The sequence below is a fragment of the Phytohabitans houttuyneae genome (assembly GCF_011764425.1).
Classification (GTDB): domain Bacteria; phylum Actinomycetota; class Actinomycetes; order Mycobacteriales; family Micromonosporaceae; genus Phytohabitans; species Phytohabitans houttuyneae.
This window is the reverse complement of the sequence record NZ_BLPF01000002.1, coordinates 402,455-460,125: the sequence shown is the minus strand read 5'-3', so window position 1 is coordinate 460,125 and position 57,671 is coordinate 402,455. Positions and strand designations below refer to the sequence as shown.

Annotated in this window: 46 protein-coding genes and 2 pseudogenes (2 of these 48 running past the window's edge); 21 read left to right on the top strand and 27 right to left on the bottom strand. The window is 72.3% G+C overall.

Features of this window, described 5'->3' with window-relative positions; genetic code table 11:
• The 5 genes and pseudogenes from Phou_RS25595 to Phou_RS25575 form a co-directional block, all read left to right on the top strand.
• Window positions 1–280, top strand: partial view of an alpha/beta hydrolase gene (locus tag Phou_RS25595; protein WP_173059844.1) — the final stretch only. It extends 1,937 nt beyond the left edge of the window; the window shows 280 of its 2,217 coding nt (coding positions 1,938–2,217); its start codon lies beyond the left edge, outside the window; it ends in the stop codon at window positions 278–280.
• A gap of 55 nt (window positions 281–335) precedes the next feature.
• Window positions 336–1,685, top strand: a complete 1,350-nt coding sequence (locus Phou_RS25590; protein WP_173059842.1) for an ABC transporter substrate-binding protein — start codon at window positions 336–338, stop codon at window positions 1,683–1,685.
• 76 nt (window positions 1,686–1,761) lie between these two features.
• Window positions 1,762–2,601, top strand: a pseudogene (locus tag Phou_RS55045) (carbohydrate ABC transporter permease); the annotation flags it as partial.
• A 100-nt stretch (window positions 2,602–2,701) separates the two neighbouring features.
• On the top strand, window positions 2,702–3,586 hold the full coding sequence (locus tag Phou_RS25580; protein ID WP_173059839.1) for a carbohydrate ABC transporter permease: 885 nt from the start codon (window positions 2,702–2,704) through the stop codon (window positions 3,584–3,586).
• Between the two features lie 347 nt (window positions 3,587–3,933).
• Window positions 3,934–7,200 (top strand): S8 family peptidase, encoded by a 3,267-nt coding sequence (locus Phou_RS25575; RefSeq protein WP_173059836.1) that lies wholly within the window; start codon window positions 3,934–3,936, stop codon window positions 7,198–7,200.
• Here the strand turns inward: Phou_RS25575 and Phou_RS25570 are convergent.
• Window positions 7,193–9,472, bottom strand: a complete 2,280-nt coding sequence (locus Phou_RS25570; protein ID WP_173059832.1) for a tetratricopeptide repeat protein — start codon at window positions 9,470–9,472, stop codon at window positions 7,193–7,195. The genes Phou_RS25575 and Phou_RS25570 overlap by 8 nt on opposite strands.
• A gap of 138 nt (window positions 9,473–9,610) precedes the next feature.
• On the opposite strand from Phou_RS25570, the gene Phou_RS25565 reads away from it, so the two are divergent.
• A complete protein-coding gene (locus Phou_RS25565; protein WP_173059829.1) occupies window positions 9,611–10,963 on the top strand; it encodes a condensation domain-containing protein in 1,353 nt (450 codons plus the stop codon).
• Here Phou_RS25565 and Phou_RS25560 read toward each other — a convergent pair.
• A complete protein-coding gene (locus Phou_RS25560; RefSeq protein ID WP_371872230.1) occupies window positions 10,952–13,624 on the bottom strand; it encodes a ricin-type beta-trefoil lectin domain protein in 2,673 nt (890 codons plus the stop codon). The two genes, Phou_RS25565 and Phou_RS25560, sit on opposite strands and share 12 nt — an antisense overlap.
• Window positions 13,625–13,941: 317 nt before the next feature.
• On the opposite strand from Phou_RS25560, the gene Phou_RS25555 reads away from it, so the two are divergent.
• Genes Phou_RS25555 through Phou_RS25540 form a run of 4 tightly spaced genes read left to right on the top strand, consistent with a single transcriptional unit; the run spans window position 13,942 to window position 17,557 of the window.
• Entirely contained in the window at window positions 13,942–14,880 is a 939-nt protein-coding gene (locus Phou_RS25555; protein WP_173059826.1) for an ATP-binding cassette domain-containing protein, read from the top strand.
• Window positions 14,877–15,668 carry an ABC-2 transporter permease gene (locus Phou_RS25550; RefSeq protein WP_173059823.1) on the top strand — a complete coding sequence of 264 codons (792 nt, stop codon included), beginning with the start codon at window positions 14,877–14,879 and terminating at the stop codon, window positions 15,666–15,668. The genes Phou_RS25555 and Phou_RS25550 overlap by 4 nt, the downstream gene beginning before the upstream one ends.
• 15 nt (window positions 15,669–15,683) lie before the next feature.
• Window positions 15,684–16,892 carry a sensor histidine kinase gene (locus Phou_RS25545; RefSeq protein WP_173059820.1) on the top strand — a complete coding sequence of 403 codons (1,209 nt, stop codon included), beginning with the start codon at window positions 15,684–15,686 and terminating at the stop codon, window positions 16,890–16,892.
• Complete coding sequence (locus tag Phou_RS25540; protein WP_173059817.1) at window positions 16,889–17,557, top strand: response regulator; 669 nt, start codon at window positions 16,889–16,891, stop codon at window positions 17,555–17,557. Before Phou_RS25545 ends, Phou_RS25540 begins: the two co-directional genes overlap by 4 nt.
• A gap of 76 nt (window positions 17,558–17,633) precedes the next feature.
• Here Phou_RS25540 and Phou_RS25535 read toward each other — a convergent pair whose 3' ends face one another.
• From Phou_RS25535 to Phou_RS25505, 7 genes are all read right to left on the bottom strand, one after another.
• Window positions 17,634–17,999, bottom strand: a complete 366-nt coding sequence (locus Phou_RS25535; RefSeq protein WP_173059814.1) for a GntR family transcriptional regulator — start codon at window positions 17,997–17,999, stop codon at window positions 17,634–17,636.
• A gap of 370 nt (window positions 18,000–18,369) precedes the next feature.
• Complete coding sequence (locus tag Phou_RS25530) at window positions 18,370–20,013, bottom strand: DUF6541 family protein (RefSeq protein WP_173059811.1); 1,644 nt, start codon at window positions 20,011–20,013, stop codon at window positions 18,370–18,372.
• A 12-nt stretch (window positions 20,014–20,025) separates the two neighbouring features.
• Window positions 20,026–20,733, bottom strand: a complete 708-nt coding sequence (locus Phou_RS25525) for a glycosyltransferase family 2 protein (protein ID WP_173059808.1) — start codon at window positions 20,731–20,733, stop codon at window positions 20,026–20,028.
• 95 nt (window positions 20,734–20,828) lie between these two features.
• A complete protein-coding gene (locus Phou_RS25520) occupies window positions 20,829–21,671 on the bottom strand; it encodes a hypothetical protein (protein ID WP_173059805.1) in 843 nt (280 codons plus the stop codon).
• 28 nt (window positions 21,672–21,699) lie between these two features.
• Complete coding sequence (locus tag Phou_RS25515; protein WP_173059802.1) at window positions 21,700–21,858, bottom strand: fascin domain-containing protein; 159 nt, start codon at window positions 21,856–21,858, stop codon at window positions 21,700–21,702.
• Window positions 21,859–21,959: 101 nt separating this feature from the next.
• Window positions 21,960–23,195, bottom strand: a complete 1,236-nt coding sequence (locus Phou_RS25510; RefSeq protein WP_173059799.1) for a lipoprotein — start codon at window positions 23,193–23,195, stop codon at window positions 21,960–21,962.
• A 35-nt stretch (window positions 23,196–23,230) separates the two neighbouring features.
• Window positions 23,231–23,863 (bottom strand): maleylpyruvate isomerase family mycothiol-dependent enzyme, encoded by a 633-nt coding sequence (locus Phou_RS25505; RefSeq protein ID WP_173059796.1) that lies wholly within the window; start codon window positions 23,861–23,863, stop codon window positions 23,231–23,233.
• 54 nt (window positions 23,864–23,917) lie between these two features.
• Between Phou_RS25505 and Phou_RS25500 the strand changes: the two genes are divergently transcribed.
• Window positions 23,918–24,889, top strand: a complete 972-nt coding sequence (locus Phou_RS25500; protein ID WP_173059794.1) for an RNA polymerase subunit sigma-70 — start codon at window positions 23,918–23,920, stop codon at window positions 24,887–24,889.
• Between the two features lie 12 nt (window positions 24,890–24,901).
• On the opposite strand, the gene Phou_RS25495 is transcribed toward Phou_RS25500, so the two are convergent.
• The 4 genes from Phou_RS25495 to Phou_RS25480 are packed head-to-tail and all read right to left on the bottom strand — an operon-like array spanning window position 24,902 to window position 30,720.
• Complete coding sequence (locus Phou_RS25495; protein WP_173059791.1) at window positions 24,902–26,965, bottom strand: transglutaminase TgpA family protein; 2,064 nt, start codon at window positions 26,963–26,965, stop codon at window positions 24,902–24,904.
• Window positions 26,962–28,116, bottom strand: coding sequence for a DUF58 domain-containing protein (locus tag Phou_RS25490; RefSeq protein WP_218579196.1), 1,155 nt, complete (start codon window positions 28,114–28,116; stop codon window positions 26,962–26,964). The genes Phou_RS25495 and Phou_RS25490 overlap by 4 nt, the downstream gene beginning before the upstream one ends.
• The gene (locus Phou_RS25485) at window positions 28,113–29,114 is read right to left on the bottom strand and encodes an AAA family ATPase (RefSeq protein ID WP_173059788.1); all 1,002 of its coding nucleotides are present in this window, start codon (window positions 29,112–29,114) and stop codon (window positions 28,113–28,115) included. The genes Phou_RS25490 and Phou_RS25485 overlap by 4 nt, the downstream gene beginning before the upstream one ends.
• A gap of 13 nt (window positions 29,115–29,127) precedes the next feature.
• Window positions 29,128–30,720: a serine/threonine-protein kinase gene (locus tag Phou_RS25480; RefSeq protein WP_173059785.1), complete on the bottom strand. Its 1,593-nt coding sequence runs from the start codon at window positions 30,718–30,720 to the stop codon at window positions 29,128–29,130.
• Window positions 30,721–31,022: 302 nt separating this feature from the next.
• Between Phou_RS25480 and Phou_RS25475 the strand changes: the two genes are divergently transcribed.
• Window positions 31,023–31,292 carry a hypothetical protein gene (locus tag Phou_RS25475; protein ID WP_173059782.1) on the top strand — a complete coding sequence of 90 codons (270 nt, stop codon included), beginning with the start codon at window positions 31,023–31,025 and terminating at the stop codon, window positions 31,290–31,292.
• A gap of 114 nt (window positions 31,293–31,406) precedes the next feature.
• Here Phou_RS25475 and Phou_RS25470 read toward each other — a convergent pair whose 3' ends face one another.
• Entirely contained in the window at window positions 31,407–32,078 is a 672-nt protein-coding gene (locus Phou_RS25470) for a hypothetical protein (RefSeq protein WP_173059778.1), read from the bottom strand.
• A gap of 103 nt (window positions 32,079–32,181) precedes the next feature.
• Here Phou_RS25470 and Phou_RS25465 point away from each other — a divergent pair, with 103 nt between their 5' ends.
• Window positions 32,182–32,715, top strand: coding sequence for a hypothetical protein (locus Phou_RS25465; RefSeq protein ID WP_173059775.1), 534 nt, complete (start codon window positions 32,182–32,184; stop codon window positions 32,713–32,715).
• Entirely contained in the window at window positions 32,688–34,742 is a 2,055-nt protein-coding gene (locus Phou_RS25460) for a PASTA domain-containing protein (protein WP_173059772.1), read from the top strand. The genes Phou_RS25465 and Phou_RS25460 overlap by 28 nt, the downstream gene beginning before the upstream one ends.
• Before the next feature lie 385 nt (window positions 34,743–35,127).
• Here the strand turns inward: Phou_RS25460 and Phou_RS25455 are convergent, their stop codons facing one another.
• The 6 genes from Phou_RS25455 to Phou_RS25430 are packed head-to-tail and all read right to left on the bottom strand — an operon-like array spanning window position 35,128 to window position 39,467.
• The gene (locus Phou_RS25455) at window positions 35,128–35,844 is read right to left on the bottom strand and encodes a hypothetical protein (protein ID WP_173059769.1); all 717 of its coding nucleotides are present in this window, start codon (window positions 35,842–35,844) and stop codon (window positions 35,128–35,130) included.
• Window positions 35,841–36,797 carry a hypothetical protein gene (locus Phou_RS25450; RefSeq protein WP_173059766.1) on the bottom strand — a complete coding sequence of 319 codons (957 nt, stop codon included), beginning with the start codon at window positions 36,795–36,797 and terminating at the stop codon, window positions 35,841–35,843. Before Phou_RS25450 ends, Phou_RS25455 begins: the two co-directional genes overlap by 4 nt.
• Window positions 36,794–37,108 (bottom strand): hypothetical protein, encoded by a 315-nt coding sequence (locus tag Phou_RS25445; RefSeq protein ID WP_173059763.1) that lies wholly within the window; start codon window positions 37,106–37,108, stop codon window positions 36,794–36,796. Before Phou_RS25445 ends, Phou_RS25450 begins: the two co-directional genes overlap by 4 nt.
• Window positions 37,109–37,110: 2 nt before the next feature.
• On the bottom strand, window positions 37,111–38,337 hold the full coding sequence (locus tag Phou_RS25440; protein ID WP_173059760.1) for a transglycosylase family protein: 1,227 nt from the start codon (window positions 38,335–38,337) through the stop codon (window positions 37,111–37,113).
• Entirely contained in the window at window positions 38,324–39,160 is an 837-nt protein-coding gene (locus tag Phou_RS25435) for a hypothetical protein (protein WP_173059757.1), read from the bottom strand. The genes Phou_RS25440 and Phou_RS25435 overlap by 14 nt, the downstream gene beginning before the upstream one ends.
• 1 nt (window position 39,161) lies before the next feature.
• Window positions 39,162–39,467, bottom strand: coding sequence for a WXG100 family type VII secretion target (locus tag Phou_RS25430; RefSeq protein ID WP_173059754.1), 306 nt, complete (start codon window positions 39,465–39,467; stop codon window positions 39,162–39,164).
• 111 nt (window positions 39,468–39,578) lie between these two features.
• Between Phou_RS25430 and Phou_RS25425 the strand changes: the two genes are divergently transcribed.
• The 3 genes from Phou_RS25425 (at window position 39,579) to Phou_RS25415 (ending at window position 44,259) form a co-directional block, all read left to right on the top strand.
• Window positions 39,579–39,929: a WXG100 family type VII secretion target gene (locus Phou_RS25425; RefSeq protein WP_173059751.1), complete on the top strand. Its 351-nt coding sequence runs from the start codon at window positions 39,579–39,581 to the stop codon at window positions 39,927–39,929.
• A gap of 404 nt (window positions 39,930–40,333) precedes the next feature.
• Window positions 40,334–44,002, top strand: a complete 3,669-nt coding sequence (locus Phou_RS25420) for an FtsK/SpoIIIE domain-containing protein (RefSeq protein ID WP_173059748.1) — start codon at window positions 40,334–40,336, stop codon at window positions 44,000–44,002.
• Window positions 43,933–44,259 (top strand): hypothetical protein, encoded by a 327-nt coding sequence (locus Phou_RS25415; protein ID WP_173059745.1) that lies wholly within the window; start codon window positions 43,933–43,935, stop codon window positions 44,257–44,259. Before Phou_RS25420 ends, Phou_RS25415 begins: the two co-directional genes overlap by 70 nt.
• A gap of 132 nt (window positions 44,260–44,391) precedes the next feature.
• Here the strand turns inward: Phou_RS25415 and Phou_RS54535 are convergent, their stop codons facing one another.
• From Phou_RS54535 to Phou_RS25395, 5 genes and pseudogenes are all read right to left on the bottom strand, one after another.
• Window positions 44,392–46,437: an AMP-binding protein gene (locus Phou_RS54535; RefSeq protein ID WP_173059742.1), complete on the bottom strand. Its 2,046-nt coding sequence runs from the start codon at window positions 46,435–46,437 to the stop codon at window positions 44,392–44,394.
• Window positions 46,438–46,586: 149 nt separating this feature from the next.
• Window positions 46,587–46,805: pseudogene (locus Phou_RS54530) on the bottom strand (AMP-binding protein); the annotation flags it as partial.
• Window positions 46,802–48,232: a condensation domain-containing protein gene (locus tag Phou_RS25405; RefSeq protein WP_173059739.1), complete on the bottom strand. Its 1,431-nt coding sequence runs from the start codon at window positions 48,230–48,232 to the stop codon at window positions 46,802–46,804. The pseudogene Phou_RS54530 and the gene Phou_RS25405, both read right to left, overlap by 4 nt.
• A gap of 14 nt (window positions 48,233–48,246) precedes the next feature.
• On the bottom strand, window positions 48,247–49,587 hold the full coding sequence (locus Phou_RS25400; RefSeq protein WP_173059736.1) for an MFS transporter: 1,341 nt from the start codon (window positions 49,585–49,587) through the stop codon (window positions 48,247–48,249).
• Window positions 49,588–49,631: 44 nt separating this feature from the next.
• Entirely contained in the window at window positions 49,632–50,843 is a 1,212-nt protein-coding gene (locus tag Phou_RS25395) for a cytochrome P450 (protein WP_173059733.1), read from the bottom strand.
• Window positions 50,844–51,023: 180 nt separating this feature from the next.
• On the opposite strand from Phou_RS25395, the gene Phou_RS25390 reads away from it, so the two are divergent.
• Entirely contained in the window at window positions 51,024–52,133 is a 1,110-nt protein-coding gene (locus tag Phou_RS25390; RefSeq protein ID WP_173059730.1) for a winged helix DNA-binding domain-containing protein, read from the top strand.
• Window positions 52,134–52,269: 136 nt separating this feature from the next.
• Window positions 52,270–53,232 (top strand): ParB N-terminal domain-containing protein, encoded by a 963-nt coding sequence (locus Phou_RS25385; protein ID WP_173059727.1) that lies wholly within the window; start codon window positions 52,270–52,272, stop codon window positions 53,230–53,232.
• A 54-nt stretch (window positions 53,233–53,286) separates the two neighbouring features.
• Here Phou_RS25385 and purF read toward each other — a convergent pair whose 3' ends face one another.
• On the bottom strand, window positions 53,287–54,624 hold the full coding sequence (purF, locus tag Phou_RS25380; protein ID WP_173059724.1) for an amidophosphoribosyltransferase: 1,338 nt from the start codon (window positions 54,622–54,624) through the stop codon (window positions 53,287–53,289).
• Between the two features lie 111 nt (window positions 54,625–54,735).
• On the opposite strand from purF, the gene Phou_RS25375 reads away from it, so the two are divergent.
• Entirely contained in the window at window positions 54,736–55,488 is a 753-nt protein-coding gene (locus Phou_RS25375; RefSeq protein ID WP_173059721.1) for a HalD/BesD family halogenase, read from the top strand.
• Here Phou_RS25375 and Phou_RS25370 read toward each other — a convergent pair.
• The gene (locus Phou_RS25370) at window positions 55,477–57,309 is read right to left on the bottom strand and encodes a non-ribosomal peptide synthetase (RefSeq protein ID WP_173059718.1); all 1,833 of its coding nucleotides are present in this window, start codon (window positions 57,307–57,309) and stop codon (window positions 55,477–55,479) included. The genes Phou_RS25375 and Phou_RS25370 overlap by 12 nt on opposite strands.
• A gap of 71 nt (window positions 57,310–57,380) precedes the next feature.
• On the opposite strand from Phou_RS25370, the gene Phou_RS25365 reads away from it, so the two are divergent.
• On the top strand, window positions 57,381–57,671 hold the 5' portion of the coding sequence (locus Phou_RS25365; protein ID WP_173059715.1) for a hypothetical protein. 198 nt of this gene lie beyond the right edge of the window; only the first 291 of its 489 coding nucleotides appear in the window; it begins with the start codon at window positions 57,381–57,383; the stop codon falls past the right edge of the window.

Sequence of the window (57,671 nt, the reverse complement as noted above, 5' to 3'; positions counted from 1 at the left end):
GGGTCAGTTCGCCTACATCGGCACCTTCTCCGCCGGCTTCGGCGGCGCCTCGGGAGTCGACGTGGCGGCGGTCAACGAAGGCACCGAGCTGTTGCGTGTGTACACCGGGGACGTGACGGACTTCGTCTACCCCGCGGTCCTCGCCACGTTGGCGACCTTCGACGCCCTCGGTATCGAGTACGAGTTCGCCGGGGTCACCACGGGCCCGCACGGCTGGGACGTGTGGCAGAAGAATCTCATCGACTTCGCGCCCCGTCTGTTCAAACACGACCAGAGGTAGCAAGGAAAGGCGACGCTCGAACCACGCGCCGCCGGTGCGAAAGGAAATTTCGCCGATGAACAGCAAACCACTGCGTGCCGCGGTCTCCGCGCTGGCTCTTTCCTCCGCGCTCGTCGCGTGTTCCTCCGGCGGGGACGACGGTGGCGGCGCCAACGCCAGCAACTGCACGAATGCCATTCCCAAGAAGGACCTGCCGGTCGTGACGATGTGGGCCTGGTACCCGAACATGGACCGGGTCATCGACAACTTCAACCAGCAGAACAACGAGGTGCAGGTCTGCTGGACGAACGTGGGCCAGGGCGGCGACGCGTACGACAAGTTCCAGACCGCGATCTCGGCCGGGACCGGTGCGCCCGACGTCGTCATGATCGAGATGGACCGGATCCCGACCTTCCAGATCCAGGACGCGCTCGTGGACATCAGCGACTTCGGCTATGCCGACGTCAAAGACGACTTCGGGCCGGGCCCCTGGAAGGACGTCTCCGTGGGCAACGCGGTCTACGGCGTGCCGATCGACGGCGGCCCGCTGGCGCTGATCTACCGGAAGGACGTATTCGCCAAGTACGGCGTCACACCGCCGCGGACGTGGGACGAGTACGAGCAGGCGGCACAGAAGGTTAAGGACGCGGGCGGCCCGCTCTTCGGCGACCTGGGCGCCAACGTGCCGGCGCTCATGATGGCCCTTCAGATCCAGAAGGGCGCGACGCCGTACACCTACGATCCCGCCCAGCCGCAGACGATCGGCGTCAAGCTGAACGACCAAGCCTCCAAGGACGTCCTCGACTACTGGGGGCGGCTGGTGAAGAAGGGCCTGATCGGGACGCAGGACCAGTTCACACCGGAGTACATCTCGGGTGTCATCAACGGCAACTACGCGACGTACGTCTCGGCGGCGTGGGCGCCCGGCTACCTCACCGGCGCGGGCGTCGGCCAGGGCCAGGACACCGGCAAGTTCGCCGTCGCGCCGCTGCCGCAGTGGGATGCCGCCAACCCGGTCCAGGTGAACTGGGGCGGATCGGCCTTCTCGGTGACCCGCCAGTCGAAGAAGCCCGAACTGGCGGCCAAGGCGGCGTACGGCGTCTACGCCGACGAGAAGTCGCTGACCGACGGCTGGACGAACCAGATCATCTTCCCGCTGAACGAGAAGGCGCTCAAGGACCCGAAGTTCATCGACCTGAAGGTGGCTTTCTTCAACGGCCAGCAGGCCAACAAGGAGGTGTACGTCCCCGCCGCGAACGCCTACAAGGGGGTCACCTACAGCCCGTTCGGCCAGTACTACTTCGACGCCATGACCAAACAGCTGGGCGAGCTCATCAAGGGTTCCGTCACCGGCTCGCAAGCCGCTGACCGGGTCCAGGAGGACGTGACGAAGTACGCCAAGGAACAGGGGTTCACGGTCCAGTGACAACAGCGGTGGGCCAACCCACGACGGGCCGGCCCACCGCTCCCGCGTTGGCATTCACCACTCCCCCGGAGCTCAGATGACCATCTCGATCTCGAAGGATCAAAGGCGCGTCCGAGACAAGACCCGACAGATCCGCGGCAAGGTACCCCTGCGGGAGCACGTGGCCGGCTGGCTCTTCGTCGGGCCGTTCGGCATCGTGTTCGTGGCACTGCTCATCGCGCCCCTCGGGTACGCGCTGTACCTCAGCCTGTTTCAGAAAAAGCTCATCGGCGGCACGAGCTTCGTCTTCCTGGACAACTACGCCAAGGCGTTCACCGACCCGAGCTTCCTCGAGGGATCGTGGTTCGTCATCCGCTTCTCCCTCGTCGCCATCCCGGTCCAGATTCTCGTCGCGCTCGCGATGGCGCTCATCCTCGACGCCGTCACGTCGGCGTTCGCCCGCTTCTCGCGGCTCATGATCTTCCTGCCCTACGCGATTCCCACGATCATCGGCGCGGTCATGTGGGGATTCCTGTACAGCAAGAACTTCGGGCCGCTCACCGACATCTTCGGGCTGTTCGGCGCCAGCGCGCCCGACTTCCTGAGTAGCCACCTGATCTTCTACGGCCTGCTGAACATCGTCACGTGGCAATGGGCCGGCTACTACATGATCATCCTGTACGCGGCACTGCAGGGCATCGATCCCACCCTGTACGAGGCCGCGCGCATCGACGGCGCAAGCGGATGGCAGGTCACGCTGCGGATCAAGGTCCCGCTGATCGCGCCGGCGCTGATCCTGATCCTTGTCTTCGCGCTGATCGGCACCCTGCAGTTCTTCAACGAGCCGCAGATCCTGCGCTACCTGGCCGCGGGGACGATCGGACCGGACTTCACCCCGAACATGTACGCGTACCAGCAGGCGTTCGCGCTCGCGAACTTCAACTACGGGTCGACGATCTCGTTCGCGCTCGGCGGGGTGGTCTTCATCTGCGTGTACGTCTTCATGTTCCTGACCCGCAAGAGGGGAGCTTCCTGTCATGACCGCCCCCGCTGGCAGCACCGCACGCAACCGCGCCCCGCGGCGGCACCTGCCCCTGCAGATCCTCCTCGGCTTCCTGCTCGTCTACTTCGTGATGCCGTTCTGGTGGGTCGTGGTCAACAGCTCGAAAGACGCTCCCGGGCTCTTCGGCGGTGGCAACACACTCTGGTTCTCCGGCGAGATCGACTACATCGGAAACCTGAGGGAGCTGTTCACCTACAACGGAGGGATCTACACCCGGTGGATCCTGAACTCCACGTTGTACGCCGTCGCCGGCGGCGTCGGTGCCACCGTCCTCGCCGTGATGGCCGGTTACGGGTTCGCCAAGTTCCGGTTCGGCGGCAGGCGGTTCAGCTTCGCCGTCATGCTGGGCGCGGTGATGGTCCCGGCGACCGCCCTGGTGATCCCCACGTTCATCATGTTTTCGAAGCTCGGCCTGACGAACACGATCTGGGCGGTGATACTCCCGTCACTGCTCAACCCGTTCGGCGTCTACCTGATCCACGTGTACGCGCGCGACGCCGTGCCCACCGAGCTGCTGGACGCGGCCCGGGTCGACGGCGCGGGCGAAGCGCGCACGTTCCTGCGGATCGCCCTTCCGCTGATGCGACCCGCGATCGTCACGGTGCTGCTGCTGTCCGTCGTGGCGTCCTGGAACAACTACTTCCTTCCGCTCGCGATGCTGTCGGACAACCGCCTGTTTCCGGTGACGGTGGGACTGGGCATGTGGCAGGGCATCGCCTCGGCGAACAACGCCGGCAGTACCTCGCTGTGGAGCCTCATCATCCTGGGCGCGCTCGTATCGGTGATCCCGCTCATCGTCGCCTTCTTCACCCTGCAACGCCACTGGCGCGGTGGGCTGTCCGTCGGCGGGTTGAGGTAGGAGGGCGAGAACAGGTTGGAATTCCGGGCCACCAGATACGGCAGCGGCACGACGCCGATGTGCGCGCCGTGGTGGCCCGGCCGGGCCGGCGTGGGGCCTAGCCAGCTCCACGCCGGCCCACACCCGGCCCACCGGCAGAACCACAGGCAGAAATGCCGGCGGGAAACTGCCCACCGCGGGGCGACGAATCTCACACGGCATGCCGCGGTCTCGGCTCTGACCTGCGCTTACTCCCGCTGCTCGGTCGACCGCCGGGGAGGCCGAAACGGTGCCGCTATCGCTGTGAAAACAGCGGATGCGCACACTCAGGGCACCAAATCTTTGATCACACGCCGAGTTGGAGAGCCATGTTGCGACACCGCCGTCTTCTGGCGTTCGGCACGCTCGGCGCCGTGCTGGCGACGCAGCTCATCGCCGGTGAGCCCGCTGGCGCCCGACCCACCGCACCGGTCAGCACCGCCGCGGCCCCAGCCGCGACGCCGGTCTCCACCGAACCGGGGCAGACCCGGGTGGTCACCCTGCTCACCGGCGACCGGGTCTCGGTCACCGCCGGACAGCTCACCGTCAGCCCCCGGGCCGGCGTTCAGTTTCTGCGCTTCCGGCGCGACGAGGCGGACTACATCGTCCCGTCCGACGCCATTGCCCTGCTGAAGGCGGACCGGCTGGACGACCGGCTGTTCAACGTGAGCGCGCTGCTGGACTTCGAGTTCGACAAGCTCTCGTACCTGCCCCTTGTGGTGTCGGACGCCGCGGCCGTGCGAGGACTGGCCACCGAGCAGCGGTTGGCGGCTGTGGACGGCTTCGCCACCAAGGTCCCGGTCACCGACCTGGCCACGACGTGGCAGACCACCAAGGCGTCCCTGACCGGAGGCAAAATCTGGCTCGACGGCGTACGCGAGTCCACGCTGGACGTCAGCGTGCCGATGATCGGCACACCGGCCGCGTGGGCGGCGGGCTACGACGGCACCGGCGTCACCGTGGCGGTGCTCGACACCGGCGTCGACGACACCCACCCGGACCTCGCCGGCTCGGTGGTGGCCCGGCGCAACTTCGTCACCGAGATGGAGACCGGCCTGGACCTCAACGGGCACGGCACCCACGTCGCGTCGACCATCGCCGGCAGCGGCGCCGCCTCGGGTGGGAGGTACAAGGGTGTGGCGCCCGGCGTGGACCTGCTGGACGGCAAGGTGTGCTGGAACGTCCAGGGTCGCGGCAACTGCTCGGACTCCGCCATCCTGGCCGCGATGCAGTGGGCGGCCGAGTCCGGTGCCAAGGTGGTCAACCTGAGCCTGGGCGGGCCGGACGAGATCGGCGTGGATCCGCTGGAGCAGGCCATCAACGACCTGTCGGCCGAGTACGGCACGCTGTTCGTCTGCTCCGCCGGCAACGTACCGCTCAAGCCGATCCCGGTCGGTTCGCCGTCCACCGCGGACGCCGCGCTGTCGGTGGCGAACTTCGACAAGACCGGCGCTCTGCATTGGAGTTCCCTGCAGGGTCCGCGGATCGGCGACTACGCGGTCAAGCCCGACATCGGAGGGCCCGGCACGGACATCTACGCTGCCCGCTCCCCCAGCGCGCTCGCGCACATGCCCGAGGGTCCGTACGTGCCGCTCACCGGTACCTCGATGGCCAGTCCGCACGTCGCGGGCGCCGCCGCCCTGCTGGCGCACGCCCACCCGGACTGGAAGGGTGGGCAGCTCAAGGAGACGCTGATGGCCAGCGCCGTGACCGCCCCCGACCTCGACGTCTTCGCCCAGGGCGCCGGCATCGTCAACGTGGCCCGGGCGCTCGGCCAGCAGGTCACGGTCACACCGGCTTCGCTGAGCGTCGGGGCGCTGGCGTGGCCGCACACCGAGGCGCCGACGGCGCGGACGATGACGTACCACAACCGCGGCGACGCGCCGCTCACGCTCGACCTGGCATTGGACGGCAACGCGCCGGACGGCCTGCTGGCGCTGAGCGCGACGACGGTCACCGTACCGGCCGGCGGCGACGCGAGCGTGGACGTCGTCGTCGACGAGACCGCGTCCGATGCCTATGGGTTCTACAGTGGACGGATCGTGGCGACGGGTGGTGCGGTGTCGCTGCGCACCCCGTTCAGCGTGTACCTCGAGCCGCCGGCGGCGACGCTGCGGGTCACCGCGATCGACCGCAACGGCAGCCCGCCGGCCAACGTGATGATGACGCTCATCAAGCCCGATCCGTCCAGCGCCGAAGACGCCGTCTACTACACCGCGAGCAGATCGCGCCGGGCACCGCTGAACAGCACCTGGCACATCACGGCGTACATCGTGGACGAGGACGGTACGACCACCATGGTGACCAGCAACAAGGTCGTCATCACCGGCGACATGGAGGTGGTCCTCGACGCGCGCAAGGCGCGGCCGCTGGACATCACGGTCCCGGATCCGCGGGCGAGCGCGTACAACGCCGCCGCGGTGGTCAACCGCACGGCCGACGGGCTCTACACGCACAGCGGCATCTCCGGCGACCTTCGCGCCCTGCGCACCGCGGATATCGGCCCGAAGGGCCTGCCGGGCGTCATCACCCAGGTCCACGCGGTGTTCCAGGCCAGGCCCGAGAAGGGTCGCGCTCCTTCCGTCTACCAGGTGGGCTGGCGGACCGAAGGGTCGTTCATCACCGGGCTCGTCAAGCACGTGAAACGCCGGGAACTCGCCACAGTGGACGTCGGGTACGCGCGGAACGCGACAGATGTGCGGGCCTGGCGTACCAACGCCATCTACGAGCCGTCGCTGGGCGGCGCGTTCCCGCTCACCAGCGACCTGCCGCCGGTGGTGGCACCAGCTCGGCGCACCGAGTACTACACCGGCGACCTGCGGTGGCGGTCCACGCTGCGCTTCCAGTCCACAGTGGATGACTCCCTCGTGCACGACCTCATGCAGGCGAAGGAGCCGAGCTACCGGTCGGGCCGCCGGTACGGCGAGCGGTGGAACGGCGCGGTGCTCAACACCACGCTGACACCGTTGTACGAAGGCTCGCCGGCGGTGGTCCGCCAGGGCGACACCTTCTGGGCGAACTTCGGCGCGTGGGCGGACGGGGAGGGTCATGTGGGCTTCCCCTACCCGGTGACCAACCACCACCTCAGCCTGCACCGCGGCGACGTCCTGCTGGGTGAGTTCACCGGCACGTTCGGCAACTTCGGCAACTGGGACGTGAGCGCCGAGCCGGCGACCTACCGGATGAGCTACTCGGCGGACCTGCCCGCACCGTTCCGGCTGTCGTCGCGCGTGGAGTCGGTGTGGACGTTCACCAGCTCGGCCGAGCAGCAGAACGAGCTGCCGCTCACCTCGGTGGGCTTCCGGCCCTCGCTGGGGCTGGAAAACAGCGCACGGGCCGGGAGCACCGTCGCCGTGCCGCTGACCTTCGCCCAGCAGGCGACCGCGGCCAAGGTGAGGTCGGTGTCGGTGTCCGTCTCGTTCGACGGCGGTGCGACGTGGTCGGCGGTGCCGGCGGTCAACCTGCTGGGGACGTACACGGCGGCTGTCTCGCACCCCCGAGGCAGGTCGGGCTTCGTCTCGCTGCGGGCGACCGCCGTGGACGCGAAGGGCAACTCGGTCACCACCACGGTGCTGCGGGCGTACCAGCTCACGTGACGGCTTGTTCCTGAGAGGGGTAGGGCGCCCCTCTCAGGCCGATCTCGGCGAGCCGGGCCAGCGACTGGTCGACCACCTCCGCGGGGCCGACCTGCCGGGCGAGCCGCACGGCGCGCCGCAGGTGGGCGCGTGCCTCGTCCACCCGCCCCAGCCGGGTCAACGCGTTACCGAGCCCGTACTGGCAGCGTGCCTCGCTCTGGCGTACACCGGAGCGCTGGACCATGGGCAACGCGGTCTGGAGGCTGTCCGCCGCGGGTTTCCAGCGGCCGAGCGCGAGGAGGCTCAGGCCGATGTTCAGCCGCAGGTGGGCGGCGGTGATGTCGCTGACCAGCGGGGACGGCGCACGACCGGGATCGGCCAGCAGCGCATCCAGCCGCCGGTACTGGTCAATGGCGTCGCGGTGCCGCCCGGCCTGGGCGAGGCTGGCGGCCAGCAGCGAGAGCCCTTGCGAGTACCCGTCCCACTCCACCGCCGCTTCGAACAGCGGCAGCGTGTGCCGGGCGGCCTCCTGCGCCCGCGCCGCGTCGCCGAGTCGCCGGGCGGCGGATCCGATGCACAGCCAGGACCAGCCCTGCTCCCGGAGGTCGCCCACCTCGCGGGCCAGCCGCATCGCCTCACGCGCCGGGGCGACGGCGGCCTCGTGCCGCAACGCGAAGGTCGTGTGCGCCCAGGCCAGGTAGTTGAGGTGGATCGCCCGGCCGCGCCAGTCGCCCAGTGCCTCGGCGGAGTTCGCCGACATCTGGAAGACCTCGAGCCAGGATCCCCAGTGCCTCCACCGCTCGGAAAACCAGTGCATGGCGTGGGCGACCGCCATCACGTCGGCGTGCCGGCCCGCGCCGTACGCCAGGCGCAGCGCGCCGAGCCAGTTCAGGCTCTCCTGTTCCAGCCAACGGCCGGCCTCTTCCGCGGAGGCCGGGGCGCCGGGCGTCGCCGCGGCGGGAACGCGGCCGGCGTAGGTGGGATCGAACCATCGCCCGGCCGCGATGGCGGTGTCGAGCAACCAGCTGACCATGGCGTCCTCGGCCCGCCGCCGTTCCAGCGGCGCCTCCTCCTCCAGGCGCGCCTTGGCAAAGAGCCTGATCAGGTCGTGGAGCCGGTAGCGGTCGCCGGCTCCCGGCTGGAGCAGCCCGAGCTCGGTCAGCTCCTCCAGCGCCGCCGCTGTCTCGCGGACGCTCAGCCCGGTCAGCTGAGCGGCCAGCTGCGGGTCGCAGTCCGGTCCGGGCACCAGGGACAGCCGGCGGATGGTCCGCGCGGCGTCCGGGGACAGCTGGCGGTAGGAGAGCATGAACGGGGCCGCCACCTGCAGATCCCCGGCGACGAGCCGTCCCATCCGCTCGTCCTGGTCGGCGAGCTGGCGCAGCAGGTACTCGATGCTCCAGTCGGGGCGGCTCAGCAGCCTGTTGCCCGCGATCCGCAGCGCCAGCGGCAGGTTGCCGCAGATGTCGGCGAGGCGGAACAGGGCCGCGTCGGGCTCGTCCCCGGTCCGCGGCCGGCCGATGATCCGTTGCAGGAGCGCGACCGCCTCACTGCGCGTCATGGTGGGCAGCGCCAGCCGCTCGACCGCCTCCAGGCCGGCGAGACCGCGGCGGCTGGTAACGATCGTCAGGGTCGCCCCGGCCCCGGGCAGCAGCGGGCGGACCTGTGCCTCGTTCGCGGCGTTGTCGAGAAGCAGCAGGAGGCGCCGCCCGCTGAGCATGGCGCGGTACTGGGCGCTTCGCGCGTCCTCGTCGCTCTGCACCTGACTTTCCTTCAGGCCGAGGGCGGTCAGCACGCGCAGCAACAGATCGGCCGGGCGCGGCGGCTCGGCGTCCAGGCCCCGCAGGTCGAGGAAGAGCACACCATCCGGGAACGACTCGGCGTACCGGCTGGCGACCTGGAGCATGAGTGCCGTCTTGCCCAGGCCGGGGGCGCCCGAGACGACAGCGACCGCGCCCGGCTGGTGCTCGACGAGCTGGCCCAGGCGGCGCAGCTGGCCGTCGCGGCCGGTGAAGTCGACGACCGCCCGTGGCGGTGCGAACGCCGCGGCCTGGCGCGGTGCCCGCCGGCCGCTACGGGCGGCTTGGCGCAGCTCGGCCGCCGCCGCGTCAGGCAGCGCCAGCGCCCGGACCAGAGCGTCGACGGTGCGCTGATGCGGCGCGAGGCTGCGCCCGCGCTCCACGTCGCTGATGGCCCGGACGCTGACCCGCGCCGCCGCGGCCAGCTCCTCGATCGTGAAGCCAGCCTCCACGCGCTGCCGCCGCAGCAGCAGCCCGAAGCGGTTCGGTCCGCTCATCCGCTACTCAATCTCTTGCCGTTCCGATCCTGCCTGTTCGAACCACCATGACCGGGGCGGCCCGAGAAGGTCAATCCGTCGGCGTGGTTCGAACGGCTTCCTGGCGATGTTCGAGCGACCAGGTCAAGGGTGGACGTCATGCGGCGGATGGTGGTTCGTTTCGCGGGTGAAGGGTCCGGTGTCGCAGACCTGAGCTGGGGGCAGCGCGAGATCCTGGGCGCCATGCAGCGGCAGCGGACCTGGATGCCGCTGCCCGACGCACAGCCGCTGCCGGCCGGCACGACGCTCGCGGACGTCGCGGACTGGGTGCGGTACCTGATGGGCACGCACCAGGTGTTGCGTACCAAGTTGCGGTTCGGCGCGGACGGCTCGGTCCAGCAGGTGCTGTACGGCTCCGGTGACATCGCGGTGGACGTCGTCGAGGCGGGGGACGAGGATCCGGCCGACGTGGCTCAACGGGTGGTCAGTCGATACGAGCGGTACTTCGAGCACGAGTTCGACCTCGCCCGCGACTGGCCGATCCTGGTGGCCTCGGTCCTGAAGGACGGGGTTCCCGTCCACCGGGTCATCGCCGTGTGCCACATCGTCTGGGATGCCCACGGCGCGCTCACGATGCTCGCCGACCTGCGACGGCGCGACACCGACGGCGGCACGTCGCCGGGGCCGACCACCGCGATGCAGCCGCTGGAGCAGGCCCGCTGGCAGAGTTCGGCCGCCGGGCGGCAGCACAACGAGAACGTGCTGCGGCACTGGGCGCAACTGTTGCGGCAGATGCCGGCCCAGCGGTTTCCCGCGCCGGTCGATTGCGGCGAACCGCGGCACTGGCTGGTGGAGCTCGTCTCACCCGCCATCGGCCTGGCGGTTCAGGCCATCCGGCACCGCACGCGAGCCGGCAGCGCGCAGGTGATCCTCACGCTATTTCTGATGTCGCTCGCGCGGGTGACCGGGATCAACCCGTCGGTCGCCCGCGTCGCGGTCAACAACCGGTTCCGGCGCGGGCTGGCCGACTCGGTCAGCGTCACCACGCAGTACGGCCTGTGCCTGGTCGACCTCGCCGGCGTCACCTTCGACGAGGCGCTGGACCGGGTCAGCCGCCGGGTGATTCCGGCCTTCAAGAACGCCTACTACGACCCTGTGCGGGTAGCCGAGCTCGTCGAGCGCATCGGCCGCGAGCGCGGCGAGGAGCTGGACATCCACTGCTACTACAACGACCGCAGGCTGAGCATCGAGGACCGGCCGGTCGTCCATCCACCCGCGTCGAGCCAGGTGTTGGCGGCTCGGTCCGCGTGCGCTGTCGACCAGCAGCCACTGGCCCGGGCCAGCGAGCGGCTCTTCGCCGCCGTCGAGGAGCTACCCGGCTCGTTCCGCATGACCCTCGAGGCGGACACGTGGTACCTGTCACGCGAGGCGATGGTCGCATGGGCCCACGCGATGGAGGCGACCGCCGTGGCCGCGGCGGTCGCCTCCTCCGTACCCCGGTCAGTTGCGTAGGCTCCACTGCTGGTTCGCGCCGCCGTTGCAGGACCAGAGGATGATCTTCGTACCGTTTGCGGTGGCGGCGCCGTTGGCATCGAGGCAGAGTCCGGATTGGACGTTCGTGACCGTGCCGTTGGCGTTGAAGTTCCACTGCTGGTTCAGCCCGCCGTGGCAGTCCCAGATGGCCACGACGGTGCCGTTGGCCGTGCCCGCGCCGTACGCGTCAAGGCACTTGTTTCCGTACACGGTGAGCTGCTTGCCCGCGGTGTAGGACCACCGCTGGTTCGCGCCGCTTGCGCAGTCCCACAGCTGCACCTGGGTGCCGTTTGTGGTCGTGGAGTTGGGCACGTCGACACAGCGGCCCGACTGCCCGCCGGCGAGTTGGCCGGCTTGCTGGCTGCCGCCACCGCTTTGCTGCCGCACGATCGACTTGGACTCAGGGGATCGGTTCCCTTGAGCGTCGACGACGAAGAGGCGGTACTCCCCCTGCGTCGCTGGAACGGCGATGGACCGGGCGGTGCCGTCCGCTCGGGTCATCGTCGGGCCCGCGGTGAACGTGCTGGTGCCGGAGGGGGCCAACCAGATCGTCCTGGTCGCATCGCCGGTGCTGCGGACCGGGATCGTCGCACTCGCGCTGGTGACGAACGTGCTGGCCGGCAGCACGTGGTCGGCCACGGAGAAATTGCTCGCCGGGACGATGCCACGGAACGCGTCCTCGAGTCCGGAGTTGACGGCGATGCCATATGCCGCCGCCGGCCACACATAGTCGGAGGAAACGACAATGTCCTGGATGGTGCTGTTCGGCAAATTTTTGTTGGAGACCTTGTTGATGGGGCCGTAGATCTGCGTGATGCTCAGGTCGTGCTTGCGACCGAAGTCGTCCGAGTTGATGAGCCACGTGACATTCTTGTCGACGCTCAGGACGTTGTCGCGGAATGTCATGTACGCCGAGCCCTCATCGGGGTGAAGTCCGTACTTGTGACCGGCCGGAACACCTTGGAGATAGTTGCTGTGGACCGTGGTCCCCGGCTGGCTGCCCAGTGTGTAGATGGGAGCGGTGTCGCTGAGGCGCTGCACCGTGTCGATGATGTGGTTGTGGCTGATGGTGTTGTTTCTCGCCGTCGTGGTCGGCCTGTTGGGCGCGATCGAGCCCGACGACCCGTCGAAGTTCCACCATCCCCAGCCGAGCGTGATGCCCGACCACGGCGCCTTCTCGATCCGGTTGTACTGGATCGTGAGAGTGTCGGCGAAGTACGCGGAGATGGGGCTGTGCCCGTTGAAGAGCACGGCACTGTCGTAGATGTAGTTGTTCTTGATCTCGATGTTCTTCGGCAGCCCTTCGACCTGGGCGGTGTACTTCTCGCGGTTGGTCGACGTGTGGTCGCCGATGTAGACGTGCTGCGGATGGCCCACGACCACGGCGGATCCGGCGATGTCGTTGGTGAAGTTGCCGATCAGCTGCGTGTTCTGCACGTCGTTTACCATGCTGATGCCGTCGGCGCCGGTGTGCTGGATGCGGTTGCGCTCGAGGATCAGCCCGTCGGCGTTCTGGATCTGGACGATGCCGGGGGCGACGTCGACGTTGCGGTAGTAGTAGACGTGGAAGTTTCCCTTCGCGTATGCGAGTGCTCCCAGGTTGCCCTGTTGCGCCTGCTTGAACGCGGAGCCGGCAACGTTGAAGAGGTTCCAGTCCGAGTGCTGCACGGTGAGGCCGGAAAACGTGATGTTGCGGACGTGACTACTCGTCGAGGTGCCGGCGACCTGCAACACAGTGGAAACGTTGTTCGGCGCGAAGACCGTCGCGGTCGCCATGTTTTCCGCGCTGGCCTTGTAGTAGTACAAGGTTCGGGCGGTCTTGTCGAAGAAGAACTCGCCCGCCGTGTCCAGGAACTCATAGGCATTCATAACCTTGTGGCTGCCGCCGACCTGAGCGTTGCCGTTGAACGCGCCTTGGGCGATGGCGGCACCGGGCTGCTGAAACAGCGCCACGCGGCTCGCGCCGTCGGCGGTCGTGGTCACCTGGCGGACTCCCACGATCGCGGTGGTCCACGTGGTCGCCGTCTCAATCTCGATATCGTCCTGGTTGCGCGGGACGACGGGGAAGTCGGCGAGGCTGTACCTCGCACCGTCGCACTGTGAGCCTGACTCCCACGCCCATGCGGCCTGCCCCGCCGTGATGTTGTACGTCCCGTGGCATCCCGCCGAGCTGATCGTCTTCGAGGCCATGTACGCCCGCTTGCCGTTGACGTAGAGCGCGCGCAACTTGTTTGCCCTGTCGAGTGGGGCCTTCCAGATGTTGCCGCTGTGCTGGGTCCATCCGGTCACCTGGGTGCCGCCGTCGAGGACCGGCGTCTCGTTGGGATGCGCGGCATAGACAACGCGGTAGCCGTTGGTGCCGGAGTCACTCGGCCCGAACTGTATCGCGCTGGTCACCGGATACGTTCCGCCGCGCAGATACACGTAGATGTCGCCGGTCATGTTGGCATTAATCGTGCGAACGGCGTCGCGCGCGCGTTGCACGGTCCTGAATGGCGACGCGATGGTGCCGGGGTTGGTGTCGCTGCCGTCGGGAGCGACGTAGTAGGTCGCCTGGACCGCGGCCGAGGCGGGCGATGGACGTGCCACCGCGGCCGCCATTGCGGCGGAGGCGAGCACCGCGACGGCCAGCAGTGACATTGCGGCATTGGAAACGGCTGACTTCACGCGCTTTCCTTCCACGTTGCACCGGGCGGTCCTGGCCGGGGCAGTCAGAACGGATGCGACACCAGGCATCGATACACGTGAGATTGCCAGATTGTTTCCAGCCGAGGCAAGGCGACTTTCGAAGCCGGCCATCCATAACACATTCTCGGTACCCGAATAGAAACCCGCGTCGTACCCGTAGGGGGCGTACCGCGATCGCAGTACGCGCCAGTGTCTGCGGCTGGACGATGTTGCCCGCGCCGTCCTTGGCGAGTCTTGGGCCATCGCAGGAAAACAGCCGGAGGTGGCACATGATCGAGGTGAACGACCTCAGCAAACGGTACGGCGAGAAGCTCGCGGTCGACTCGTTGAGCTTCGCCGTACGGCCGGGCGTGGTCACCGGCTTTCTGGGGCCCAACGGGGCGGGCAAGTCGACGACGATGCGGATCATCATGGGGCTGGACCGGCCCACGCTGGGGCGGGTGCGTGTCAACGGCCGCTCGTACGCGCAGCTCAAGGCCCCGTTGCAGGAGATCGGGGCGCTGCTGGAGGCGAAGGCGATCCACCCCGGCCGCTCGGCGTACCACCATCTGCTGTCCTTGGCGGCGAGCAACGGCATCGGCAAGGGGCGGGTGCTCGACGTCATCGACATGGTCGGTCTGACCGAGGTGGCGCGCAAGCGGGCCGGCGGGTTCTCGCTCGGCATGGGGCAGCGGCTGGGCATCGCCTCGGCACTGCTCGGCGACCCGCGGATCGTCATGCTGGACGAGCCGGTCAACGGGCTCGACCCCGAAGGGGTGCTGTGGATCCGCAACCTGCTCAAGAGCCTTGCCGGGCAGGGGCGGACGGTGTTCGTCTCCTCGCACCTGATGAGCGAGATGGCGCTGATCGCCGAGGACCTCATCGTGATCGGGCGGGGACGGCTGCTGTCCGCCGGCCCGATGGCCGAGTTCATCGCGCAGGCGTCGAGCCGCAGCGTGCTGGTGCGTTCGCCGCAGGCCGCCGCCCTCCGCGGTGTGCTGCTCGGCGACGGCGTCACGGTCACCAACGCGGAGCCGGGCGTGCTGGAGGTCACCGGGCTTGATCCCGCGGACATCGGTGAACGCGCGGCCGCCGCCGGCCTCGTGCTGCACGAGCTGTCGCCGCGGGAGGCATCCCTGGAAGAGGCGTTCATGGAGCTCACCCGCGACGCCGTCGAGTACCACGCCACCACCGGCACGCTGGCCACCGCCGGAAGGACGAGCCGATGACCACCGCCGAACTGCGGGTCACGCCACCGCGAGTCGTCCGCATGGAGTGGATCAAGTTCTGGTCGCTGCGTTCCACGATCTACACGTTGGCGATCACCGCGCTGCTGACGATCGGGATAGGGACGCTCATCAGCGCCGTCATCGGCACCGGGGACGACGGGCCCGGCCAGGACGACTTCAGCGATCCGGCCTCGATCAGCCTGAGCGGCGTGATGCTCGCCGCGCTCGCCATCGCGGCGCTCGGCGTGCTGATGAGTACCGGCGAATACGCCTCAGGGATGATCCGGGCCACGCTGGCGGCGGTACCGGCGCGCCTGCCTGTGTTGTGGGCCAAGGCGATCGTCTTCGCCGCGGTGAGCTTCATCCTGATGCTCGCCACCTCGCTGGCGGCCTTTCTGGCCGGCCAGGCGATCCTCTCCTCCCGGGGCTTCAGTAGCGTCGCCCTCTCCGATCCGGGGGTGTTCCGGGCGGTTGTCGGCGCGGCGGTCTACCTGACCGGTGCCGGGCTGATCGGGCTGGCCGTGGGCGCGCTGCTGCGCAACACCGCGGGCGCGATCACGACCGTGGTCGGCGCGCTGTTCGTGCTGCCGGTACTCATCCAGCTCCTTCCGGCCAGCTGGAACGACGCCATCTCGCCGTACCTGCCCTCGAACGCCGCCGGGTCGTTCATGGCGGTCGAAGCCGCCAGCCCGTCACTTTCCGCCTGGCCCGGGCTGGCCGTCTTCGCCGGCTACATCGCCGTGCTGCTGGCCGGCGCCGCCATCCTGCTGAAGCGCCGCGACGCGTGACAGTACGGTGACTACATGATCGGCCCGGCGTGGCTGCGGCGGGTGAACCGCGAGCACCCGCACCTGCTCGACGCTGCCCTCGCCACCTTTGTGGCGGGGGTCGGCGTGCTGCCGCTGGTGTTCGGATTCGGCCCCGACGAAGCCCAGGCGACCGACGCCGACGCCGTGGCCGCCGGGATCGCGTTCGCGCTGCTGCTGGCCCGGCGCCGGGCGCCGCTGGCCGTGCTGTCACTCGCGATCCTCAGCCTGATCGTGGTCACCGCCACGTCCGGCGACGAGACGCCGATACTCGAGGCCACCGCGCTCATCGCGGTCTACACCGTCACCCGGACCGCCAGCCGGCGGACCGCGTTGCTCGCGGCCCTCGCCACGGCCGCCAGCCTCTACACGATCAACGCCGTCTCGATCGGTTCGCTCAACCACCCCGAGAGCCTGGGGGCGATCGCCTGGACCGGGATGGCCGCCGCCATCGGCGGGACGGTCCGCACCTGGCGCGACTACCTCGCCGCGACCGAGGAACGCGCGCTTCGCGCCGAGGCGACCAAGGAGGAAGAGGCCCGGCGCCGGGTCGCCGAGGAGCGACTGCGCATCGCCCGCGAGCTGCACGACGTGATCGCCCACCACATCGCCTTGATCAATGTCCAGGCCGGGGTGGCCAGCCACGTCCTGCGCAGCCAGCCCGACCAGGCCGACGAGGCGCTCGGCCACATCCGCGAGGCTGGCCGCACGGTCCTGGACGAGCTGGGCTCCCTGCTGTACGTGCTGCGCCAGTCCGGGGAGGAGCCACAGCCGACCGAGCCCATCCCGGGCCTGTCCCGGCTCGGCCACCTCGTGGAGACGCTGACCGCCGCCGGACTGCGGGTCCAGCACCGGCAGTCCGGCCAGCCGCGGCCGGTGCCGATCGCCACCGACCTGGCCGCGTACCGGATCATCCAGGAAGGGCTGACGAACGCGCACAAGCACGGCGCGGGCGGGGCGCGGCTGCTGGTCGACTACCGCCCGGACACGCTGCACATCGAGATTCGCAACGCCGTGCCCTCCCACCCGTCCACGACCGCCGGCACCGGAAACGGGCTGGCCGGCATGCGCGAACGCGCCCACGCCGCCGGCGGCACCCTGGACGTGGGGCCGCAGCCGGACGGCACGTTCCGCCTCGACGCCCGACTCCCCTTGCCCGAGCTACCGGCCGCCAGCCACACCGCCGCCGTGGAGGCCACCGGATGAGCATCCGCGTGCTACTCGCCGACGACCAGACCCTCATCCGGGCCGGGTTCCGCATGCTGATCCAGAACGCACCCGACCTGGAGGTCGTGGGCGAGGCGACGAACGGGCACGAGGCGGTGCGGCTGGCCCGCGAGACCCACGCCGACGTCGTCCTGATGGACATCCGCATGCCCGACCTGGACGGCCTCGCCGCCACCCGGGCCATCACCGCCGACGAGACCCTGGCCGGGGTACGGGTGCTGATCCTGACCACGTTCGAGGCCGACGAGTACGTGTTCCAGGCTCTGCGCAGCGGGGCCAGCGGCTTCCTCGGCAAAGGCGTCGAGCCGGCCGACCTGCTCGACGCCATCCGGGTCGTCGCCGGTGGCGAGGCACTGCTGTCGCCGAAGGCCACCAAGGCGCTCATCGCCCGGTACCTCGCCAGTCCCGAACCGGCCGCCGGCGACGCACCGGCCGCGCTGGCCACCCTGACCGAACGCGAGCGCGAGGTGCTCACCCTCGTCGCCGCCGGACTCTCCAACGACGCGATCGCCGCACGCCTCTACGTGTCCCCACTGACCGCGAAGACGCACGTCAACAGGATCATGGCGAAGCTGAGTGTGCGGGACCGGGCCCAACTCGTCGTACTCGCCTACCAGACCGGCTTCGCCCGCTCCCCCTCCTGACGGCCGGCCGCACGCCGCGCTGGGGTTCCTCGTCGTCGTCGGGCCGGCGAGCACTTCGGAGCCGTACCCCTGATGGTCATGGCATTGAAGCTTGACCCAGTGCCGCCGCGACGATGCGGATGGCCTCGGTGGGGTTGATGCCGAGGCTGGTGACGACCGCCGCGTAGTCGCGGGCGGCGCGGTGGGCCTGCTCGAGCGCGTGCTCGCCGGCGGCCGAGACGAATGAGCCGGCCCGTCCGCGTGTCTCGATCAGGCCAGCCTCCTCCAGCTCCCGGTAGGCGCGAGCGACGGTGTTCACGGCGAGGCCGAGGTCAGCGGCGAGCCGGCGGACCGTGGGCAGTCTGGTGCCGACGGCGAGCGAGCGGTCCTGGATCTGGCTCGCGAGCTGGACGCGGAGCTGCTCGTACGGCGGCGTCGGCGAGGCCGCGTCGATGACGATCATCGGTTGGCCCGCGCACGCCGCGCCGCCGAGCGGTCAGCCTCGCCCATGCCACCATCTCCCAATGTCGCAAGCATCGTCTCAACAAGATGAGTCATAACACGGCTGGCTACCTACTACATACTGTAGTAAGTTCTGGGTACGGACCTCGGATTGGTGGACGGCAGTGAGTGCTGGTGGGGCGGATCTACGGCGCGGGCGGGCACGCCGCCGTCGCGGGTCCGCCACGGCTGTCCGATGCGTCGGGAGCCGGATCGGCGCGGGCGACGGCACGCGCCCGTTGAGCGGCAGCCCGCGCACAGCCGCGGTCGTGCACGTTCTCGGCGCGTGCCTGCTGGTGATCTGGCGGCGCCGCGCGGCGTGACAGCGCGGCTCAGCCGCGGCGCCGGATGGTGGCCACCACGCCCTGGCCGCCGGCTTCCGGATGGGGCTCGACGACGTAGGTCGCGAGTGCCGCCTTCCACATGTGCTTCTCGTCGGGGATGACGTGGGTCCGCACCAGCCAGATTCGCCCGGTGGCGTCCGGTTCGGTGGCGAGTTTCTGGGCGCGGGCCACGGCCGCCTGGGTTGCCTCGCCGGTACGGTCCGCCACGACCACGATCCTGGACCTGTCTGGGTACCCGGGTGTCCATCCGACCGCGAGGTAGGCGTTGCGCTCCAGGACGGGCCGGTCGGATGTCCAGTAGAGCGCGAAGCCGAAGCTGCCGAGCGTGTTGACCACGATGACGTCGCCGGCCTGCCGGTGGGCCTCGATGTAGCGGACCCCGGCCCGGATGTCGCCCTGGGCGGTCTCGTGGGCGGGCGTCTTCTTGTCGGGGTCGTCGAGCCGCAGCCAGTCGCGGTTGGCGTTCGCGAACGTGAGGAACACCGCCACCACCACGACGGCGGCAGCCACGGTCCGCGGCCCCGGCCGGGAGCGACCGAACGCCCGCGCGACCGCCATCGCGGCACCCGCCACGCCGAGGCCGGCAAGAGTCGCGAGGAGCACCAGGAAGAAGTGGGACGTGCGCAGGTCGAGGAGGGGGTACGCCCCGGTGAGGCCGAGCACGACCAGGGCCACCGGCAGCAGCGCGAGTGCCACCGCGGTCGCCGGCCGGCCGGTCCGGGCGATCACGAGCACGCCCGCGGCGGCGAGCACGAGCAGCAGCGGCCAGGGCATCCCGAGGAAGTGCTGCAGCTCCGACATGCGCAGGCCGAGGTACTCCCCCAGGTCGTCGAGGTCGGGGAAGTAGTCGGCCCAGTAGGACTGCAGCGACTGGTTGCGGCCGCGGGTGGTGACGCCCAGGTACACCAGCAGCACCGCCGCGCCCGCCGCTGCCGTGGTGACCAGCGCTTCGACGAGCCGGCGCCACTGCCGGCGGGCCAGTGTGGTGATGATCAGTCCACTGGCCACGCAGATCGCCATGATGGCGGTCGGGTGGCTGATCAGCATGCCGGCAGCGATGACGGCGACGATCGCCGCCAGGCGCCGGCGCGACCAGCGGCGCTCGGTGACGGAGAGCAGCGTGATCAGGGCGAGTGCGACCGCGGCGTCGGCCGTGTACTGCTTGAGGTCGTGCCGCAGGTGCCCGGCCGGAAGCATGATCACACCAGCCGCCGCGGCCAGGCCGGCGAGCACACCCTCCGGCTTGGACGCCCAGCCGAGGGACCGTCCGAACGCGTACGCGATGAGGACCGCGGCCACCAGGAAGGCGAACGGGAGCAGCCGCAGGCGTTCCACGCCTGGCACGAGGCGGAGCAGGGCCGTCCAGCCGAGCGGCGTGGAGGCGGTGGCAGCGGGCAGGTCGGCCAACGGCAACCGCACCGACAGGGCGACCCATGCCTCGTCCAGCCAGTAGTGGGCGCGGATCATCGCGGGGATGTCGTGGACGGCGAGCAGCAGCACGACGGTCAGCACCGCGGCGGCGGCGTCGGCGATGCGCGGGCGGATGCCGGCCAGGGCGCGGGCGGACCACCGGCCACGCTCCGCGGCCGGTGACGCCGCCGGATCGCTCCGGGTGGCGGAGACGGTGTCCATCGCGGGCCTACGTCACTTCGCCACGGCGGCGATTCGGCGCCGGGCCATCCGCGTGCGAGTGATGATCCACAAAGCTTCGATGCCGTCCCAGGCGGTGATCTTCTTGCCTTGCTCCCGCCCGCGGGCGTGGTACGAGACGGGGACCTCGTACGGCCGGTGGCCCATCCGCAGCAGCTTGCCCGTCGCCTCGGCCTCCATGCCGAAGCCGGCGGACCTGATGTCGAGCCGGCGGTAGAGCTCCAGCGGCATCAGCTTGAAGCAGGTCTCCAGATCGCTGATGTAGGAGTTGAACATCACGTTGGCGAAGGTCGTCACGAACTTGTTGCCCATGACGTACCAGAACGAGAACGAGGAGTGGCTGCCGAACGTGCGGGTGCCGTAGACGATCTCCGCCTCGCCCGCGATCACCGGAGCCAGCAGGCCCGGGATCTCCTCCGGCGCGTACTCCAGGTCGGCATCACAGATGATCATGTAGTCGCCGGACGCCGCCTCGGCGGCGGTGCGGATCGCGGCTCCCTTGCCGCGGTTGCGGTCATGGGAGATCACCCGAACCCGGGCGTCGGCGATGGCGGCCAGCACGTCCGCGGTACCGTCGCCGCTGCCGTCATCGACGATCACCAGCTCGAAGTCAACCGGGTAGGCGACGCCGAGCACCCGCTTGACAGCGACCTCGATCGTCTTCGCCTCGTTGCAGACGGGCATCAAGATCGACAGCTTCATGCAAACCCCTGATACATGTTCACGTTCCCAGGACCGCGCCGGAACACGTCGATTCTCGACCACGGACGGGACATCGATGAAAGCGGCCCGCGCGCTCAGGCTTCACTGTCGGGAGCGGGCTGCTTCTCATCGATGGGTGAGGGGTCGCGCGGTGGGGGTGGCAGGTGCGCGGACGGGTCCGGGCAGATGACGTAGGTGAGCCCGGGATGCGGACCGGCCGGCGCCCGAGGCCACGGCGGCCCGGCTGGCCACGGCGCCGGTGGCGGGTACGCCTGTGCCGGCACGAGCGTCCCCGCCGGCAGGACGTAACCACCGGCCCAGGCCGGCGCTGGCGGGCGAGGGACGAAATAGCGGTTGGCCGGCGGGACAACCAGGAGTACCACGACCGCGATGACGAGCATCAACTCGAGGCCGGTGCCGGCGGCCATGCCGAGGAAATAGCCGTCCTCGAACGGCAAGCTCTCGGAGTAGAGCGTTTCGAGGAACCGCGACTCCTCCCACGGCTCCTCGCCGAGGTACGGCTCCTCGGGGGCGGACGCCAGGAAGATCGGGGCGACCGCCGCGCCGCCTATGCACGGTGCGGCACACAGCAGGATGTGGGCGCCGGCCGCGACGAAGACCATGATGCGTGCCACGTTGCTGCCCCGAAACATGGGCACCGCGGTTGCCGCCAGGCACACCGCCACGACCAGGATCAGGGCGCCGGTGACCACCGAGGTGACGACGTTGCCGGTCCGCTCGGCGCTCACCTCGTCCGGGTCGGCATCCGGGACCATTTCGGCGACGCGGGAGATCTGCCCGTCGAAGTACACCGCGTACGCCACGGTCAACCCCACCATGACGAGCAGCGCCAGGACCGCCGCGACCTGGAGCCAGAAGGCGACTGTCACCGACGCCGGCCGCCGCGGGCGAGCCGGCCGCTCGGCAAGGGTGGGCATGGTTTCACTGATCACTGTGGACCGCCGCTCAGCCGAGAACGAACTTTTCCCAGGGGCCGATGGCCCCGCGATTGGCGATCAGCGGCTTGGCGCCGGCGCTTTCGGCACAGACGTAGCCCACCACGCCCAGCAGGGAACCACAAGTCAGCGCCAGCACAGTGATACCGGCACGAAAAGGCGTGCGCATCCCAGGGCCCCCGTACACGAAAAGAGACCGGCCTTGAGCCAGGTCGCATCGATCCAAACATGTCCGAGGCTCGGCGGCACTATCCGAACGGCTCTTCCCCGTCATACCCGCGAACTGGTCGAGGGGTCCGGCGCGTACTCGAGCACGACCGCCTTGAGGTAGCGCGGCGTGGTGGGCAGATCGGCCGCGCCCACCGCGAACATCAGCGGGCTGCCCGGGGTGCCCGCGATCCCGTGCAGGCTCATGCCGGCCGCGTCCGGCGGCTGCGGCGCGGGCGTGCCGACCCACGCGCCCGCGCTGTACGCGGCGAGCGCCGCGCTCGAGGCCTGGGAGTTGGCGATCAGCCACGGCAGTCCGGCCGGGTCCGTCGCCAGGTCGGGCAGCTCGCCCTCCGGCGCGTCGCGGAGCACCTCGAAGGAACCGCTGCCGCCGCGCACGGCCAGCCCGCCGTCGCCGACCGCCCACAGCTCGCCGGACGAGCGGCCGGCGAGGGCTCGGAACATCGAGTCCCGTTCGTTGAGGCCTACCTTGACGGTGCGCCAGTCCGCGCCGTTCCAGTGGAAGAGCAGCGGGCCCTTGAAGCCCTTCCACGCGCCGTTGCCGGCGGCCCAGACGTCGTTCGGGGCAAAGGCTTTGATCGCGGCGAAGGTGCAGAAGTTCGGCATGCCACCGAAGGACGCGCCGCCGGTGCGGCATTCGGCGGGCGAGCGGTGCGACCGCCACGAGCGGCCGTCCCACTGCTCGACGATCACGTCGCTCTGGCGGTTGCCCACCACCCACGGGTGTCCACTCACGACGGTGAGCCCGGTGATCAGCACGTAGCTCTCGCCCTTGCCCCGCGGAAACGGCACCTCGCGCCAGGCCGTCCCGTCGTAGTGCAGGACGTGCGTCACCTGGTCCTCGGGACGGGGAGCGGCGGTGCTGCCGACAACCCAGACGTTCGAGGGCGAGTCGGCCGCGACAAGGTCGAAGCGACCCCGCCACGCGATCGGCGGCAGCGCCGCGCGGGTCCAGCGTGTCCCGTCCCGCTGCAGGACCAGCGGGGTGCCGGTGTCGTCCGGCCGATCGGGCGAGTACGCCTCGCTGCCGACGGCCCACGCGTGCGTGGCGTCGACCGACGCGACGTCCCACAGCACGCTCGTCGGCCCGGCCAGCTCCGGCAGCGCGGCAAGGCGCCAGGCCGGTGCCGGTGCGCCGGTGACGGCGGCTTCGGGCGACCCGCTCCCGGTGCTCGGGGACGGTCCCGGGGGTGATGTCGAGGCGCTCGGGCCGGGATCGCCACCGGTGCACCCCGACACGACCAGGACGCCGACCAACGCCACGACAATCTTGCGCATGGCGCCGATGGTGGCAGGGCGGCGCCACCCGTCGATCAGCGCTGACAGCGTTCGCGGAGGGTGGCCAGTCCCTCGCCGGTGAGGTCGTCGAGGTGGGCGCCCCGGCCGGTCATCGCCATGACCAGCGCCAGCGTCGGCCCGGTGACGAGCGGGCCCTCGCCGGTGCGGAACGGGCCGTCGGTCGCTTCCAGGCGCAGGCCGCCGATCCGGCCCTTGGCCAGCACCATCATGTCGGAGCCGCGGTAGTACTCGGCGAGGCGGGTCAGCGTCGGCGTCGGGTAGGCCTGGCGGATGCCGAGCGGCCGGCGGATGTCCTCGCCGTGTACCACCGTCTCGCCCAGCATCGCCACGACCGGTATCGGCGGCTTGGTGGTGCTCTCGACCACGGCCCGAAACCTCTCCAGCGTCTCGGCGCCGGTCGTGCCGAGGTGTTCGGCGAGCCGCATCGCGACCTGCCGGTCGAAGTCGAAGCGGCAGCGGATCACGCCGGCGAGCCAGCGCAACGGCGTGAGGCTCGCCGCGGCGGTCAGGTGGGCCAGCACCTCGCGGACGGTGAGGGCGGAGCAGAGGGAGGGCGTCGCCCAGTCCGGCTCGGCCAGCCGCGCGAGATCGTCGGCGAGTGCGGCGCGCTCGGCGTGGACGAGCGGCCAGATGTCGTCGGTTGTCATGCGATCGGTTGTCATGCGAATGGTGACCGCGGCGATGGGGCACAATCGTCGCTCGTGAACGAGGATTCTGATCTGGTCCGGGCCCGGGCCGGGGACGACGCGGCGTTCACCCGGCTCGTCGCTCCGCTGCGTGGTGAGCTGCACGCCCACTGCTACCGCATCCTCGCCTCCAGCCACGACGCCGACGACGCGCTCCAGGACGCGCTGCTGCGGGCCTGGCGCGGGCTGACCGGGTTCGAGGGGCGCAGCAGCCTGCGGTCGTGGCTCTACACGGTGGCCACCCGCACCAGCCTGGACCTCGCCGCGCGGCGTGGCCGGCGGGCGCTGCCGGTCGACCTCGGCCCGGCCAGCGCCCACCCGGTCGTCGAGGGCAACGAGCCGGTCACCGAGGTCGCCTGGCTCGGCCCCTACGCCACGTACGAGCGGCGGGAGGCGGTGGAGCTGGCATTCGTCGCGGCGCTGCAGCACCTGCCCGGCAACCAGCGGGCCGCGCTGGTGCTCTTCGACGTCGTCGGCTTCACGGTGAGCGAGATCGCCGCGATGATGGAGACCTCCACGACGTCGGTGAACTCCGCACTGGCCCGCGCCCGCCGGGTGTTGGCGGAGAAGGCGCCCGAGCCGAGCCGGCAAGCCGCCGCCCGCACGCTTGACGACGCACGCCTGCGGCGGATCGCGACCGAGTTCGCCGGCGCGCTGCGGCACGGCGACGTCGACGGCCTCGTCGCCCTGCTGACCGAGGACGTCACCTGGTCGATGCCGCCGCTGCGGCACTGGTACCGGGGACGGGCCGCCGTGGCCGGCTTCGCCGTCGCCGTGCCGATGACCCTCTGCCCCAGCTGGCGGTACCGGCCGGTGAGCGCCAACGGCCAGCCGGCGGTCGCGTTCTACGTCGGCCCGCACGCCGGCGCCGAACACGGCGCCTGGTCGATCACCGTGCTCACCCTCGACGGCGACCTGATCTCGGACATCGTCTCGTTTCTGGGCGCGGAGCACTTCGAGGCGTTCGGCCTTCCGCCGGCGCTGTAGCGGCTGCCCCGTTCAGCGCAGCAGCGGCCGCGGGTCGAGCACCGCCCACAAGCGACGGAGCCACGGCATCCCGGCACGCACCTGGGCACGCACGTGCGCCGCGGCCACCCACGCCTGGTCGCGCAGCCCGGGGTCGGGCTCCTCCGGGGCGTAGGCCGCCCGGTCCACGGCCGCCGCCAGAGCCGGCAGCGCGCCCGCCGCGCCGCCCGCCAGCGCGACCTCACCGGTGGTCCGCGCCGGCCCGACGTGTACCCCCGCCTCCTGCAGCCGGTCCAGCGTCTCGCGCCAGGCGCCGAGGACGGCCTGCCGGTCGGAGCGGGCGCGGCGGCGGCGCACGCGGCGGATCGCCTTCGCCGCCGGCGGTGCCGCGAGCAGCAGTACCAGGATGCCGGCGCCAAGGGCGACCACCAGCGGCGTGGCCGGCCCGGCGGCGGTCTGGTCGGCACCGGCGGCGGCCTCCTCGCCGTCTTCGACCGCGGGCTCGGCGGCGGCCGGCGGGGGTGTCTGGTCGGCGTCGCGCAGCGGGTCGTCCAGCGGGGTGCTGCGGGACGCCGCCGGTGGCGCGTCGGGCCGGGTGCCGATCGGGTTCTCGCGAGGGCTCGGGTCGATGCTGATCCAGCCGAGGCCGTTGAAACGCACCTCGACCCACGCGTCGACGTCCTTGCCCTCGGCCACGAACGCTTCCCCGTCGTACCGCGCCCGCAGCCCCATCACCACCCGCGCGTCGAAGCCGAGCTGCCGGGCCATCGTGGCGTACGCGCTGGCGTACTGCTCGCTCGTGCCGCGCTTGTCGGTCAGCAGGCGCTGGATCCGGAAGTAGCCGTGGCCGCCGGCGGCTTCCGCGGACTGGTCGTACCGGAAGCCGCCCTCCGTCCGGAAGTGCCGGTAGAGCGCGAGCAGCTGGTCCGACCCGGCCGGCCAGCCGGCGACCGCGGTGTCGAGGAAGCTGCGCAGCTGCGCTGGCGGCGCGGGCATCGTCCCGGGTGCGGCTGCCGGGTCGGCCGCGAGGACCTCGTCGAAGCTGGCCTCGGTCACGACGGAGGTCGCGGTGTACCCGTCCGGCGGTGCCGTGTCGGCGGGCACCGCGACGTCGCCGGTGGCCTCGTCGACGCCGAGCCCCGGCACCGACAGCCCGGTCGGGCGGCCCGCGGTCACCAGCCAGTCGAGCTCGCCGGCCTCGACCCGCACCCGCTGCGTCACCGTGAGCCGCCGCTCGGATGCCGGGCCACCGGCGGGCAGGGTCGTGCCGGCTCGGCGGAAGTCGCCGTCGACGGTCCAGTAGACGCCGTCGAAGCGGGTCAGCGTGGCCATCCGCAGCAGGCTGCCGGGGCGGGAGGTGGTGCCGGTCAGGCGGAGCGCCTGCGTGCCGTTGCGCAGGGCGAGGTACTGCTGCAGCGGGCTCACCCCGGTGCGTGGCTGGATCGGGCCGGCGATCAGGTCGCGGGGGTCGGCCGGCGGGCGGCCGAGGCTCGGTGCCGCCGGGCCGATCAGTGCGGCGGCGACGACCGCGACGGCCGCGGTGAGCGCTCCGCCGGCCAGCGCGGCCAGCGGCGGTGGCGCGGGGCGCGCGGCGATCAGCAGGGCCACCAACAGGGCGACCAGCGGCAGCGGGTACCAGCCGGGCAGCGGCGGCCCGGAGGCGCCCAAGGCCAGCGCGAGCAGCAGTCCGGCGAGCGGCGGAGCGGCGGCGGTGAGCGGACGGGTGGCGTACGCGGCGAGCAGGCCCGCGGCGAGCGTCAACCAGCCTGCCACGACCGCGGCGGCTGCGAGGGGTGGGCCGGCCGGCTCGGCGGGTACCGCGCCGGTGAGCAGCTGCCACGGTCCGTCGAGCACGCCGGCGCGGGTGCCGGTGAGGATCATCGCGGTGAGCACCACCGCGACGGCGCCGGCCACGGCCACCAGTGCGGACGGCAGGCGCGGGAACGCCGCCGCGGCCAGTGCGACGAACCCGGCCGCGGCGCACGTGCCACCGAGCACGAGGAGGAAGTCGCCGGTCATGCCGCCGAAGGCCGGCCCGAACGCCGAACCGGCGAGCACGCCGAGCGCGACCGCGACGGCCACTCGCAGGAAGCTCATCCCACGTCTCCGTTGATCATGCGGTGCCAGGCGGCGGTGGCCTCGACACCCGAGCGGGCGCTCAGCATGGCCATGCCCGGCCGGCGCCGGATGCCGCCCGTCTCGGTGGCCGGGTCCAGCACGGTCACCACGACCGGCGCGAAGCGGCGGCGCTGCTCGGCCAGGCGGGTCATGGCGGCCGGCGGCAACGCACCCGTGACGGCAACGAGCGCCCCACCGGCGGGTATCCGGTCCAGCGCGTCGACAAGCGAGGCGGACTCGGTGCGCTCGGCCAGCGCCAGCCGGTCCAGCGGGCCGGTGGCGCCGGACGCGGCGACGTCGGCCGCTCGCTCGCCGAGAATGTGCAACGCCACCGGGCGACCGATCCGCTCCACCGCCCGCACCACGGACGCGGCGAACTCGACGGCGTGCTCGAAGGCGTCGGCGTCCAGATTGGACGGATGCGTGTCGAGTACGACGGTGGTGGTGGGCTCGGTCGTGTCGACGTGCTCCCGGACGGTCAGCACCCCGGTGCGAGCCGTGGAGCGCCAGTGGATCTGGCGGGGGTCGTCGCCGGGCACGTACTCGCGCAGCGAGGAGAAGGTGACCGTGCCCAGCCGCGCGTTGTCGAAGTTGCGCCCCTCGTAGTCGAGCACCACGCCGACCGGCAGCGGCCGCATCTCGTGCACCCGCGGATGCACCCAGAGCACGCCGTCGGCGGTCTGCCGCTGCCGCCAGGCGAACAGGCCGAGCGGGTCGCGCCGTTCCACGGTCAGCGGCCCGAGCCGCAGCCGGCCCCGGCGGGCGGCCCACACCGGAAAGTGGATGGTGCGGCGGCCGCGGCCGGCCAGTGCCCGCACGGCGAGCGGGACCTCGACGCCGCCGACCAGGTCGACGGCGGTGAAGCCGGGCGCCGGCCAGCGCGAGGTGTTGCGCAGGTCGAGGCGGCCTTCGGCGGGTTCGCCGACGGTCACGCGGTCGGGGTGCACCGCGCGGGCGAGGGTGACGGACGGCCGCAGCGCCACCGCCAGCGTCGCGACCACGAGCATGGCCAGCCCGCCGACGGCCAAGGCCACGAGCACGCGGTACCCGAGCGCGAGGCCCAACGCGTATGACGCCAGCGCGCCGGCGGCGACGGCGATGCCCGTACCCGTGACCGTCAGCCGCCTCACGTCCGGCCCGCCACGACCGGCGTCGGTACGGCGACCGAGTCGAGCACCTCGGCGAGGACGGCGGCCGGCGTCACGCCACGGACCTCGGCCTGCGCGGCCACCACCAGCCGGTGGGTGAGCACGGCCGCCGCGGTGGCTTTGACGTCGTCGGGCACCACGAAGTGCCGCCCCGCGCAGACCGCGTGCGCCTGCGCGGCCCGCAGCAGCGCGAGGCTGCCGCGCGTGCTCGCGCCGAGCCGCAGCGCGTCGTGGTGGCGGGTACCGTCGGCGATCAGAGCGATGTAGCGGGCGATCTCCGGCGCCGTGTGTATGGTGGCGACGGTCCGCCGGACCTGGTCGATCTGCTCCGGCGAGGTGACCGGGCGCAGCACCGGGACGGCCGCGCGGGACCGCCCGGTCAGGATCTCCTCCTCGACCGCCGGGTCGGGGTGGCCCAGCGAGATGCGCATGAGAAACCGGTCCAGCTGCGCCTCGGGCAGCCGGTACGTGCCCTCCAGGTCGATCGGGTTCTGCGTGGCCACCACGAGGAACGGCGACGGCACCCGGTGCGCGACGCCGTCGATCGTGACCTGGTCCTCCTCCATCACCTCCAGCAGCGCCGACTGCGTCTTCGGCGAGGCGCGGTTGATCTCGTCGGCCACGACCACGTTGGCGAAGACCGGACCGGGCCGGAAGTCGAACGCGCGGCGCTCGGGATCCCACACGGACACACCGGTGATGTCGGTCGGCAGCAGGTCGGGCGTGAACTGGATGCGGTGCGACGTGCCGCCGATGCTCGCCGCCAGCGCCTTGGCCAGCGACGTCTTGCCGGTGCCCGGCAGGTCCTCGATCAGCAGGTGGCCGCCGGCGAGCAGGCACGACAGCGCCAGCCGGATCGCCTCCGTCTTGCCGCGCAGCACCTGCTCGACGTTGGCGGTCACCGCGTCGGCGACCGCGCGCGGGCCGGTGACGGTGGTGGGCACCCGGATTTCCTGCGGCGGAGGGGGATATACGGTCATGCGCCTGTTGTCCTCACTTGCTGGGTAGGGTCACGCACGGGAACGGCGGTACGTCGCTCGGCGGCGAGGCCGTGACGCCCACCGCGATGACGAGGTAGCAGGACCGCCGGCCGGGCCGCAACCCCTTCACCTGGTACGACGTCGCGTCGGCGGCCAGCTCTGTCGACAGTGGACGGATGCCTTCGCCGCTCACGTCCAGAACGAGGTAGTAGTCGAAGCCGGGCAGCGCGGCCGCCCTGCCGGTCCAGGAGACCGTGGCGACCCCGGTCGTCGTGTCGACCGTGGCGGTGGATGCCACCGGGTACTGCTGGGCGGCCGGTGGCGGGGGCGGCTTGCCGTCCGGTGCGGCGCGCAGGGCGAGCAGGACTCCGCCGCCGAGGCCGACCACCGCGGCCGCGACACCGGCCAGGATCAGGCGGCGCCGGGAGCGGCGCGGGGGCGGCTGCCGCGGCCGGTCCTTCAGTCGCCGTGCCGACGTGAGCGTCGCCGGCGCATCCGCCGGCGCGGGCAGAAACGGCGACCGGGCGGCCGGCGGCGCGGTGTGCCCGGCGGCGCCGGAGCGGGCGAGCGCGCCCCACCCGGCGGCGACGTCCGTGGCGGACGGGCGCTGCTCGGGCACCTTGCGCAGGCAGGCAGCCAGCAGGTCCCACACCGGATCGTCGAGGCCGTCCGGGCGGGCCGGCTCGCCGTCGAGGTGCGCGCGGACGAGCGCGTCGACGTCGTCCGCCTGGAACGGTGGCCGGCCGGCCAGCAGCTCGTACGCGGTGATGCCGAGCGCGTAGATGTCGGCGGCGGGCGTGGGCGGCCGGCCGGCGACAAGCTCCGGGGCCAGGTAGGCGGGCGTGCCGATCGGCTGGGTGTGTGCCGCGCCCTCGACCGCGCGGGCGATGCCGAAGTCGGACAGCAGCGCGATCGGCCGCCCGTCCCGCTCGGTCACCAGCACGTTGGCCGGCTTGACGTCGCGGTGCACCACCCCGGCGGCGTGTACCGCCGCGAGCCCACTGGCCGTCTGCGACAGCAGCCCGGCCGCGTCGGTCACCGCGATCGGACCGCGCCGGGCCAGGCGGAGCAGGTCTTCGCCGTCCACAAGGTCCATGACGATCGCGAGCTGGCCAGCCTCCTCCACGAGCTGATGTACCCGCACGAGGTGCTCGTGGCGGACCCGCAGCAGCACCCGGTACTCGCGGAAGAAGCGGGCCACCGCCTGCTCGTCCTCGATCAGCCGCTCGCGCAGCACCTTGATCGCGACCCGCTCGCCGTCGGCGATCCGCCGGGCGGCCCATACCTCCCCGCTGGCGCCGGAGCCGATGCGGGTCTCCAGCACGTACTGCCGGGCCAGTTCGCGCCCCTCCGGCGCCGCTGGGCCGGGCTCGGCCGGTGGCTCGGCCGCCGCGCGGAGGGCCCGGGCGAGCGCGGCCGGCGTGGCGGGCCGGTCGGACGGGTCGATGGCAAGGGCGGTGCGCAGCAGGTCGACGACGGCGCCCGGCACCGGCTGGCGCATCTGCGGCGGGCTGGCCGCCAGCAGGCGGGACAGCGTGCCGGACCCGCCGCGGAACGGCGGCCGCCCGTCCAGGAGGGTCCACAGTAGACAAGCGCAGGCGTACACCTGGCCGGCCGGCGTCCACTCCTGCCCCCGAGCACCTCCGGCGGCTCCAGGCCGGTGCCGGTGCCCAGCGACGCCTCCAGCTCGGCCAGCGAGGGCGGCAACGGGGTGTCCAGCGCGACGGCCTGCGGCCCGGTGCGCAGCAGGCCGCGTGGCGGTCCGACCACGCCCCGGTCGGCGAGTGCCGCCAGGCCCTCCGCGGCCGCCTGCGCCGCGGCGACCACCTCGGCCAGCGGAAGCGGTCCGGCCAGCGCGGGGCCGGGGTCGGGCAGCAGGACGTAGGGGCGGCCGGCCGCGTCCGCCCCGTGGTCGACGATGGGCAGCACGAGCGCCGGGTCGATCCCGGTCAGGATGGCCTCCAGCTGGCCGCACTCGGCGCGGACGCGGCGGGCCGAGACGGGATCGAGCTCGGCGGTGACCAGCAGCAGCCGCAGGCTCGGGCCGTCGGGGTACGGCGCACCGGCGCGGCCGCTATGGGAGAGCCGGAAAGGGGTTGCGACAAGCGCACGCCTGGGATTTCGGGCAGCGACATGACCAGGGTGGTTACCTCGTTGCGGTCGGCGTCCGCCGAGTGATCAAGGGGGAGGGGTGCTGATCGCGCACCACCGTACCGCAGCGGCTGGGATCCATAGGTACGCGACATTAGGCCGGTGCGGGGCGAGGCGAAATGGGAACAGTTTCCCAGCGGCTCACCGGTGGATCAGGCGAAGATCCTCTTTGGTGATCAGTCCGGTCGTCAGCGCGTATTCGGCCAGCGCGCTCAACGCATTCCAGCCCTGCATGTTCGGCACGCCGGCCCGGACCAGCCGGGAGCGGAGGTACTCGATCCGCTTGACCAGCGTGGTGCGCGGCCAGCCGAGCCGGGCGGCGGCCGCGGCGTACGACTTGGGGTTGGGGTCGTAGCGGTCGCCCTCCTGCAGGTAGCCGGCGAACAGCGCGACGAGCGCCAGCCGGTCCTGCTCGTTGACCAGCACTCCTTCGCCGGCCGACGTGGGCTGGCCGGTCACCGCGGCGACGTCCGGCTGGGCCGCCGGCTCCGGACCGTGCAGCACCAGCTCGTGGCTGCGGGCGCCGTCAAGGACCACGCGGACCCGGCCCTCGATCGCCGCCCGGCTGCCCGGCGCCAGCACGCTGCGCAGGCCGAAGCGGTCGACGACGGCGAGCGGCCGGCTCCCACTGCGGTTGGCCAGAAACCAGACCGAACCGTCGCGCTCGATCTCGCCGGCCAGCCGGGAAACCGAAGAATCGTCCGGCGCGATCCGCAGGGTGCAGCTTTCCGCCCGACCGAATGTGAATGATTCTCCCGGCCGTACGTCGTAATTGCTATCGCCCGCGACAACCCGCAGGTCAGCGTCGCTCATGGTGCGCTCCTCGACAGTTCTGGGAACCCCTACCCATTCAACGGATCGCTCTCACTTTGTAGCCTGTCCCCGCACGCGGGCAAACCGGCCGAAGGGATCCCCAGTGAGGTTGACGTGGTTGCGCGCCCCGAAGCGTCCCGCGGGCCGGGCCGGCGCCGCACTGCTCACGGTCGCCACACTCGCCGGCATCCTCACCGCGGCCGCCGGGATCGGATACACCGCGAGCCGGCCGCTGCTCGGCGACGGCTCCGCCTTTCTCGGCAAGGGGCACACCGTCGCCCACGTCAACGGTGAGACGGGCAAGTCGGACGCCGAGGTCGCCATGCAGCTGGCCACCGGCAAGGAGACGCTGCAGCCGGTGCGGATGCCGGACGGCCGGCTGGCGATCGTCAACAAGGACACCGGGACCGTGTCCTACCTGGACGCCGCCACGCTCGCCCCGGACGCGCCGGCGGAGCAGCGCCCGACCTCCAAGGGGCGGATCGAGCCGGTGCCGACCGAGTCCGACGGGTACCTGGTCGACCAGGAGCGGGACACGGTCGAAAAGATCACCAAGCCGGGCCAGAGCCCGCCCCGCCGGTCAGCGTTCCGGACGGCATCAAGGCGGTCGTGCCCTGCGCCGACTCGGTCTGGCTGACCACCGAAAAGGACGAGGTCGTCGAGGTCGTGTCCGGGCGGGAGGTGCGCCGGTTCCGCCTCGGCGCGCCGCTGCTCGGGCTGACCGTCTCCGACTCGCACCCGATCGCGGTGACCGCCGACGGCACGGCGTACATGATCGACGGTGAGACACCCCGCGCGGTGGGCAAGCTCGGCATCGCGGGTACCGCGGTGGTGCTCGGCGCGTGGCGCGGCGCCGGCCGGCACGTGCTCGCGGTCGACCGGGCCAGCGGTACCGTGGCGGCGCTCGACCCGCGCACCGGTCGCGGCTTCACCGTCCAGCTGAAGCTCAAGTCCCGCGGCGACCTGGCCGCGCCCGTGACCCTCGGCAGCTTCGCCTACGTTCCCGACTACGCCGGCCCCAGCCTGTGGAAGATCGACCTCGGTCGGGCCACCGCCGCGAGCCGGCCGCTGGACGTGCCGGGCCAGCCGGGGCCGTTCGAGCTGTCGGTGAGCGGCGGCCGGGTCTGGGCAAACAACCAGTACGACCGCAGCGTGCTCGTGGTGGACGCGAACGGTCACGAGCGGTACGCCGACAAGGGCACCGGCGCGGAGCTGACCGACACCGAGGGGCAGACCGGCCCGCCCGGCGGCGGCTCCCCCACCGACCCGAAGGACCCGCCGACGCAGCGGCCCCCGTCGCCGCAGGGCCCGCCGAAGGGTCCGGACGGCCGCCTGGTGACCGTGCCGTCGTTCGCGCGCGGCACCCCGCACGAGCAGGCGTGCGCGACCATCACCGAGCTGGGCCTGCGCTGCCGCGCGGTCTCCGCCGGCGACGACGAGCCCGGCGTGGACCCCGGTGACGTGCTCGGGACCAGCCCCGCGGCCGGGCGCCGGGTGCCGGTGGGCAGCCGGGTCGTGGTCCGGTACGCCGGTCCACTTCGGACGCCCGAGGTGACCGGCCTGCCGTACCGGGAGGCCTGCCGCCAGGTCACCGCCGCACGGCTCAGGTGCGAGCAGGTGGTGTCCGCGGAGGTGGCCATCGCGCCCGAGCAGCTCGGCGTCGTGTCCGCCCAGGCACCCCAGGCGCAGACCGAGATCAGCCGAAACAGCCTCGTCACCGTCACGTACCCCGACTCGATCGCCCTGCCGAACGTCGCCGACCAGGCGTTCGGAGCTGCCTGCACGCGCCTTGAAGAGCTGTACAAGATGAGGTGCCAGGCGGTCCTCGGCGGTCCGGTCACGGCCGGCAAGCAGGCTGGGCAGGTCCAGTCGCAGGAGCCGGCCGCCGGCACGGTCGCCAAGATGGGCACGACGGTCACGCTGCGGTACTACAAGGGCGAGAGCACGCCGGGCACCGTCGTCGGCGCCAACATCTCCGCCGCCTGCGGCGCCATCCAGGCCGAAGGGCTCGAATGCGTGCCGGTGGAGGGCACCTGCGCGCAGACCGTGGGCCGCCCGGTCGGCGAGGTGTACGGCCAGGACCCGCCGGCCGGGCAGACCGTGGCCGTGGGCAGCCGGGTCACGCTGACCTACTACGGCGACAAGTGCACGGTGCCCGGCTACGGCGGGCAGGGCTGGGAGGCGGCCTGCAACGACATCAACGCGCGCGGCTTCAGCTGCAACGCGGTCCCGGTGCTGAACCCGACGCCGGGTGTGGTCCTCGCCCAGGACCCGCCCGCCGGCACGTACCAACTGGGCACCCCGGTCACCATCCACTACTCGCCCTGGACGCCGGTCCCGACGGTGCTCGGCGCCGCCTACCCGCCCGGTACGCAGATCCCCGGCGCCCGCGTGATCTATCACTACACCTGCGACGCCGGCGGCGACCTGTGCCGGGGACTGCCCCGCAACGAGTTCTACTCAGGGCTGGCGCCCGGCTCTCCCACGATCGGCGCCCATTTCCGCGGCGCAGCGTACGCGGTGCTGATGACGTGCGGCACCGCCGCTGGCCAGGCACGGGTGTGGCGGACCTGGAACGGCGGCTCGCCGCGCTACTACCAGCACGTCCGCTCCGAGAGCCCGCCGCCCGCCGACGACCGCGAAGAGCTCGGCTGCGTCTGGTAGCCACCGTCGCGGTCCTTTTGAGAGTTTGATATGAGCTGCCGCGATGTCCGCGGTGGTCCGGACCGTTGCTCCCGCGGCCTCACCCTCCGCGGTCGCACACCTCAACCCCAACGGTCGCCGGGGTTGATCAGGGACCTCGTGCGTGGACACGCCGGCCGGCGCGCCCATCAACTCCCTGATCAACCGCAGCCAGCCTCGGCTCGGACCGCGACCGGGGACGGGCTGGCACCGGGGCCGGCACCCGTTTGTTCGGGCTGGCGCGGCGGCCGTGCCGGGTGGCCAGAGGGCTGGGTGGCATGGGTCGGGATCACCGCGGGCGGTCGCGGTGGCTCGCGTCCAGTTCGGGGTTCCAGACGGGCCACCCTGACCGCGGCGGACCCGACGGTCAGCCGGCTGAGCCGCACCAGTCGGTGAGGTAAGCCAGCAGCGCGGCCGGGTCCACCGGGGTTGCCCGCAGCACCGGATCGTCGCCGGCCGCGAGACCGTCGTCGGGTGAGTCCGGGTCCGGCTCCAGCAGCCACACCTGGCCGTCGCCGCAGTCGACAATGGACACCCAGCTCAGCGCGGTCACGCCGTCCGGGGCGGCGGCCTGGGTGATGGTCGTCGTGGCTCGCCAGCCGTCCGGCAGCGACTCGAGCCGGGACGGCAGCGCGCTGTGCCGGGCCCGGAATGGGCGGCCCGCCGCCGGCCCGGGCGCCGGATCCACCAGGTCGACCAGAGCGCGGGCGACGTCGCCGTCGGTGCTCACCGCGTCGAACCGGTGGTACAGCCCGTCCGCGCGATGCCACACGACAAGGCCGGCGAAGGCACCGAGCGCGGTGACGGCACGGGCGTCCGGGTCGGTCCGCTCGATCTCGTACCGGATGCCGCCGCACAGAGTGGGACCGAGCAGCGCCGCCGTCTCGGCGGGTGCCACAAGACGGCTGTCGCGTTCCTCGACGAGGCCGCGCGCGATCAGTGTGGCGAGCAACCGGTCGGTGAGGACTCGGTGGTGCTCGGCGCCCACCGTGTCGAACAGCGACGTGGTCACCCCGGGAAACCGGGAAGCGCCGAGGCGGCGGGCGAGCGCGTCGAGCTCGTCCGCGGTGACGAGAAGCGTCATGGCAGCCGGGCCAGGGACTTGAAGCCGTCGCCCACGCTGTCGATCACCCGGTCGACGCCCTTGCGCGCCTCGTTGACGGAGTCGAGGGTGAGCACGACGGCGTCCGCGCCGAGCCCGATCCCCTCGTTGATCACGGCGGCCGGCGCGGTCAACGGCGTCTTGATCAGCGCGTCCGCGGCGAGGTGGTTGCTGGCGGCGACAAGGTCCGCGAAGTCCCGGATGTCGGTCGCGACCTGCGCCACGCCCGTCTGTGGCTCATCCGCCCGCAGCTTGCGGCTGGCGTGGAGGTAGGCGGCCAGGTCGGCCAGGTCACCGGCCGGTCCCGGCGCCAGCCCGGAGACGCGGCGACCCCACTGCTTGCCCTTGCCGCCGTCGGGCGGCGCACTGTTACCCCGGTACCGCTGGATCTCGTCGATGTTGCTCTGCGCCCGCGCCCGGATCGTCTCGTAGATCTGCCGCCGCAGCGGGCTTCCGGGTGTCACGCCCGCGTCGCGCAGCGCCTTGCGCCACTCCGACCAGCCGACCGCGGAGAGGACGGCCTTCTCGCCGGATACCGTGCCGAGGATGCGTGCCCAGCGGCGCGCCCGGTCGGGCAGCGCGGTGCGGTGCCCGGTCGCCCGGTCGCTGATCTCCTTGAGCACGATCTCGCCGGCCTTGGTGACGGTGAGCAGGTTGAGCCCGGCGGCGCGCAGCGTGGGGTCGTCGGCCTTCCGGACCGCCGTCGCCATGCCGGTCAGGTAGCGGGCGCCGCCGGTCAGCGACGACTGGCCCTGCGCGAGCAGCCGCCACAGCGCCCGGGTCTGTGCCGCGACGAGGCCGGCGGCCTCCGGTGGCAGCCCGTCCGTGGGCACCGCGATCAGGGCCAGGCTCGCCGCACCGGCCGCGTCGGCCGCGCGGCGCAGGTCGGCCGCGAGCCCGCGCATCTCCTCGGGGTCGAACCGGTACACCGTCATCCGTCCGCCTCCAGCTTCTTGCGCGCGGCATCCGCCTCCAGGCCGAGCCGCTCGTACTTGTCGGCGACCGTGGCCAGGTACGCGATCAGCTCGCCGAGCCTGGCCCGGGCGTCGCCGATGCCCGAGCCGACGTCGGTCACGTCGGCCTTGAGCCGGAGGCTGGCCGGCGAGGTGAACGTCGTCGCGGCCGCCCGCGCGCCGAGGTCGGGCAGCCCGTCGAGCTTGGCCCGCGCCCTGGCCAGGGCCATCTGGGCCATCCGGGCGGCGGCCGCGTACGCCAGGTACTTGTCGGCGAAGCAAGGATTTATCATCGTCAGGCTCGCTTGATCCCTACGTGGACATGGTCGGCGTGGTCGATCCGGGCACCCCAGAGGATCTGCACCCGGAAGCGCTGCCCGTCGACCTCGATCACGTGCTGCTGGTACGAGTCCGGCCGCCAGCCGCGGATGCCCATGGCACGCGCCACGGCCCGCGCGTCGTCAAGGCCGGACCAGGTCGGGTAGTCGATGGCGTACGCGCCGGTGTGCTCCGGCCGGTGGTCCGAGGCCAGGTTCGGGTTGTGCCACTTCTCCATGCCCGGGGACAGGCCGCGCCGGCGCAAAAAGGGCGTCACGAACTGGTCGAAGATCGACTCGGTGCCGGCCCAGGGACCGCGCACCTCGACACCGGCGAACACCGGCCCCGGCCGGGCGGCTGGATACAGCTCGCGCATCAGCCCGGCCGCGTGGCGCCGAGCGACCCGGCCGTGGCCGGCCAGCGTGCCGATGAGCCCTTCCACCGTGCGGCGCGCCTCGGTACGGTCCGCGCGCAACACCCGCCGCCGCACCTCCACCACGTACCCGATGTCACGGGTCAGCAGGCGCGGCAGGCGGCGCAGCCCGTCCCAGTCATCCAGCGCGTCGGCGAGCGCGGCGCGCAGCCGCGCCTCGAGGTGCGCGCCGGCGACCTGGACCCGATGCCCGGCCGGGCCGGCGCCGAGGTCACCGGCCACGCCACGGCAGCGGTGGTACGCGTGCTCCACCACGCCGAGGTGGTCGGTCAGCTGCTCGGCAAGGCGGTGCAGCCGGTCCGGGTCGATCGCCACGGTACGGCCCGCGACAGGTGCGCCGCGCCGGGGCAGCCGCCACGGGGCGAGCTCCTGCCGGTGGCTGGCGGGGCGGGTCAGGCCGGTGCCGGCGGCGGCGAGCACCCGGGCCACGTACCCGGCCGTGGAGATCTGCCCGTCGCCGACTCCGCGCAGCACGCCGGGGTCGCGGCGCGCGCGGTCGGCCAGGCTGGGCCCGCCGTGCCAGGCCACCGCCACAAGGTCCCAGCGCTGGTACCGGTGGTGGTACTGGCTCATCAGCTGCTCCGCCCGGCGGTCCTGCACCTGCGGCGGCGCGTCCATCGCCCGGCGGTAGCCGCCGTACCCGTCCCAGGTCGAGTCGATGAACTGGTACGCGCCGCTGGCGCCGGACGCGGCGTTGCGGGCCCGGTAGTCACCGCCGGACTCGACCTGCCGCACGGCCGCCATGAAGGCATCGAGGTCACCGCGCGGCATCGGCCCGCTTCCCGGTCGTCACGGCGCGGAGGGCGGCCTCCAGCTCGGCCGCGGGCACCGGACCGACGAGCGCGCGCGGTGTCGGTTCCTCATCCGCCCAGCCGCCGGCGGGCAGGGGCGCCCCGGGCCGGTCGGCGGGTGCCGCGCCGACCCGCCACGCCGTACCGTCGCCGGCCACCACCCAGCGCAGCTCGGCCGCCTCGAACGGCCCCGCCGGCCCGTTGCCGCGGTTGCGGGCGGCTCGCACCGCGACCGCGTACCGCCGGCCATGCACCGCGGCGCCCCAGGCTCGTGCCCCGGCCACCGGCGCGCCGCCGGCGACGAGTGCCGCCACCGCACCGTCCGGATCGCCGGCCAGGAGCCGGTCCTCGGCGTCGCCGAGCGCGTCGGCGTCCACAGTGAACTCCTCGCCGCCCGCGCGGCCGCCGAGCGCGGGAAGCCGGCAGAGGTCGCGCACCACCTCGTGATGGTCCGTGCCGGCGAGGTGGAGGCGTACCAGGCCGCCGCCCTGATCGGTGAAGAGCGCCGCCGGCCCTTCGGCGGCGACCACGGCGTGGTCGGCGGCCCGGCCGTCCGCCTCCACCTCCACCTCGGCGATCAGCGACGCGGCCCGGCAGGGCACGAGCTGCCGCGCCAGCGCGGGAGCCGGCGACACCCCGTCCGCCAGGTCGGCCAGATCGCGGGCCGCCAACCCGCGCAACGCGGCCGCGTCGACACGCAGGTCCCGCGGGTCGCCGGCGGTCACGAACCGGGGCAGTGCCAGGTCCAGTACCCGGCCCAGCGCCCGGAGCTCGTCGACGGTGAGCACCACCGCGGCGCTCATCTCAGCACTCTCCCCCACCCGTGACCACGGGCGGATGGCCGGTGGCGCGCTGCCGGTTCTCCTCGGCGGCGGCGCGGGCGAGCCGGGCCGCGCGCCGCAGCCGGGCGCTGGCCACCTCCAGGTGGTGCTGGCGATGTGCCGGGCCGGTGTGGTTGCGAAATGTGTCGCCGGCGGCGCCGCGCCAGTAGGCGCGGCTGGCCTCGTGCTCACGCCGCAGCCGCGCGAGCACGTCGTCGAGCGCGCCGGCCTGCCGTTCCAGCACACCGGCCAGGTCGTCGAGTTTCTGCCAGGACGTGAGAGCCGCCATGGCCGCAAGGTATTCGCATCGGGCGGCCGGCGACATCGGAAGCCCTTCCGATGGCGTCCTACGTGGACGCCGTTCTAGCGTCCGGTGACCGGTTCCGAAGGGAGATGACCCATGTATCAGCTCGATCCGGCGCAAGCCAACGAGTTGGGGCGCAAGTTCGGGCAACAGGCCGACGTGGAGACGACGGCCCTGATCCGCGACATGAACTCGAGCATCCACCGCATGCAAGGAATGATCGCCACGCTCACCGCCGGCGTGAAGGGCATGGACTGGAAGGGCAGGCGGGCCACGTCGTTCGACAACCTGTGGGAGGGCGAGTTCCGCCCGAACATGCAGCGCATGCAGCAGGCCATGACCGACTTCACGCCGGTGCTGGAGCGGCTGCGGGCGGCGCTCAAGGACGCCGAAGCGGCGATGCACGCGCACGCCCGCGACACCGAAGCGATCGACTTCGCGCACTGAGTCACGCGCGATGGAGTACGAGGTAACGGTCGTCGACCGGCAGGGGCGTACCCGCCCTGTGCTGATCGAGGCGGGTGAGGGCGCGACGGCGGGCGCACTCGGGGGCGCGCTCGGGGGTCGCTGTTTCTGGCCGGCGAGGCGCTGCCGGGGGCCGGCTGCTGGCCGGCGCGGGGCTGGCGCCCGGCGTCCAGCTCTCACTCGGACCGGAGTCCACTGTGGACCTGTGGCCGGCGGGCGTGGCGTGCGAGGTGGCCGTCGTCGGGGGCTTTCCGGCGGTGCCAGCGTGCCCGTCCGGGAAGCCGGCGGCTCACTGCTGCTCGGTCGGGGGCCGGCTGCAGCCTCGTACTCGACGATCCGGAGGTGAGCCGCGCGCACGCCGAGATCCGCACCGGGGCGACGGCACGGTGACCCTTGTCGACCCGGGCTCGCGCAACGGGACCGAGCTGCGCGGCTACCGGGTGCACGGGGACACGGCGCTGGGCGGCGGTGAGGTGGTGCGGCTCGGCGGGTCGGCGGTGGCGGTACGGCAGCGGGCACCGGCGGACGCACGGCTGGAGCCCGGTCCGGCCCAGGGTGGGTACCGGTTCAACCGCCCACCGCGGATCGTGCCGCCCCACCGCCGGCCCGAGCTGACCGTGCCCGCCGAGCCGGAGCGCCCCCGCGGGTTCCGGTTTCCGCTGGCCACCGTGCTGCTGCCGCTGCTGCTGGCCGGCGTTATCTACGTCCTGCTCCCGAACTCCCTGTTCTACCTTGTCTTCCTCGCCTTCTCGCCGCTGATGGCGATCGCGCATGTGATCACCGAGCGGCGCAGCGGCCGCGGCGAGTACCGGGAGAAGCTGGCGGCGTACCAGGCGGAGCTGGCCGCCGTCCGCCAGCAGCTCGCGCAGCTGGCGGTCGCCGAGGAGATCACCACGCGGGAGGCGCTGCCCGACCCCGCGGCGGTGGTACGGATCGCGACCGGCCCGACCGGCCGCCTCTTCGAGCGCAGGCCGGCGGACGGCGACTTCGGCCGGCTGCGGGTGGGGCTGGCGGACCGGCCGGCGGACGTGCGCCTCAGCGGCCCGGGCGCCGCGCAGGAGAAGCCGCCGACGGTGTACGCCGTACCGGTGGCCGTGGACCTCGCCGGCGAAGGCGTGATCGGGGTCGCCGGCCCGCGACCGGCGCACCTGGCCGCCGCTCGCGCCCTGATCGGCCAGGCGGCCGCCCTGCACGCACCGCACGACCTCGGCGTCGTCATCTTCACCGGTGTTGACGAGGCGCCCGACTGGGAGTGGGCCACCTGGCTGCCGCACACGCTGCCGCACCGCGCCGACCTCGCCTGCCGGCGCATGGTGGCGACCGACCGCGAGCAGGCCGAGGCGCGCATCGCCGAGCTGCGCCGGATCCTCGACGAACGCGCCGGCGACCAGCACGCGGACCTGCGTGAACGGCCACTGGGGCGGCGCCTGCTCGTCGTCCTCGACGGTGCCCGGCGGCTGCGCGGCCTGCCCGGCCTGGCCGACCTGCTCCGCGCCGGCCCCGCCCTCGGCGTGTACGCGCTCTGCCTGGACACCGCCGAGGCCAACCTGCCGGACGAGTGCCGGGCCACCGTCGTGGCCACCGACCCGTCCGGCGCCCTGGTCCGGGTCCGCCGGCCGGGCGGCGCGATCGAGGACGTACTCGCGGACGGGCTCCCGGCGGACCTGGCCGCGGGCGTGGCGCGGGCGCTCGCGCCGGTGCGCGTCCTCGGCGCACCCCTCGGCGAAGGCGGCGACCTGCCCGACCGCGTGCGCTACCTCGACCTTGCCGGCCTCGGGCCGGACCCCACGCCGGAGGCAGTCGCGGCGCGCTGGGCCGCGCGGCCGGGCGGGCGCCGCACCGACGTGCTCCTGGGCGCGGGTGCGTCCGGACCGGTCACTGTGGACCTGCGGCGGGACGGGCCGCACGCGCTCATCGCGGGTACCAGCGGCGCCGGAAAGTCCGAGCTGCTCCAGACGCTGGTCGCCGGCCTCGCGCTCGGCAACACGCCGGACGCGCTCAACCTCGTGCTGGTGGACTACAAGGGCGGCAGCGCGTTCGCCGAGTGCGCCGACCTGCCGCACTGCGTGGGCATGGTGACCGACCTCGACGGCCACCTCGCCGGCCGCGCCCTCGCCTCGCTCTCCGCCGAGCTGCGCCGCCGCGAAACCATCCTGGCCGGCGCCGGCGCCAAGGACATCGAGGACTACTGGGCCCGTACCGGCGGCCGCCTGCCGCGGCTGGTGATCGTGGTCGACGAGTTCGCCACGCTTGTCGAGGAGGTGCCCGAGTTCGTGACCGGCGTGGTCGGCATCGGCATGCGCGGCCGCAGCCTCGGCGTGCACGTGGTGCTCGCCACGCAGCGCCCGGGCGGCGTGGTCAACGCGGAGATCCGGGCGAACGTCAACCTGCGGCTCTGCCTGCGGGTCACCCGCGGTGAGGAGAGCGCCGACGTGGTCGACGTGCCCGACGCCGCGCGCATCTCCCGGCTGCACCCCGGCCGCGCCTATCTGCGTACCGGACACAGCGACCTCGCGCTCGTGCAGTGTGCGCGGGTCGGCTGGCCGCGGCAGCCCGACACGTCCAGAGTGGACACGATCCGGGTCACCCCGCGCCTGGTCACCGACCTTGGCCGGCCGGCTCGACAGGTCACCTCGGGCCCCGACCTGGGGTACGCCGGTCCCACCGACCTGACCGCCCTGGTCGCCGCCGTCCGTGGCGCGGCCGAGCGGATCAAGGTGGCCGCCCCGCCCAGCCCTTGGCTGCCACCGCTGCCGTCCCGGGTCACGCTCGCCTCCCTGGGTGACGGAGGCGGCGACGCGACCGTCGCCGCGCCGATCGGGCTCGCCGATCACCCGCACGAGCAGGCGCAGCGCCCGTTCGTGCTCGACGTGGAGGAGGCCGGGGCGGTGGCGGTCGCGGGCATGTCGCGCACCGGGCGCTCCACCGCGCTGCGCACGCTCGCGGCCGCGCTCGCCGCCCGTTCCAGCCCGGCCGACGTGCACCTGTACGCCCTCGACTACGGCAACCGCGCGCTGGCCTCGCTGGCGGCGCTGCCGCACTGCGGCGCCTGCGTCGACGGCGACGAGCAGGATCGCGCGGAGCGCCTGCTCGACCTGCTCACCGCCGAGATCGGCCGGCGCGCCGGCGTCCTCTCCGCCGGCGGGTACTCCTCCGTGCGCGAGCAGCGCGCCGCCGCCGCGCCACCGGACCGGCTGCCCTACCTGGTGCTGCTGCTGGACAGGTACGAGACGTTCCTGTCCCAGCACACCGAGACCGACGGCGGCCGGCTCGTCGAGACCCTCGACGGCTTGCTCCGCCGCGGCCCCGCCGCCGGCGTCCTCACGGTGCTCACCACCGACCGGTCCGGCTTCAACCACCGCCTGGCCAGCGCCGTCGCCACCCGGCTGCTGCTGCGCCAGGCCGAGCCGGACGACCTGGCCGTCTTCGGCGCCGACCCGCGCGAGGCGCCGCGCGCGATGCCCGCCGGTCGCGCTGTCGTCGTGCCGTCCGGCGCCGAGGTGCAGCTGGCGCTGCTCGCCCCCGACCCGGACGGCGCGGCGCAGTCCGGTGCGGTCGAGGCGCTGGCCGCCTCGCTTCGCGCCCGGTGGGACGGGCTCGACCGCGGGCGGCTGCCGCACCGGGTGGACCCGCTCCCGCTGGCCATCACCGTGGCGGAGCTTGCCGCGCTGGGCAGCGGGACGCCGCCCGGGTCGCCGACCACCTGTACGGTCGGCGCCGGCGGCGACCACCTCGCACCGGTGCATGTCGACCTGGCCGAGGCCGGCTCGCTCTTCCTCGTCTCCGGCCCCGCCCGCTCCGGCCGCAGCACCGCGCTGGCCGCGGTCGTCGGATCGCTCGCCCGCGGGCTGCCGACCATCGTCTGCTGCCCCGCCCGTCGCCGCTGGCGGACCTGGCCGGTCGGGCCGGGGTGCTCGCCGTGCTGCGCGGCAGCGAGCCCTCCATGGAACTGGACGACGCCCTGGAGCAGGCGGCCGGTGGGCCGGTGGCAGTCGTGGTCGACGACGCCGAACTGCTCGGCGACGGGCTGGCCGCCGACACCCTGGAGCGCCTGACCCGCACGGCCCGCGACAGCGGTGGACTCGTCATCGCGGCGGGCACCACCGAAGACCTGATGCTGCAGCGCTACCGGGGTTGGCTCGCGGCGATGCGGCGCGCGCGGTGCGGCCTGCTGCTCAACCCGCAGTCGTATGTGGACGGTGAGGTGTTCGACATCAAGCTGTCCCGCTCAACCGCCGGCGGCTGGCCACCCGGCCGGGCCCTGCTGGTGCGCCGCGGCGCCCTGCTGGCCGTCCAGGTGCCGATGGGCTGAGCGACCATGCGGTCGATCGCCCTTGTCGTGCCGCCGCCGGTCTGCTTCCCCGTCGCCGTGTGCGCCGTGCCACGAGCGCGGTGGCGAGGCCCGCCGCGGCGATGGAGCGGATGGCAGCCACGACGGATCCGCTCAGGGGACGTCGGGCCGGGCGAGCAGCGCCGCGCCGATGTCGGCGAGTGCGGGGGCCGACTCGCGGAGCACCGTGTAGTGGTCGCCGGGCAGGGTGGTGGCGCGCAGCGCCGGGCACAGCGGCGCCCACAGGGTCTCCTTGGACGGCGAGCCGGCGGCCTCGACCAGGGTGACCGGGCCGTCGTAGGGGTGCGGGCGATGGGCCGTGACCGCCTCCGACAGCGCGCGGAACAGCGCGAAGCGCTCCACCAGCTGGTCCACGTCGAGCCGCCCGAAGCCGGGAAGGGGTCGGAGCTCGTCCAGCACGGCCGCCAGCGCCCGGCCCGGATCCGCCTCGCCGTCCGGGAGGGCCGGCGGCCGCACTCCCGCGCTGGTGGCCAGGTCGTAGACGAATGAGGCCAGCGCGTTGCCCCGCCCGGCCTCGGGCGGCGCACCCGGCCAGGTGTCGACCATCAGCACGGGAGCGCGCGTCCCGCTTTCCCGCTGCCACTGGCGCGCCATCTCCAGCGCGACGAGCCCGCCGACGGACCAGCCGGCGAAGGCGGCCACCGGTCCGGACAGCTCCGCGCGCACCTGCTCGACGTAGCCGGCGGCGAGCGCGGTGACGGACAGGCCGCGCGCCTCGCGCGCCTCGACCAGCACGCACCGGTAGCGGTCGCGGACCTCGGCGAGCAACGACACGTACGCGCCCACGCCTCCCCCGCCGCCGTGCACGAGCACGAGCACGGGCTGCTCCGTCGCGATCGGACCGTCCACGCGCGCCAGCCCGGCCACGGTCGGGTGTGCCAGCAGCCGCACCATCGGTACGTCGAGGCCACGGCGGTGCAGCACGTCGACGAGCTGGACGGCGAGCAGCGAATGGCCGCCGAGGGCGAAGAAGTTGTCGTCGCGGCCGACGGCGGGCAGCCCGAGCAGCTCCGCCATGGCGCTCGCGACCGTGCGCTCGCGCGGGTCGAGCGGGTGATGAAGCCTCGCGCCCGCCAGCGAGGACTCGTCCGGCGGCGGCGGCAGCGCGCGCTGGTCGACCTTTCCGGAGGCGGTCAGGGGCAGCTCGGGCAGCACGACGAGCGCGGAAGGCACCAGGTAGCCGGGCAGGCGGCGGCTCAGCTCCTCGCGCAGCTTGTGGACGGACACGCGCTCGCCCGGCATCGCCGTCACGTACCCGATCAGGCGCAACGGCCCCTCGTCGGCCCGGGCGACCACCGTGGCCTGGGCGACCTGCGGCGCGTCGACCAGTGCCTGCTCCACCTCGGCGGGTTCGACCCGGAAGCCGCGGATCTTGACCTGCCGGTCGGACCGTCCCAGCACTTCGAGCTGCCCGTCCGCCAGCAGCCGCCCGAGGTCGCCGGTCCGGTACATCAGCTGCCCGGCGCGACCTGGAACCGGGTTCGGGCAAAAGCGTTCCGCGGTCAGCGCCGGCCGCCCCAGGTACCCGCGGGCGAGGCGGTCGCCGGCGACGCAGATCTCACCGGGCATGCCGGGCGGGAGTGGACGCAGCCACTCGTCCATCACGTAGACCTCGGTGGCCGACACGGGGTACCCGATCGGAAGCCGGATCCGGTCGGGGCGCACCTCGGTGAGCCGCGCGAAGGTGGCCAGCATCGTGGTCTCGGTGGGCCCATAGGTGTGCAGGAGGGACGCGCGCAGGCCGGCCTCCAGGAGCGCGCGTGCCGAGGCAGGGCTCCCGGCTTCTCCTCCAAAGTGGAGGGTGCGCAAGGTGGGCACCTCGGCGAGGGGTTCGAGGTACGCGCCGTGGTTGACGACGGCGGCCGCCACCGACATGACCGTGACGCCGTGGACGCTGAGGTGCCGGGCGAACTCGCGAGGGGACAGCAGCACGTCCCGATCGACGATGTGCACGCTCGCGCCGTTGAGCAGGGGTCCCCAGATCTCGAAGGTGATGAGGTCGGAGCTGACGCCGCTGGTCATCGCGACGCGGTCGGTGGTGGACACCGTGACGTAGTTGGTGTCCACGACGAGCCCGAGCACGCCCCGGTGGGTGATCGCCACGCCCTTCGGCCGCCCGGTCGAGCCGGACGTGAACATGACGTACGCCAGCGCGTCCGGCGGCCCTGGGGCGGCAGCGGGACCGGCCCGTCGAGCCCGTCGACGACCGATCGCGGATCCAACCGGGGTACGGAGGGCGCCCACTCCGCCTCAGCGATGACCACCGGGGCTCCGGCCTGCGCCAGCATGTCGTGCCGCCGCGGTGCCGGATGCTCCGGATCGACCGGCACGTACGCTCCCCCGGCCTTGAGCACGGCCAGGAACGCGGCGATCAGGTCGGGCGAGCGGTCGAGGCACACCCCGACGGTGGTCTCCCGCCGCACGCCCAGTCCGCGCAGCGCGGCCGCGATCGCCTCCGCCCGCCGGTCGAGGTCGGCGTAGGTCCAGCGGCTTTCCCCGTGGGTCACCGCCAGAGCGTCCGGGGTGCGGCGCACCCACTCCGCGAACCGGCCGGCGATGGTGCCGCCGGGGCGCGCTCGGGATGCGGGGGTGCCGTCGCCCGCCGGTGCGGTGCGGCCACGCGCAGGTCGGCGACGGGCGTGTCGGGCCGCGCCAGCCCGTCGCTCACCAACGCGTCGAACTGCTCGGCCATCTCGGCGATCGTCGAGGGGTCGAACAGCGTCTCGTCGTAGATCCACACCATGTCGGTACGCTCGTCGGCGACGTCGACGGTGAGGGTCAGGTCACCCGGCGGGTACCAGCGGCCGCCGGGAAACTCGGTCACCTCGACGCCGTCGAGCGCCAACGCGTCGGGCTCCGGATGCCGCACGTTGAGCGCGACCTGCTCGTAGTGCATGACGCCCGGCGCGCTGTCCGGCAGCAGGGTCCGCAGCAGCAGCTCGTAGGGCACGTCCTGGTTGATCAGGACGTCGAAGACGGTCATCTTGGCCTGCCGCACCAGCGCCCGGAACGTCGGGCCGTGCCGCAGGTCCACCTTGGCGGGCAGCACGTTGACGAACATGCCGACCAGGCGTTCCACCTCGGGGCGGTGCCGGTCACCGGCCACCGGAAGCCCGACGGTCAGCACCGGCTCCCGGGTGTACCGCGCGAGCAGGGCGCCGAGTGCCGCCAGCGCGACCATCGCCACGGAGACACCCTCCGCCTTGCAGAGCGCGCCGAGCGCGGCCTGCGTGTCCGGCCCCAGTGGACGGTGAATCACGCCACCGCCGCGCGACGGGCCGGGCTGGCGCTGCTTGTCGACCGGCAGCGACAGCGCGGAGGGGACGCCGTCGAGCTCGCGCCGCCAATGCGCGAGCTGGTCGCGCACCTCCGGGTCGTCCGCGCGGGACCGCTGCCATCGGGCGTAGTCCGTCGTGCCCATCGGGATGTCGGCCAGCTTCGGCGATCGGCCCTGCCGTTGGGCGGCGTAGAGCTCGGACAGGTCTTCCAGCAGCGCCGGCCACGACCACAGGTCGATGACGAGATGATGCGCGGCCAGCACGAGTACGTGGTCGTCGTCGGCCAGCTGGAGCAGCAGCGCCCGCATCGGCGGGCCGGCGACGAGGTCGAAGGGGCGCGCCGCGCTGTCCTCGGTGATCTGGCGCGCGACCTGCAGCGGGTCGCCTTCGGCACGCAGGTCGCGGCGTACCAGCCGCGGTGCCACGTCCGCACGGACCCGCTGCCGGGGCTGGCCATCCTCGACCACGAAGCTGGTCCGCAGTGTCTCGTGCCGGGCGCCCAGGGCGTGGACGGCGTCGCTTAACGCGGCCCCGTCGACGCCTCCGCGGAGCCGGAACGCGCGCATCAACACGAACTGCGGCAGGCTGGGAAACATCTGTTCCGTCAGCCAGAGGCCTTCCTGGGAGAAGGACAGGGGTGCCTCGACGGCCGTCATCCGACCTCCAACGCTCACGACGCCTGTGGGGCTGTCTCCAGCCGGTCCCGGGGAGCCGCGTCCGTGGCCTCCTTCATGCCCGGCACCGGCGAGAAGACCACGAACAGCAGGGACAGGGGCACCAGGACGGCGGCGACGGCGATCGTCTCGCGGACGCCGATCACGCTGGCCAGCACGCCGGCCAGCAGCGCGCCGACCGGGATGGCCCCGAACGAGAAGGTGCGGAAGCCGGCGTTCATCCGGCCTCGCAGCTCGTCCGGGACCGCGACCTGGCGCAACGTCATGACACAGGCGTTGGATGCCACCAGGCCGAAGAGCGTGACGAACCAGATCGCGGCGAACCCGCCGACCAGCAGCGGCATCGGTCCGCCGCCGACCAGCGCCACAAGGGGCAGCGCCACGCGAACGATCGCCATGCTGGCCACGAACGTCGGGCCGAAGCGGTACCGCTTGACGGCCCGGTTGATGATCGCGCCGCCGGCCACCCCGCCGAGCGCGCCGGCGGCGAAGATGAGGCCGATCCAGCCCGGCGCGATGTCCAGGTGCCGGGTCGCGTACAGGACGAAAAGTGTCAGGATCATCTGCGCGGCGAGGTTGTACGCGGTCGCGTTCAGCATCACCGGACGCAGGTACCGGTTGCCGAACAGCGCGCGCAGGCCCTGGCCGATCTCGGTCAGCACCTGGCGGGGCGTCGCCCTGTTCGACGGCTTCGGCGCCGGCTCGGCGTCTTTGATCATCAGCAGGCACACCGCGGAGACCAGGTACGAGACGGCGTCCAGGACCAGCACATAGGGGATGCGGACGACGGCGATGGCCGCTCCGGCGAGGCCCGGCCCGACGAAACCGGTCACGTGGTTGGACAGCTCGAGCCGGCTGTTTCCGGCCAGCAGCAGCGACTGCGGCAGCAGCCGCGGGGTGTACGCGAAGTAGGTCAGCTCGAACACGACCGTGAGCACGCCGACCACGAGGACGCACACGTACAGCGCGCCCATGCTGAGCCAGCCGCCGAGCGCGAGCAGCGGGATCGCGCCGATGGCGACCGCCCGGCCGAAGTCCGCGGCGATGAGCAGCGGCCGCCGCCGCACCCGGTCGACCAGGACGCCGATGAACAGCGACAGCACGAGGAACGGCACCGTCTGGAGGAAGCCGAGCAGTCCGACCTGGAACCCGCTGGCGTTCAGCGAGACCACCGCGACGAGCGGTATGACGACGGTCGACACGCTGCTGCCGAGCATGGACAGCGACTGACCGGCCCAGAGCAGCATGAAGGAGTGGTGTGCGCTCAGTCGTTGCGGCGCCTCCGCCACGGGATCGTCAGGTCGTTCGGGAGCGCGCTGCACCGTCTCATGACTCATCGTCGGATCCTTACCGCCGCTCGGGCCTGCTGAGGGAAGAGTCGCTACCGCCGCACGTACTTCACCGGCAACCGCTTGAGCCCCTGCTGGAAGTGCGAGAAGACGGGCGTCGGCTCCGCGGTCAGGACCGGCCGCACGCCGGCCTTGAGCAAGGAGTCCAGCAGCAGGCTCATCTCCATCCGCGCCACATTGGCACCGGCGCAGAAGTGGTTTCCGCTGCCGAACGCGAGGTGGCGGTTGGGGTACCTGGTGAGGCGGAACTCGTACGGCTCGTCGAAGGCCACCGGGTCCCGGTTGGCCGAGAACAGGCTGACGCTCACCCGATCCTGCTTCGCGATCGGCACGCCCGCGATCTCGGTGTCCACCACCGCGACCCGGGTCAGGTTGAGCGTCGGCGTGGTCCAGCGCCAGATCTCCTCGACCGCCGACGGCATGATCGATGGACGCGACGCCAGCAGGTCGAACTGGTCGGGATGGCGGATCAGCGCGAGCATCGCGCCGCCCTGGGCGTTTTTGTCCGCCTGGTAGCCGCCGAGGATCGCCGCGAAGCAGTTGACGGCGATCTCCTCGTCGCTGAGCTGGTCGTCACCGACCCGGGTGTGCGCGAACGAACTGATGATGTCGTCTTGCGGGTCCTTGCGGCGGCTGGCCACGAGCTCCGCGAAATACGCCAGCAGCTCCAGGTGCGACGAGGTGAACATCTCCTCCGTTGCCGGGCCGCCCACCTGGTCGTTTTCCTTGGTGGCGTGTGCGCGGTGGGAGAGCTCCACGACCATGGCGAAGTCATCGGCCGGCACGCCCAGCAGGCCACAGGTCAGCGCGATCGGGAGGCGGTTGGCGACGAGCTCCATGAAGTCGAACGGCTCGTCGATGGGCACGTCGGCCAGCACGCGCGAGACAATCTCGGCGACGGCCGGGCGCCGGTTTTTCACCGAGCGCAGCTTGAGCGACGGCATCAGCAGCGTGCGCAGCCGGACGTGCTGCGGCGGGTCGCTGGTGAACGTCATGATGCCGGCGGTCGGATCCTTCTTCTCCCAGGTGGGCAGGATGTTGCCGTACTCGGAGCTGAAGGTCTCGGGGTCGCGGAGCACCCCGACGACGTCGTGGTAGCGGGAGACCACCCAGAATCCGGGAAAGCCGTCTCGCGGCTTCTGCCAGTGCACCGGGGCGTTTTGCCGCAGGTCCTCGAACGTGGCGGGCGCACGGCCGGAGCTGAAAAGCTGGGGGTCCATGAGGTCGAGGTCTTTGAGGTCCATGCTGCGACTCCCTGCTCGGCCATCGGAGCTCGTCATCGGGGTCAGCTAGATACCGCGCTCACCTTAGTACCGCCGGAATCCGCTGCCAATACGTGCAATCGTGAGCACGAGGACGCACCGGCGGACTCCGGCCACAATGGACTGTCAGGCAGCACCGCCGACCTGAAAGGGAGCAACGCCGTGCCGCACGCACGTGTCATCTCCGCGCGGGAACTCACCCGGGCGTACCTGGACCGTCAACTGCTGCTGCGGCGGCTGCCCCTCGGGCCCGTCCAGGCGTTGCGAAAGCTCGTCGCGGCGCAGGCGCAGTATTCGCCCTCGCCCTACCTCGCGCTCGCCGCCAGGCTTGAAGGGTTTGCGATCGCGGACCTAGAAGCGTGTCTCGACCGTGGCTCTGTCGTCAAGTCTTCATTGATGCGCGGCACCCTCCACCTCGCCGCGGCGTCCGAGTTTCCGGCGATCGCGACGGTGGTCCGGGTGGACTCGGCCAAGCAGTGGGAGCGCAACTGGGGCCATCCCGACGTCGACACCGCCACACTCGCCCGCGGCCTGGCCGACTACCTGGCGGCACCCCGAACGGCCGACGAGATCCGTGCTCACGGCGAGTCACTGACCGGCGGCCTGCTGCCGGCCCGCGCGCTCCTGCAATTCGCCAAGCTGGTGCTGCCGACGGTGCACATCGCCCCGTCCGGCCGCTGGCGGGAGCACGGCGCGCCCGGGCTCGTGATGTGGCCGCACCCGCTGCCGCCGGTCTCCGAGGTGGCCGGCCCGCTGATCCGCCGGTACCTGGCCGGGTACGGTCCGGCGACGCGAGCCGACGTCGGCGCGTTCACCAGGCTCTCGATGGCCCAGGTCGACGCCGGTCTCGCGACGCTGCCGCGCCTGCTGCGGCTGACCGACGAAGACGGCCGTGACCTGCTGGACCTGCCCGGCGCACCCCGGCCCCGTGACGGCGGCACGCCGGCACCGCCCCGCCTGCTGCCCAAGTGGGACTCGGCCCTGTTGTCGCACGCCGACCGCCGCAGGATCCTCCCGGACGCGCTGCGCACCCGGGTCATCAACCCGGCCAACGGCGACGTGCTGCCCACCTACCTGCTCGACGGAGTCGTGGCGGGGACCTGGCAGATCGAGCGAGCTGGCCAGGGCGTCGTGCTGCGGCTGCGGCCGCTGCGGCCCGGTCGTGACCACAGCGACGCCCTGCTGGAGCAGGAGGCGCGGCGGGTCGCCCGATTCATGGAACCGGCAGCGACACACATCGATGTTGAGCTGGACGGCGACGCGCGCGGCTGAGGCGCCCGGACGGGGTCGATTGAAAACTGGCGATATTGAGGATGCCCCGGCGAAGTGTTATGAAACAGGTGTGGCAATGGGGGCTCTGACTGACGGGGGGTCCAGCACCATGATTGATGGCCACTCGCCTACTGACGTGCGCAATTTCCCGGTTACGACGATCCCACTCGACCGGCTTCTCGCCGGTGAGGCTCTACGGTCCTACGGCATCGACGCCGACCACGTGCGCGTGCTGATGGACCACGACGGTGAGCTGCCACCGATTCTCGTCCAGCGCAGCACCATGCGTGTCATCGACGGGATGCACCGGCTGCACGCGGCGCGCGCGAAGGGATGCGCCGAAATCCACGCGCACCTGCTGGACGTCGACGACACCGCCGCCTTCCTCTACGGCGTGGCGGCGAACGTGTCGCACGGCCTGCCGCTGTCCCTCGCCGACCGCAAGTCCGCCGCCCTGCGCGTCATGCGGCTCTACCCCGACTGGTCCGACCGGGCGCTGGGCCGCGCATGCGGCCTGTCCGGCAAGACCGTCGCGGCGCTGCGTGCCACGCAGGAGTCCGGGCTGGGCGCCACCGGCCGCCGGATCGGGCTGGACGGCCGGGCCCGGCCGGTCAACGGCAGCGCGGGCCGCCTGCTCGCCCGCCAGATCCTGGAGCGGACGCCGCAGGCCCCACTGCGCCAGGTCGCGAAGGAGGCGGGTGTGTCGACCGGCACCGTCCGCAAGGTCCGCGACGAGATGGGCCTGCGGGCCAACAGCGCCCACAGCACCGCGCCGGTCCATGCCGCGGACGACCCGGCACGGCCGAACGCGCGGCCATCGGAGTACTCCCACCGCGGACGCCCGGCCCGGACCGAGATGGATCCCGAGCGGATCTTGGAGAACCTGCGCCGCGACCCGTCCCTCAAGTACCGGGCCAAGGGGCGTGACCTGCTGCGGCTGCTCTACCGCGGGCCGGTGCTCGCGGTGGCCAGCGAGGTCGTCGACGAGATCCCGGCACACTGCATCCCCGCTGTAGCGCACCTGAGCAGGCTTTATGCCCAGGAATGGCTGGCCCTCAGCACGCTGCTGGAAGACCGGGCGCGCAAGGACGCCGCGTAGCGATCTGACTCTGAGTGCAAGTGCGAATAACACGCAGTTGCACGTGAACCGGCTTCAACCCGTCGGGTACGTACCGGTGAAGCAGCCGACACATTTCGGCGCCGGGCCACACGCCGCCACCATCGCCTCGACCGACAGGTAGCCCAGGCTGTCCGCCCGGACAAGCTCGGCGACCTCGCGGATGCCGCGCCGGCCCGCCGCCAGCTCGGCCCTCGTCGGCAGGTCCACGCCGAAGAAGCAGGGCCACCGCACCGGCGGGGAGGCGATGCGCAGGTGCACCTCGCGGGCGCCGGCCGCGCGGACCAGGGAGACCAGGTCGCGGGCGGAGTTCGCCCGGACCAGTGAGTCGTCCACCATCACGACCCGCCGGTCGGCCACCAGCTCCGGCAGGACGCCGAACTTCAGCCGCACCGCCCTGCGCCGCTCCACTGTGGATGGCTGCAGGAAGGTCCGGCCGGCGTACGCGTTGCGCGCGAGCGCCTCGGCGTAGTAGAGGCCGCTGGCGCTCGCGTATCCGAGCGCCGCCGGCCGGCCGCTGTCCGGTACCGCGACCACGACGTCGGCCTCGACGGGTGCCTCGCCGGCCAGCGCCACCCCCATCGCGTGCCGGGCCTGGTGCACCCGCACGCCGCCGAGCATCGAGTCGGCCCGCGCGAAGTACACGTACTCGAAGACGCAGCCGGCCGGGCTGGCCGCGGCGAACCGCTCGCCGCGCAACCCGTGGCCGTCGAGGGTGACCAGCTCGCCGGGCTCGACCTCGCGCAGGTACCGCGCACCGAGGCACTCGAGCGCGGCACTCTCCGACGCCACCACCCAGCCGCCGCCGGCGAGCCGGCCGAGGCACAGCGGGCGGAAGCCGTACGGATCGCGGGCGGCGTGGACCGTCTCACCGTCGAGGACCGCGATGCTGTACGCGCCCTCGACCTTCGGCAGCACCGCGAGCAGCGCGTCCCGGACACCACCGGGCTCCGCGCCGACCGCGGCCGCCAGCGTCGCGGTGTCGGCAGCGCCGGTGCCGGGTGCCCAGCCGTCGTGCCCGGCGACCCGCAGCAGGTGCCCGTTGTGCGCCAGGGCGAACTCGTCGCCGCGCCGGGTCTGGCCCAGCAGCGGCTGGACGTTGCCCGCGCCCGACCCGCCGGCCGTCGCGTACCGCACGTGTCCCAGCGCGGCCCCACACTCCGGCAGCGCGGGCGTCAGGCCCTCGAAGACCTGCTGCACAAGGCCGTGACCGCACTGGCGGGACAGCCCGCCCGCGCCTGCGACCACGACGCCGGCCGACTCCTGCCCGCGGTGCTGGAGGGCGACGAGCCCGTGACATGCCAGGGCACCCGCCGCACCGGCGACACCGCGCAGCGCGATCACCCCGCAGGACTCGCCCACCGACTCGAACATCGACGTGTCCAGAGTGGACTCCCGGGTGTGCGATGGTTGATCCGTTGCCGACTATATCGGCAGTGGACTATCTTCGGGCCTCACGCAGACCCGACTGTGGGGAGCCTTGCCATGTCAGCAGCAAGCGAAGTCGCTCTCGATGTCGACGAGAGGATCCAAAAGCACCTGGCAGCCGAGTTCCACGATGACTGGACGGTCCTCGGCCTGTCCCAACAGTTCCGGCGTGAGGGATACGTCAAGATACCCAACATCGTGCCGGAGGACGTGAAGGCCGCGGTGACCGAAGACGTGCACCGCCTGCTGGAGCACGCCAAGCGGGTGGACATGACGCTGAAGGCGACCGCGAACACACCACGCCGCATGAGCACTGTCGGCGCCCGGCACATCATCGACAACAGCACGCTCGTGCCGCGCATCTATGAGTCGCCGGCGCTGCTCGCCTTCCTGTCCCGGCTCGCCCGCGACAAGGTCCTGCCCTGCCCGTACGAGCCGGAGCGGTTCGTGATGACCCGGCAGGAAAAGGTCGGCGACACGCACGGATGGCACTGGGGCGACTTCAGCTTCGCGCTCATCTGGATCATCGAGGCACCGGACATCGAGGCGGGCGGGATGCTCCAGTGCGTGCCGCACACGGACTGGAACAAGTCCGACGCGCGGGTGCACGACTACCTCGTCAAGTACCCGATCCGGACCTACTACCACCGCACCGGTGACATCTATTTCCTGCGCACCGACACGACGCTGCACCGGACGGTCCCACTCAACCGCGATGTCACGCGCATCATCCTGAACACGGCCTGGGCCACGCCCGCCGACCTGGAGCGCGCCGCGACGCACGAGACGATGGACGCGCTATTCGACTGAACGGATCCGGGTGCGGTCGCCCGCCGGCCGCACCCGCACCCGTACCTGCTCCAGCAGGGCGGCGTACGTAGGCCTTCGCATGAACTCCGCCAGCCGCAGCGGCACGCCGAGCTCCTCCCGCAGGGTGGCGATCAGCCGGCCGGCGGTGACGGAGGTCCCGCCGCATTCGAGGAAGTGGTCCTCCGGCGCGGCGTCCTGCACCTCCAGCAGTGACGTCCACAACCGCCACACCTGCTCCGCGACCGTCTCGTCCACTGTGTCCAGTGACCGGGGTGCGACCGGCTCGCGCCAGGCCGGAGCCGGGAGCGCGTCGCGGTCCACCTTGCCGTTGGCGTTTCGCGGCAGCCGGTCCACGGCGGTGATGACCTCCGGCACCAGGTAGTCCGGCAGGTGGGTCAGCAGGAACGAGCGGATCGCCCGGGGCGTCGTGTCCTCGCCCCGGTCCGGCGCACACACGACGTACGCCGCGAGCCGGGTCTCGCCCCGGTCATCCTCACCGCTCACGACCGCCGCCGCGGTGAGACCGGGGTGGCGCAGCAACGCGGCCTCGACGTCGCCCAGCTCGATCCGGTACCCGCGCACCTTCACCATCCTGTCGGTGCGTCCAGAGTGGAACAGCATGCCGTCGTCGCCGAGCGTGGCCATGTCGCCGGTGCGGTACATGCGCTCACCTGCCGCGCCGTACGGGTTGGGCAGCAGCCGCTGCGCGGTCAGCGAGGGCCGGCCGAGGTAGCCGCGGGTCAGGCCCGGTCCGGCGACGAACAGCTCGTCCACGGCGCCGTCCGGCCGCCGCCTCAGCCGCTCGTCGAGGACCAGGAGCCGCACCTCGGGCCAGGGCCGGCCGACCGGGGGCGGGGCCTGCCGCTCGGCATCGGTCGCGGTGTGCGAGGTGCGCCGCCGCGTCCACGGGACGAGGCAGCTGGAGACGGCGTTCGCCTCGGCGGAGCCGTACGAGACGGCGACCTCGAACGGCAGGGACGCCGGCGCCCAGCGCAGGGCCCGGTCACCGCCGACGGTCACCAGCCGCAGCGCGGTGTCTTCGGGCCAGGCGAGCACCGCGAGCTCCTGCGCGACGGGCGTACTGAGAAATGCCTTGGTGATCGCCGCGGACACGAGCCAGTCACGCAGCTCCGCGGGCGAGGCGACGATGGCGGCCTCGCCGGCGTGCACGCTGGCGCCGGACGCGAGGTACGGCCAGAGCTCGCCGACACCGGCCGAGGAGCCCGGCGAGGCGAGCCAGCTCCCCCGGTCACCCGGCACGATCCGATGACCCTCCACATGGGTCGCGACGCAGTGGCTGACCGACCGGTGGGTTACACCGACGGCCTTGGGACGGCCTGTGGAGCCCGAGGTGTGCACGACGTATGCCAGGTTGTCCGGGTGCACCGGCACGTCGAGGTTGGCTGCCGTCCCGGGGCCAGGCCGATCCAGCAGCCTGTCCACGTCGACGGCGTCGACCGTAACGGTGGTGCCGGGTGTGGGCGCCGCCGAGTGCTGCAGCACGCAGCGCGGCGGCATCGCGTCCAGCAGCGCCTCGGTCCGCTGGCTCGGCCACCGCGGGTCCATCAGGTGTGCGGTGGCGCCGGTCTTGAAGGCGGCAAGCAGCGCGGCGAGAAGCTCGCGCGACCGGTGCATGTGGACAGCCACCGCCGTCTCCCGCCGGACGCCCATCCGGCGCAACGCGTGCGCCAGCCGGTTGGCGTGGCTGTTGAGCTCGGCGTAGGTGTACTCACCGCTGGAGTCGGACACTGCCAGCGCGTCGGGTCGCTGCGCCGCCTGGGTCTCGACCAAGCGGGCGACCGGTGTTGTCGGCGTCGTCACCTCTTCAGTATCAAGCCGTGCCGCGGGTAGATTCCAGTCGATGAAGCCGGCTCCCGGCTGCGAGGTTGATGATGGATTCACGCCTTGACTGTGTGGTGATCGGCTACAACGATCCACCGCTGTCATTTCACGAACACCGCCTCATGGAGATGGACGAGGCGGCGCCGGAGCGCAGAGTCTTCATGCGCGAGCACCTGATGGTGGAAGGCGTCCGCCGGGCTCCGATGGACATCGTCAACCACTACGCCCGGCAGCAGCCCGGGATCGGGCCGGATCCGTACTACCACGTCGGCGAGGTGCCCAACCTCGCGGCCGTGTACCTCGCGAGCTTCCTGCGGCGGCGGGGCTTCACCGCGGAGTAC

Excerpts from the sequence above, each read along its gene's own strand:
- Phou_RS25445 (WP_173059763.1), bottom strand. The coding sequence starts at position 37,108 with ATGATAAATCCTTGCTTCGCCGACAAGTACCTGGCGTACGCGGCCGCC.
- Phou_RS25550 (WP_173059823.1), top strand. The coding sequence starts at position 14,877 with ATGACCACCGCCGAACTGCGGGTCACGCCACCGCGAGTCGTCCGCATG.
- Phou_RS25430 (WP_173059754.1), bottom strand. The coding sequence starts at position 39,467 with ATGGCGGCTCTCACGTCCTGGCAGAAACTCGACGACCTGGCCGGTGTG.
- Phou_RS25375 (WP_173059721.1), top strand. The coding sequence starts at position 54,736 with ATGTCAGCAGCAAGCGAAGTCGCTCTCGATGTCGACGAGAGGATCCAA.
- Phou_RS25520 (WP_173059805.1), bottom strand. The coding sequence starts at position 21,671 with ATGCCCACCCTTGCCGAGCGGCCGGCTCGCCCGCGGCGGCCGGCGTCG.
- Phou_RS25535 (WP_173059814.1), bottom strand. The coding sequence starts at position 17,999 with ATGATCGTCATCGACGCGGCCTCGCCGACGCCGCCGTACGAGCAGCTC.
- Phou_RS25560 (WP_371872230.1), bottom strand. The coding sequence starts at position 13,624 with ATGTCACTGCTGGCCGTCGCGGTGCTCGCCTCCGCCGCAATGGCGGCC.
- Phou_RS25495 (WP_173059791.1), bottom strand. The coding sequence starts at position 26,965 with ATGAGCTTCCTGCGAGTGGCCGTCGCGGTCGCGCTCGGCGTGCTCGCC.
- Phou_RS25440 (WP_173059760.1), bottom strand. The coding sequence starts at position 38,337 with ATGCCGCGCGGTGACCTCGATGCCTTCATGGCGGCCGTGCGGCAGGTC.
- Phou_RS25455 (WP_173059769.1), bottom strand. The coding sequence starts at position 35,844 with ATGACGCTTCTCGTCACCGCGGACGAGCTCGACGCGCTCGCCCGCCGC.
- Phou_RS25425 (WP_173059751.1), top strand. The coding sequence starts at position 39,579 with ATGTATCAGCTCGATCCGGCGCAAGCCAACGAGTTGGGGCGCAAGTTC.
- Phou_RS25485 (WP_173059788.1), bottom strand. The coding sequence starts at position 29,114 with ATGACCGTATATCCCCCTCCGCCGCAGGAAATCCGGGTGCCCACCACC.
- Phou_RS25540 (WP_173059817.1), top strand. The coding sequence starts at position 16,889 with ATGAGCATCCGCGTGCTACTCGCCGACGACCAGACCCTCATCCGGGCC.
- Phou_RS25555 (WP_173059826.1), top strand. The coding sequence starts at position 13,942 with ATGATCGAGGTGAACGACCTCAGCAAACGGTACGGCGAGAAGCTCGCG.
- Phou_RS25510 (WP_173059799.1), bottom strand. The coding sequence starts at position 23,195 with ATGCGCAAGATTGTCGTGGCGTTGGTCGGCGTCCTGGTCGTGTCGGGG.
- Phou_RS25470 (WP_173059778.1), bottom strand. The coding sequence starts at position 32,078 with ATGAGCGACGCTGACCTGCGGGTTGTCGCGGGCGATAGCAATTACGAC.
- purF (WP_173059724.1), bottom strand. The coding sequence starts at position 54,624 with ATGTTCGAGTCGGTGGGCGAGTCCTGCGGGGTGATCGCGCTGCGCGGT.
- Phou_RS25505 (WP_173059796.1), bottom strand. The coding sequence starts at position 23,863 with ATGACAACCGACGACATCTGGCCGCTCGTCCACGCCGAGCGCGCCGCA.
- Phou_RS25405 (WP_173059739.1), bottom strand. The coding sequence starts at position 48,232 with ATGACGGCCGTCGAGGCACCCCTGTCCTTCTCCCAGGAAGGCCTCTGG.
- Phou_RS25525 (WP_173059808.1), bottom strand. The coding sequence starts at position 20,733 with ATGAAGCTGTCGATCTTGATGCCCGTCTGCAACGAGGCGAAGACGATC.
- Phou_RS25570 (WP_173059832.1), bottom strand. The coding sequence starts at position 9,472 with ATGAGCGGACCGAACCGCTTCGGGCTGCTGCTGCGGCGGCAGCGCGTG.
- Phou_RS25545 (WP_173059820.1), top strand. The coding sequence starts at position 15,684 with ATGATCGGCCCGGCGTGGCTGCGGCGGGTGAACCGCGAGCACCCGCAC.
- Phou_RS25580 (WP_173059839.1), top strand. The coding sequence starts at position 2,702 with ATGACCGCCCCCGCTGGCAGCACCGCACGCAACCGCGCCCCGCGGCGG.
- Phou_RS25395 (WP_173059733.1), bottom strand. The coding sequence starts at position 50,843 with ATGGACCTCAAAGACCTCGACCTCATGGACCCCCAGCTTTTCAGCTCC.
- Phou_RS25565 (WP_173059829.1), top strand. The coding sequence starts at position 9,611 with ATGCGGCGGATGGTGGTTCGTTTCGCGGGTGAAGGGTCCGGTGTCGCA.
- Phou_RS25515 (WP_173059802.1), bottom strand. The coding sequence starts at position 21,858 with ATGCGCACGCCTTTTCGTGCCGGTATCACTGTGCTGGCGCTGACTTGT.
- Phou_RS25590 (WP_173059842.1), top strand. The coding sequence starts at position 336 with ATGAACAGCAAACCACTGCGTGCCGCGGTCTCCGCGCTGGCTCTTTCC.
- Phou_RS25530 (WP_173059811.1), bottom strand. The coding sequence starts at position 20,013 with ATGGACACCGTCTCCGCCACCCGGAGCGATCCGGCGGCGTCACCGGCC.
- Phou_RS54535 (WP_173059742.1), bottom strand. The coding sequence starts at position 46,437 with ATGTTCACGTCCGGCTCGACCGGGCGGCCGAAGGGCGTGGCGATCACC.
- Phou_RS25435 (WP_173059757.1), bottom strand. The coding sequence starts at position 39,160 with ATGAGCGCCGCGGTGGTGCTCACCGTCGACGAGCTCCGGGCGCTGGGC.
- Phou_RS25450 (WP_173059766.1), bottom strand. The coding sequence starts at position 36,797 with ATGACGGTGTACCGGTTCGACCCCGAGGAGATGCGCGGGCTCGCGGCC.
- Phou_RS25575 (WP_173059836.1), top strand. The coding sequence starts at position 3,934 with ATGTTGCGACACCGCCGTCTTCTGGCGTTCGGCACGCTCGGCGCCGTG.
- Phou_RS25400 (WP_173059736.1), bottom strand. The coding sequence starts at position 49,587 with ATGAGTCATGAGACGGTGCAGCGCGCTCCCGAACGACCTGACGATCCC.